Raw genomic sequence first — 56,954 nt, 5'->3', positions numbered from 1 at the left:
GGGCCGAACCGTGGGTCTTCGGCAGAACGCCAACTTCAATGTTCAGCGGACGTACGGTGCGGGTGTCGCGGCCGTCGATACGTGGCTTGCCGTTTACGATGTTTTCGCGAACGGTGCGGTATTCGATTTCGCCGAATGCAGCTTTGACTTCGCTGGACGAAGGCTGGCCTTCTTCACCGGACAGCTTGGCAACCACCTGATCCTTCAGCTCACCCAGGCGAGCGTAACGGTCGGCCTTGATGGTGATGGTGTAAGCCTGGGAGATCGCTTCGCCGAACTCGGAACGGATTGCGTTCAGCAGTTCGGTAGCTTCTGGCGCAGGAGCCCAGGTCCAGGTTGGCTTGGCAGCTTCAGCAGCCAGTTCTTTAACGGCGTTGATCACAACCTGGAACTCGTCGTGAGCAAACAGTACCGCGCCCAGCATCTGGTCTTCGGTCAGCTCTTTGGCTTCCGATTCAACCATCAGCACAGCGTCGGAAGTACCGGCAACGACCATGTCCAGGCTCGAAGCAGCTTGCTGCTCGTAAGTCGGGTTCAGCAGGTAGCCGGTGCTTTCGTGGAACGCTACGCGAGCGGCGCCGATCGGGCCGTCGAACGGGATACCCGAGATAGCCAGGGCAGCCGAGGTACCGATCATCGCAGCGATGTCCGGATCGGTCTTCTTGCTGGTGGAAACGACAGTGCAGACAACCTGCACTTCGTTCATGAAGCCTTCTGGGAACAGCGGACGGATCGGACGGTCGATCAGTCGGGAAGTCAGGGTTTCTTTCTCGGAAGGACGGCCTTCACGCTTGAAGAAACCGCCAGGGATCTTACCGGCAGCGTAAGTCTTTTCCTGGTAGTGAACGGACAGAGGGAAGAAGCCCTTGCCCGGATCGGCTTGCTTGGCACCAACAACAGTCACCAATACGCTGACGTCGTCGTCAACGGTGACCAATACTGCGCCGGAGGCCTGACGGGCGATACGGCCAGTCTCGAGGGTAACGGTCGACTGACCGAACTGGAATTTTTTGATTACCGGGTTCACGGTGTCCTACCTTCTTTGTGGCTCTTGGGGGAACTGGTTTCTTGCGAAATTCTTGGGCAATGTCGGGAGTCGGCCCAACGCCTGTCCAGGGTAAAACGTGTATCCAGATAAAACTTGAGGCTGGGAGCCTGCAAGGCGCCAGCGGTAAACCGCTGACGCCTTGCAGACAACCAACCTCATAGCGCAATCGCTGATTAGCGACGCAGACCCAGGCGACCGATCAGAGTCTGGTAACGACCCAGATCCTTGCCTTTCAGGTAGTCCAGCAGCTTACGGCGCTGGTTTACCATGCGGATCAGACCACGACGGGAGTGGTGATCTTTACCGTTGGCCTTGAAGTGACCTTGCAGTTTGTTGATGTTGTGGGTCAGCAGTGCAACTTGCACTTCTGGCGAACCAGTGTCACCAACAGCTTGCTGGTAGTCAGCAACGATTTGAGCTTTTTCTTGAACGTCGAGAGCCATGAGGCAATCCTTTTATCAGGAAACTGTTTCAGGGAAACAGCTTCAACAGGCCAGGGACAAATCCCTGTATCTATAAATGAGTCGTGACCGTGCCTGTTAACAGCCACACTCGCCGACCTGCTGTTACACAGGCCGGTTCCGGTCATTCTGACCGAATCAAGCGACGCGGCGCGATACGCCCGTCTTCGCTCACTTCACCGATACCGATGAAGCGACCATTGTGATCCTGTACCCGCACCATGCCGAACTTCGGAGCATCCGGGGCACGTACCGGCTGGCCGTTGAGCCAGTAGAACGCGCTCGCTTCCGAGAAGTGCAACAGCGGCCAATCCTGCAGGCCGCTGTCCGATGGCATCAGGAAGCGGTCGACCGCTTCGTTGCCGCCTTCGGCATGTACCGCTTCGAGCTCTTCGAGGGTCACGGTCTGCGCCAGGGTGAAAGGCCCGGCCTGGGTACGGCGCAATTCTGCGACGTACGCACCACAACCGAGTTGCTCACCGATATCCTCCACGAGGGTGCGAATATAGGTGCCCTTGCTGCAATCCACCGCAAGTCGCGCAGTATCGCCTTCGAAGGCCAGTAATTCCAAGCGCGCAATAGTAACAGAACGCGGTTCACGCTCCACTACTTCGCCTGCACGGGCCAGCTTGTACAGCGGCTGGCCATCACGCTTGAGCGCGGAGTACATCGGCGGTATCTGACTGATTTGGCCGCGAAATTTCGGCAAGACAGCCTCGACATCGGCGCGACCAACGGTCACCGGGCGTTCCTGCAAAACCTCACCTTCGGCATCCGCCGTGGTGGTGGTCTTGCCCAGTTGCGCCAGGGTTTCATAAGCCTTGTCGGAATCGAGCAGGTATTGCGAAAACTTGGTCGCTTCGCCGAAGCACAACGGCAACACACCGCTGGCCAGTGGATCGAGACTGCCGGTGTGCCCGGCCTTCTCGGCGTTGAGCAGCCAGCGAACCTTCTGCAACGCGGCGTTGGAGGTGAACCCCAGCGGCTTGTCGAGCAGAATGATACCGCTGACGTTACGACGGATACGTTTGACCTGAGCCACCGAATTACTCCTTGGTGTCTTCAGGTTCAGCAACTGCCGGGTGCTGATTGTCTTCAGCAACGGCACGCTCGATCAGGGCCGACAGGTGCGCACCCCGCACGACGGATTCGTCGTAGTGGAAGTGCAATTGCGGCACGCTGCGCAGCTTCATTTCGCGGGCCAGTTGCATACGCAGGAAACCCGCAGCGGCATTCAGGACCTTGATGCTTTGCGCGATATCTTCAGCATTGTCCTGCCCCATTACGGTGATGAAAATCTTTGCGTGACCGACGTCACGGCTGACTTCCACAGCGGTAATGGTGACCAGGCCGACGCGCGGATCTTTGACTTCACGACGGATCAGTTGGGCCAGCTCACGCTGCATCTGATCGCCGATACGTTGGGTACGGCTGTATTCTTTTGCCATGACTTGTTACCTGTTACTGCCCCACGGTGAAACCCGCAAGGTCTGAAAGCGGCAAACGCCCGGCCTGACAAAAGCCAGACCGGGCGTTGCGTTTAGAGTCCTGACGCCGTGGCGCGCATCTGCATGCGGCGGCTCGACGTGGCCCTTGAAGTGCGCGAGTTAGAGGCTGCGAGCAACCTGAACCTTCTCGAAGACTTCGATCTTGTCACCGACTTTGACGTCGTTGTAGCTCTTCACGCCGATACCGCATTCCATGCCGGCACGTACTTCGGAAGCGTCATCCTTGAAGCGGCGCAGGGATTCCAGCTCGCCTTCGAAGATAACGATGTCTTCACGCAGTACACGGATCGGACGGTTACGGTGCACAACACCTTCGATCACCATGCAGCCTGCGATCGCGCCAAACTTCGGCGAACGGAACACGTCACGCACTTCGGCGATACCCAGGATGTTCTCGCGAACATCGCTGCCGAGCATACCGGTCAGGGCTTTCTTGACGTCTTCGATGATGTCGTAGATCACGTTGTAGTAACGCATATCCAGACCTTCCTGCTCGACGATCTTGCGAGCGCCAGCATCGGCACGCACGTTGAAGCCAAACAGTACAGCGTTGGAAGCCAGTGCCAGGTTAGCGTCGGATTCGGTGATACCACCGACACCGCCGCCGACTACGCGCACTTGCACTTCGTCGTTGCCCAGGCCATTCAGAGCGCCCTGCAAAGCTTCCAGCGAACCACGGACGTCGGATTTGAGGACGATGTTGAGCGTCTTCTTCTCTGCCTGACCCATGTTTTCGAAGATGTTTTCCAGCTTGCCGGCGTGAGCGCGAGCCAGTTTGACTTCGCGGAACTTGCCTTGACGGAACAGAGCCACTTCACGGGCTTTCTTCTCGTCTGCAACTACGCTCATCTCGTCGCCAGCGTCCGGGGTACCGTCCAGGCCGAGGATCTCGACAGGGATGGAAGGACCGGCTTCCTTGATTGGCTTGCCGTTCTCGTCGAGCATGGCGCGAACGCGGCCATAGTTCGAACCGACCAGAACCATGTCGCCTTGGCGCAGGGTACCGTCTTGAACCAGAACGGTTGCAACCGGGCCACGACCTTTGTCGAGACGCGATTCAACCACAACACCACGGCCAGGAGCCGATGGGGTCGCTTTCAGTTCGAGAACTTCGGCTTGCAGCAGAACAGCTTCGAGCAGTTCGTCCACACCAGTACCGACTTTCGCCGAAACCGGTACGAACGGCGTATCACCGCCCCACTCTTCCGACGTCACGCCGTGAACCGACAGTTCACTACGGATGCGATCAAGATCAGCGCCCGGCTTGTCGATCTTGTTCACTGCAACCACCAGTGGAACGCCAGCCGCTACTGCGTGCTGAACAGCTTCAATGGTCTGCGGCATTACGCCGTCATCGGCTGCAACGACCAGAATCACGATGTCGGTCGCCTTGGCGCCACGGGCACGCATTGCGGTAAACGCGGCGTGACCCGGGGTGTCGAGGAAAGTGACCATGCCGCGTTCGGTTTCAACGTGGTACGCACCGATGTGCTGGGTGATACCGCCGGCTTCGCCAGCAGCAACCTTGGCACGACGGATGTAGTCGAGCAGCGAGGTCTTACCGTGGTCAACGTGGCCCATTACGGTCACGACTGGTGCACGGGAGAACGACTCACCTTCAAACTTCAGGGACTCGGCCAGGGAATCTTCCAGAGCGGTGTCGCTGACCAGGGTCACTTTGTGGCCCAGCTCTTCGGCTACCAGCTGAGCAGTTTCCTGATCAAGCACCTGGTTGATGGTCGCTGGAGTACCCAGTTTGAACATGAACTTGATGATTTCAGCAGCCTTGACCGACATCTGATTGGCGAGATCGCCAACGGTGATGGTCTCGCCGATCTGCACATCACGCACGACAGGGCCGGTTGGACTCTGGAAACCGTGAGCGTTGCGCTTCTTCAGCTTGGCCTTGCCGCGACCACCACGACGGAAGCCATCGCTTTCTTCGTCGGTAGTACGTGGCGCGACACGTGGTGCTGGCGCTTTCTCTTTGACCGATGCGCGATGCGGAGCGTTTTTACGCTCGCCATCACCACCGCCACTGCGACGATTGTTGTCATCGGCACGTGGTTTGTCCGGACGGCGCTGCTCGTTCTGCTTGTTACGAACGTCAGCAGACGGTGCTGGAGCAGCGGCTACCGGTGCGCTTTCGCGTACTGGCTCAGCAACTGCGGCCGGCGCCGAAGCGGCGTCGTTAGTAGCGGCTTGCGCAGCAGCAGGCTGGCGGCGCGCTTCTTCTTCGGCGCGCTGCTTGGCTTCTTCTTCAGCCTTCTGGCGCGTAGCATTTTCTACTGCGCGACGCTCATCCAGTTCACGCTTGCGCTCGGCTTCGATTTCTTCCGGGCTACGCTGTACGAAAACTTTCTTTTTGCGAACTTCAACGCTGATGCTCTTGCTACCAGCCACACGCAGGGTGCTGGTGGTTTTACGCTGCAGCGTGATCTTGCGTGGTTCTTCCACTTTCGCCTTGTGGCTGCTCTTCAAGTGAGTCAGCAGGGATTGCTTCTCACTGTCAGTCACATTTTCTTCGGCGGCGGTGTGCGGCAGACCTGCCTCACGCATCTGCTGCAACAGGCGCTCTACCGGTGTTTTGACCTCATCGGCCAGTTGTTTCACCGTGACTTGCGTCATGCACTTCTCTCCTCAGGCCGCGCCTAATTACTCGAACCAATGGGCTCGGGCGGCCATGATCAACTTGCCGGCACGATCATCGTCAATGCCGTCGATGTCGAGCAGATCGTCAATAGACTGCTCGGCCAGGTCTTCGCGGGTAATTACGCCGCGCACCGCCAGTTCCATCGCCAAATCCTTGTCCATACCCTCAAGCGAGAGCAGGTCTTCGGCCGGATGGGCGTCTGCCAGCTTTTCCTCAGTAGCGATGGCTTTGGTCAACAAACGATCCTTGGCACGAGCGCGAAGCTCGTTGACGGTGTCTTCGTCAAAGCCGTCGATGTTGAGCATTTCTTCCAACGGTACGTAGGCAATCTCTTCCAGGCTGGTGAAGCCTTCATCTACCAGCACCTGTGCCAGATCTTCGTCGACTTCCAGCTCGTCGATGAAGTTGCGCAGGATGTCGCCGGTTTCTGCTTGCTGCTTAGCCTGGATGTCCGATTCGGTCATCACGTTCAGGGTCCAGCCAGTCAACTGGCTTGCCAGACGCACGTTCTGACCACCACGACCGATGGCCTGAGCCAGATTGTCTGCGCCAACGGCGATGTCCATGGCGTGGGCATCTTCGTCAACGATAATTGCCGCAACCTCGGCCGGGGACATGGCGTTGATTACGAACTGAGCCGGGTTGTCGTCCCACAGGACGATATCAACACGCTCACCGCCCAACTCACCCGACACTGCCTGGACGCGCGAACCGCGCATACCGATGCAAGCGCCCTGCGGGTCAATGCGTTTGTCCTTCGAGCGAACGGCGATCTTGGCGCGCGAACCCGGATCACGGGACGCAGCCATTACTTCGATCAGGCCTTCGGCAATTTCCGGCACTTCGATGCGGAACAGCTCGATCAGCATTTCCGGCGCGGTACGCGACAGGATCAGCTGCGGGCCGCGGTTCTCGGTGCGGATTTCCTTGAGCAGCGCACGCAGACGCACGCCGACACGGAAGGTTTCGCGAGAGATGATGTCTTCACGGGCCAGCAACGCTTCAGCGTTATTGCCCAGATCGACGATCACGTTGTCGCGGGTGACTTTCTTCACGGTGCCGGAGATGATTTCTCCCAGGCGCTCGCGATAGGCGTCAACCACTTGAGCGCGCTCGGCTTCACGCACTTTCTGCACGATGACTTGCTTGGCAGTCTGCGCAGCAATGCGGCCGAACTCGATAGAATCGATTTTTTCTTCAACGACGTCGCCAACCTTGGCACCAGGATGCGTTTCGGCAACCTTGGTTGGCCAGGTTTCGATAGCCGGATCGTCGAGATCATTCTCTTCGACGACCGTCCAGCGACGGAAAGTTTCGTAAGAACCGGTGTGGCGGTTAATTTCCACACGCAGGTCAACTTCGTCTTCAAAACGCTTTTTGGTAGCAGTGGCCAGGGCCAGCTCCAGCGCTTCAAAAATTACGCTTGCCGGTACGCCCTTTTCATTGGATACCGACTCAACAACCAGCAGTACTTCTTTGCTCATCGTACGCCTCGCCTTTCGCAAGCCATTGGATCCGCGGGATCCGCGTCTCAGTCAAAACTGGGAATAATGTTGGCCTTGTCGATCATATCGATCGGCAACAGGAACTCATGGTCATCTACCCGCACCACGACGTCCTGCTCTTCTACACCGCGCAGAAGGCCCTGAAAGTTGCGTCGACCTTCAAAAGGCGAGCGCAGCTTGATCTTCACTTGTTCACCGGCAAATTTTGCAAACTGCTCAATAGTGAACAGTGGGCGCTCCATGCCAGGCGAGGAAACTTCGAGGGTGTATTCAACAGCGATCGGATCTTCAACATCCAGAACACCGCTGATCTGACGGCTGACAATGGCGCAATCGTCCACCAGCACGCCACCCTCTTTATCGATATAAACGCGCAACATCGAGTGACGACCCTGAGCCGAAAACTCGATACCCCAGCATTCATAGCCTAGGGCCACGACCACCGGGGCCAGCAAGGCCTGCAACTCTTCTAGCTTGCTCGACACCTGAACCCCCTAGTGCATGATATGTGCATGCTATGCAAAATAAAAAAATGGGCATAACGCCCATCCTTGAAACGCCGTCGAACAGCGGCGTTGAAAGTGTCCAGCTAACAAAAAGCCCCTTAAAAGGGGCTCCTAAAACTGGTTGCGGGGGCCGGATTTGAACCGACGACCTTCGGGTTATGAGCCCGACGAGCTACCAGACTGCTCCACCCCGCGACAAAGCTGGGGCGGAAGTATACGACCGATCCCTTATAGGGTCAATGTAACCTTCCACCTGCAAGAAAGCCCGCAACAGCGGGCTCTCCTGACTAATTGGTACCGAGAAGGGGACTCGAACCCCTACACCCTATGGGCACAACCACCTCAAGGTTGCGTGTCTACCAATTCCACCACCTCGGCAAAACTACTTTTGAAACCCTTCTTACTTCTGCTCTTGAGCTGGAGGTACGTCAGTCGCTGGAGTAGCCGACTTTTGCTCTTGAAGCACCGGTACATCATCAGAAGCCGGTTGTTGTTGCTTAGGTACTTCCAAAACCGCTGGATCTGGCAATCCTGCTTGAGTCAGCTGATGAGCCTTCTCTTTAGCAAAGTAACCTAACCCCAGGCTGGTTATGAAGAAACCGGCGGCAAGTATAGCAGTAAACTTACTAAGAAAGGTAGAGGAACCTTGGCTTCCGAACACAGTATTTGAAGCACCTGCTCCGAAAGACGCACCAGCATCCGCACCTTTACCCTGCTGCAGCAAAACCAGAGCAACTACGCCCAATGCACCCAGCAGATGAAAAACGACTACGACTGTTTCCAGCATTTTTTCAGTTTCCCGCGGCGCGACAGATCGCACCGAACTCATCTGCATTCAGGGAAGCCCCACCAATGAGCCCCCCATCGATATCCGGCATGCCGAACAGTTCGACCGCATTGGCCGCCTTCACGCTGCCGCCGTATAGAAGCCGCACACCTCGTGCGACTTCAGAATTCTCTGCCGCCAACTGCTCACGAATGGCTTTATGCACATCCTGAGCCTGTTGCGGCGTTGCAGTCAGCCCGGTACCAATGGCCCAGACAGGCTCGTAAGCAATGACTGCCTTGGCAAAGGCACCTACACCCAGCTCCTCGATGATGCTGCCCAGCTGACGCCCGACAACCTCAAGAGTTTTACCAGCTTCGCGCTGCTCGAGGGTCTCCCCTACGCACAACACCGGGATTAAGCCACATGCCTGTGCCGCTGCGAACTTGCGATTCAGCATTGCGTCTCGCTCGCCCATTATCTGACGGCGCTCGGAATGCCCGACAAGTACCAGGGAACAACCTGCATCCACCAACTGACTCGGCGCAATCTCACCAGTCAACGCACCTTGCATGGATTCCACCGCAGAGTTCTGCGCGCCGACCGAAATCGACTTGCCTTTCAAGCCATCAACCACTTGATTGATATACAAGCAAGGCGGGAATACCGCGACATCAACACCGCTAGGCAAGGCCAGATGACGAAGGCCGTTGATCAGCTCAGCGACGCTGGCGCGGGTACCGTGCATCTTCCAGTTACCAGCTACCATAGGGCGACGCATGCTGTACCTCGTCGGTCAAAGTGGGCGCAGATGTTACCCAACACAATCATGGCTTGCAAGCCGAATCAGGCAGAAACTTCAGTTACCAGTTTTGCCAGTTCTTCGGCGTAACTGCGAACCTGAGTTTCATCCTCGCCTTCGACCATTACGCGCACCAGAGGCTCTGTGCCGGACTTGCGCAAAAGCACACGGCCGCGCCCCGCCATTGCCTGGGTTACACGCGCACTGGCTTCCTTGACAGCCGGATGCTCCAGCGGGCTTTCGCCACCACCAAAACGCACATTGATCAGCACCTGAGGGCACTTGCGCAGTGCTTGCCGGGCTTGCGCCAGACCTTGATTACGCGTCTTGAGCGACATCAGCACCTGCAGTGCGGCGATGATCGCGTCGCCAGTCGTGGTGTGATTGAAGCAAACGATATGCCCCGAGTTCTCACCACCGACCAGCCAATTTCGCTCCAGCAACTCGGCTATCACATAGCGGTCGCCGACATTGGCACGAATAAATGGAATCGAAAGTTCAGCGAGGGCCAATTCCAGACCGAGGTTACTCATCAGAGTACCGACCACGCCACCCTGCAATTTGCCACGCTCATGCAGATCACGCGCAATGATGAACAACAAGTCATCACCATCAACGATTGTGCCAGTGTGATCGACCATCAGAACCCGATCGCCATCGCCATCAAAAGCGATGCCCAGATCAGCGTGCTCAGCCAGGACGGCCGCCTGCAACTGCCCCATATGGGTTGAGCCACAGTTGTCGTTGATGTTCAGACCATTGGGCTGGGCCGACAACACGACAACTTCCGCGCCAAGCTCACGAAAAACGCTTGGGGCAACTTTATAAGTAGCACCGTGGGCGCAGTCGATGACAATCTTGAGACCGGAAAAGCTGGTCCCTGTCGGCACGCTACTCTTGCAGAATTCAATGTAACGACCGGACGCATCATTGATTCGCGAAACCTTGCCGATCTTGCTCGATTCAACCACGGTCATTGGCGTATCGAGCAACTCCTCAATCATCAGCTCCAGCTCATCCGGCAGCTTGGTGCCTTTACCAGAGAAGAACTTGATGCCGTTATCATCGTGCGGATTGTGCGAAGCGCTGATTACAATGCCGGCCTCAGCCTGGAAAGTGCGCGACAGGTAAGCAATCGCCGGCGTCGGCATCGGACCGAGCAGCATCACATCAGCACCTGCCGATGTCAGGCCAGCCTCTAGAGCCGATTCGAACATGTAGCCGGAGATTCGCGTGTCCTTGCCGACCAGCACCTTGCACGCGCCCATCTTGCGGAACGCCATGCCAGCAGCCCAACCGAGTTTAAGCATGAAGTCAGGAGTAATCGGGTATACCCCGACTCGGCCACGAATGCCGTCAGTACCAAAGTATTTCTTGCTCATAAGTGCTCCATCATTCTTATTCGGCTGATTCGACGGCCGCGATCATTCTCACCACGTCCACCGTCTCCGCTACATCATGGACGCGCAATATACGCGCGCCTTTGACAGATGCCAGTGCCGCGAGTGCTAGACCACCATGCAGACGCTCACCTACCGGGCGATTAAGCGCCTGGCCGATCATGCTCTTGCGTGAAACACCGACCAGCAATGGCCGGCCCAGCGCATGCAGGGCTTCCATATGTTTGAACAAGCTTAGATTGTGCTGCAGGGTTTTGGCGAAGCCAAAGCCCGGGTCGAGAACGATCCGGTCTGCAGGGATACCCGCCAGCGCACATTGAGCCATGCGCTCAGCGAGAAAATCACCCACTTCCCGCGTGACATCCTGATACTGCGGATTGTTCTGCATATCACCCGGCTCACCGAGCATATGCATGAGGCAGACCGGCAAGCCCGTTGCCGCCGCCGCATCCAGTGCGCCATCGCGCCGGAGCGACCGCACATCGTTGATCAAACCCGCGCCCAGCCGCGCAGTTTCGCGCATCACGGCGGGGGTCGACGTGTCTACCGAGATAATTACATCGAGTTCGCGATTGATCAGCTCAACGATTGGCGCCACGCGTTCTAGCTCTTCCAGCGGCGAAACCGCTCGCGCGCCAGGACGAGTGGACTCACCACCCACGTCGATCAGCGTCGCACCAGCCGCAACCATAGACTCCGCATGGCGCAAGGCCGCGTCGAGTTGGCTGTAGCGGCCGCCATCGGAGAACGAATCGGGAGTGACATTGAGAATACCCATGACATGCGTCCGGGCCAAATCAAGAACCCGGTTGCCGCAAGGCAACCGGGTCAGGGACTGTACAGAAGTCATTAAAAACCTTAAACGTCAGCAGCCGGACCGCCAATCGGTGTTTCCGGACGCTCATCCTGAACAACCGGAGGCGGCGGTGCACCAGTGCCTCCCGACCAGTCGCGAGGCTCGCGAGGCGGACGGCCAGCCATGATGTCGTCGATCTGCTCGGCATCAATCGTTTCGTACTTCATCAGCGCATCTGCCATGGCATCAAGCTTGTCACGGTTGTCCGTGAGGATCTGCTTGGCAGTGCCGTAGCACTGATCAATGATGCTGCGCACTTCGGAGTCGATCAGTTTGGCTGTCTCACCGGAGAAGCTTGCAGCCTGACCACCACCGCCGCGACCAAGGAATACTTCACCCTCTTCTTCGGCATACATCAGCGGACCGAGTTTTTCCGACAAACCCCACTTGGTCACCATGTTCCGCGCAATCTGGCTGGCACGCATGATGTCGTTGGAAGCACCGGTGGTCACACCATCGAAGCCGAGGGTCATTTCCTCAGCAATACGGCCGCCATACAGGGAGCAGATCTGGCTGATCAACGCACGCTTGGACAGGCTGTAGCGATCTTCTTCCGGAAGGAACATGGTCACACCCAACGCACGGCCGCGCGGAATGATCGAAACCTTGTAGACCGGATCATGCTCAGGCACTACACGACCAACAATGGCGTGGCCAGCTTCGTGGTAAGCAGTGTTCTGCTTCTCTTTCTCGGACATGACCATCGATTTGCGCTCGGCGCCCATCATGATCTTGTCTTTGGCCAGCTCGAACTCTTTCATCTCGACGATGCGCTTGCCGGCGCGAGCCGCAAACAGCGAGGCTTCGTTGACAAGGTTGGCAAGGTCGGCACCGGAGAAGCCCGGAGTACCGCGAGCGATAACGGCCGGAGCAACGTCGTCGCCCATTGGCACTTTACGCATGTGAACCTTGAGGATCTGTTCGCGACCACGGATATCCGGCAGACCGACCACGACCTGACGGTCGAAACGGCCCGGACGCAGCAATGCCGGGTCGAGTACGTCAGGACGGTTGGTCGCAGCGATTACGATGATGCCGTCATTCATTTCGAAGCCGTCCATCTCAACCAGCAACTGGTTGAGAGTCTGCTCACGCTCGTCGTGCCCACCACCCATACCGGCGCCACGATGACGACCGACAGCGTCGATTTCGTCGATGAAGATGATGCAAGGCGCGTGCTTCTTGGCCTGTTCGAACATGTCGCGAACGCGGCTCGCGCCGACACCCACGAACATTTCAACAAAGTCGGAACCGGAGATGGTGAAGAAAGGCACCTTGGCTTCACCGGCAATTGCCTTGGCCAGCAGGGTTTTACCGGTACCCGGAGGGCCCACCATCAGCACACCGCGAGGAATGCGACCGCCCAGACGCTGGAACTTGCCCGGATCACGGAGGAACTCAACCAGCTCACCAACTTCTTCCTTGGCTTCGTCGCAACCGGCAACGTCAGCCAAAGTGGTTTTCACCTGATCTTCGGACAGCAGACGCGCCTTGCTCTTGCCAAAGCTCATCGGCCCGCCCTTGCCACCGGCGCCGCCCTGCATCTGGCGCATAAAGAACATGAACACCGCGATGATCACCAGGATCGGGAAGCTGGCCACGAGGAGCTGGGTCCAGATACTTTGCTGCTCAGGCTGCTTGCCTTCAACTACAACATGGTTGTCGACCAGGTCGCCGATCAGGCCATTGTCCTGAATCGCCGGACGAATGGTCTTGAAGCTATCGCCATCGTTGCGCTTGCCGGTAATCACATAGCCATCAACCGCTACGCGCTCGACCTTGCCATCCTTGACCTGCTGGATGAAGTCGGAATAGTTGAGGGTCTGCGGCTCGTTAGGGCTGGAGAAGTTGTTCATCACCGTCACCAGGACAGCCGCGATGATCAACCACAGGATCAGATTCTTTGCCATATCGTTCAATTAACTACCCTCTGAAGCAAGCTCCGCTACTGGCGCGCGCTTCGCATGATATTCACCGGCCTAACTTACTACATTACCTACAACTCTGGCAGGCGCCGTCTGTAACCCTTTGTGAAACACTTTCTACACAATATTCGCTTATACACGCAGGGCAAAATACGAAAAACCTATCACCCCGCACAAAAACCTCGTTTTATTCACTGCGACCGCGGTAGCCCCAAGCCAACATGTATTGCTCGCGGGAACTGCCACGGGAAGAGTCAGGCTTGATCATCTGGATCTTGTCGAATTTCCGACGAGCATCCTTCAGGTAAACATCAAACCCTTCGCCCTGAAAAATCTTGATCACGAAATTTCCACCCGGCTTGAGTATTCGTTCCGCCAGATCAAGCGCCAGCTCGCAAAGAAACATGGCTTTTGGCATGTCCACCTCAGGCGTACCACTCATATTGGGGGCCATATCGGAAATCACAAGGTCCACCTGCGAATTACCCACAGCTTCAAGGATCCGCGCGAGCACTGTGTCTTCGGTGAAGTCACCCTGGATAAAAGTCACGTCCGGAATGCTGTCCATTTCCAGGATGTCCGAAGCGATCAGACGCCCCTGACCACCGATCAGCCGACTGGTAACCTGCGACCAGCCACCGGGCGCAGCCCCAAGGTCGACAACGCTCATGCCAGGGCGGATCAGCTTGTATTTCTCCTGGACTTCCAGAAGCTTGTAACTCGCACGCGAGCGGTAACCATCCTTCTGCGCCTGCTTCACGTAAGGATCATTGACATGTCTTTTCAGCCAACCAAGGCTTGTCTTGGAACGCGCCATTGGGCACCTCGATGATAAGGGTCGTGATTAATTGGGCGGATCCACGAACCCTCGGGTAAAATGGCCGCCATTTTACAGAATCCAGACGAAAGGGTCAGATTATGCCGCTCACTCCAGAGCAGAAGAAACAGTACAAATCCATTGGCCATCACCTGAAACCGGTTTTGACTGTGGCTGACAACGGTTTGACTGAAGGTGTGCTAGCCGAACTTGAACGCGCCTTGGCGGATCACGAGCTGATCAAAATCAAGCTCAACATCCTCGATCGTGAGTCACGCCTCGCGCACATTGCAGAGCTGTGCAAGGTCGGTAAGGCGGATCTGGTGCAGGTCATCGGCAAGATGGCACTGGTTTACCGCAAGAACTTCAGCGCCAACAAGCAGCTGTCGAACGTTCATCGCTTCAAGTGATGAAAAGGGTCAAGGGTGTGCTTCGCGCACCCTGCCACTCCATCCCGGCACCGGCTGCATCACCAGCACCAGCCCGGAAAACCCCAGAACCAGATAACTGAACACCTGCCAGCGCTGCGCATCCGGCCAGCCGACTCGTACTGCGATAAACATCGCGCACGCATACAACGCCATCAACAGCACCTGCCCGCGAAAATCCCGCCATAGACTGCCAAGACCCTCGGCCTGTACCAGCACCAAAGCCTGAAAAATAACGCATGCGGCGGAAAAACCCACCACCAGCACTTCAAATGCACTGGCGACTTCATCGATCAGCAGCGGCGCCAGGCCAATCCTGCCCAACACCGGCTGCAAACCGAAATGAACCAACCAGAGACCACCGACCCACAACATCTGGGTCAGCTGCCAAAGCATGGCGCCCGCATGCAGCGGGCGCCCGGTTTCAGATGTGACGGACTTCGACAATCTCGTACTCGATAACGCCACTTGGCGTTTTCACGGCAACCACGTCGCCCTCTTCCTTGCCGATCAAGGCGCGGGCCAGAGGCGAACCGACCGAAATCTTGCCGAGTTTGAAGTCAGCCTCATCCTCACCCACGATGTGGTAAGTGACGCTTTCATCCGTCTCGACGTTAGCGATTTCCACGGTAGTACCGAAAATCACTTTGCCAGTGTGAGGAATTGTTGTGACATCAATAACGACCTGATTCTGAATCCGGCCTTCAATGTCACGAATCCGCGCTTCGACCATGCCTTGCTGTTCGCGGGCGGCATGGTATTCAGCGTTTTCCTTCAAATCGCCCAACTCGCGGGCCGTACCGATGTCCTGGCTGAGCTTCGGACGGACGACCTTGGTCAGGTGAGCGTGTTCTTCTTCCAGGGCTTTCGCGCCCTGGACGGTCATTGGGTACTTGATCATGCCTTCAATCCTGCGTGTAGATCCTGCAAGCGACGCACGGTCTTTTCCGGACCGAACTTCAGCGCTTCACAGATAGCTTCGCCCGCAGCAATGGTGGTGGTGCAGTAAATCTTGTGCTGCAGGGCATTACGGCGAATGGAGTAAGAGTCAGCGATCGACTGACGACCTTCAGTGGTGTTGATGATCAGCGTGACTTCGTCATTCTTGATCATGTCGACCACGTGCGGACGACCCTCGGTCACCTTGTTAACACGGCGCACTTTCAGGCCTGCAGCTTCGATCAGCTTGGCAGTACCGGCAGTGGCAACCACTTCGAAGCCCAAGTTGATCAGATCACGGGCCACGCCTGCAACCAGCGGTTTGTCATCGTCGCGCACGCTGATGAATGCAGTACCGCCAGTCGGCAGCACTTCGCTCGCGCCCATCTGGGCCTTGGCGAATGCCTCACCGAAGGTGTCGCCGACACCCATCACTTCACCGGTCGACTTCATCTCTGGGCCAAGGATCGGGTCAACGCCAGGGAATTTGGCGAACGGGAACACCGCCTCTTTCACGCTGTAGAAGTTCGGAATGATTTCTTTGGTGAAGCCGATTTCTTTCAGGGTTTTACCGGCCATCACGCGAGCCGCGATCATCGCCAGGGAAACACCGATGCACTTGGAGACAAACGGCACGGTACGCGAAGCGCGCGGGTTGACTTCGATGACGTAGATGTCTTCGCCCTGCAGCGCCAATTGCACGTTCATCAGGCCGACAACGCCCAACTCCAGGGCCATTTTCTTGACCTGTTCGCGCATCTCGTCCTGGATATGCAGCGGCAGCGAGTACGGCGGCAGCGAGCACGCGGAGTCACCGGAGTGAACGCCGGCCTGCTCGATGTGCTGCATGATCGCGCCGATCACGACATCAGTACCGTCGCAGACTGCATCAACGTCCATCTCGATGGCGCAGTTGAGGAAGTGGTCGAGCAGCACCGGGCTGTCGTTCGACACTTTCACCGCATCACGCAGGTAGCGTTTGAGTTCTTCTTCTTCGTAAACGATTTCCATCGCCCGCCCGCCCAGTACGTAGGACGGACGCACGACCAGCGGATAACCGATCTTGCTGGCGGCACGGATCGCTTCGTCCTCGCTACGCACGGTGGCGTTTGGCGGCTGACGCAGGTTCAAACGCTCAACCATTTGCTGGAAGCGCTCACGGTCTTCGGCGCGGTCGATGGCGTCAGGGCTGGTGCCGATGATCGGCACACCGGCGGCTTCCAGGGCACGGGCCAGTTTCAGCGGAGTCTGGCCACCGTACTGGACGATCACGCCTTTCGGCTTCTCGACACGAACGATTTCCAGCACGTCTTCCAGGGTTACCGGCTCGAAGTACAGACGGTCAGAAGTGTCGTAGTCAGTGGAAACGGTTTCCGGGTTGCAGTTGACCATGATGGTCTCGTAACCGTCTTCGCGCAGAGCGAGCGCAGCGTGAACGCAGCAGTAGTCGAACTCGATACCCTGACCGATACGGTTTGGACCACCGCCCAGAATCATGATCTTGTCGCGACCGGACGGCGCAGCTTCGCACTCTTCCTCGTAAGTCGAGTACAGGTAAGCGGTATCGGTGGCGAACTCGGCCGCGCAGGTGTCAACGCGCTTGTAGACCGGGAACACATCCAGCTTGTGGCGGTGAGTACGCAGGTTTTTCTCGGTGACGCCCAGGAGCTTGGCCAGACGCTGATCGGAGAAGCCTTTGCGCTTGAGCTTGAACATCAGGTCGCGGTCGATAGCGGACAGACCGAGGGTCTTGACCTTCTCTTCGTCTTTGATCAGATCTTCGATCTGCACCAGGAACCACGGGTCGATCATGTTCATGCCGAAAATTTCTTCGACGGTCATGCCGGCGCGGAAAGCGTCGGCCACGTACCAGATACGCTCGGCGCCCGGCACAGTCAGCTCGCGCTTGAGCACGCTCATGCTTTCCGGGTTGCTCAGGTCGAGTTTCTCGTCCAGACCGCAAACGCCCACTTCCAGACCGCGAAGGGCTTTCTGCAGGGATTCCTGGAAAGTACGGCCGATGGCCATGACTTCACCCACCGACTTCATCTGAGTGGTCAGGCGTGCGTCAGCCTTGGCGAACTTCTCGAAGGCGAAGCGCGGCAGCTTGGTGACGACGTAGTCGATGGACGGCTCGAAGGACGCCGGGGTCTTGCCGCCGGTGATGTCGTTCGACAGTTCGTCGAGGGTGTAACCCACAGCCAGTTTGGCCGCGACTTTGGCGATCGGGAAACCGGTGGCTTTCGAAGCCAGCGCCGAGGAACGCGATACGCGCGGGTTCATTTCGATCACGACCATACGGCCAGTGTCAGGGCAGATACCGAACTGCACGTTGGAACCGCCGGTCTCGACGCCGATCTCGCGCAGTACCGCCAGAGAGGCGTTACGCAGGATCTGGTATTCCTTGTCGGTCAGGGTCTGAGCCGGAGCCACGGTGATCGAGTCACCGGTGTGCACGCCCATCGGGTCGAAGTTTTCGATCGAGCAGACGATGATGCAGTTGTCCTTTTTGTCGCGGACAACTTCCATTTCATATTCTTTCCAGCCGATCAGCGATTCGTCGATCAGCAGCTCTTTGGTCGGCGACAAGTCCAGACCACGGGCGCAGATTTCTTCGAACTCTTCGCGGTTGTAAGCGATACCGCCGCCAGTGCCGCCCATGGTGAAGGACGGACGGATGATGCACGGGAAGCCCAGGGTTTCGAGAACCGCGTTGGCTTCTTCCATGCTATGGGCGATACCGGAACGCGGGCACGCCAGGCCGATGGATTTCATCGCCTTGTCGAAACGCGAACGGTCTTCAGCCTTGTCGATGGTGTCGGCGTTGGCGCCGATCATTTCCACGCCGAACTTCTCCAGAACGCCTTCGCGCTCCAGATCCAGGGCGCAGTTAAGAGCGGTCTGGCCGCCCATGGTAGGCAGCACGGCATCCGGACGTTCTTTTTCGATGATCTTGGCAACAGTCTGCCACTTGATCGGCTCGATATACGTGGCGTCAGCCATGTCCGGGTCGGTCATGATGGTGGCCGGGTTGGAGTTCACCAGGATGACGCGGTAACCCTCTTCGCGCAGGGCTTTGCAAGCCTGGGCGCCGGAGTAGTCGAATTCGCAGGCCTGGCCGATAACGATCGGGCCAGCGCCGAGAATCAGGATGCTTTTAATGTCTGTACGTTTTGGCATGGGTTTGTCACTCAAATCCGCAGGTCAGTCGGCAAGCCGTCTTGATCGATTTCTGAAGTCTCGAAGGGGCCGCCGGGTTCGGGGCCGCCCTCGAGGGGCTTCTCTCTACAGTCTCAAGGCGAACGCTTAGCGTCGCTTGGCCATCTCGTTGATGAAGCGGTCGAACAGTGGCGCTACATCGTTCGGGCCCGGGCTCGCTTCAGGGTGGCCCTGGAAGCTGAACGCGCTCTTGTCGGTGCGCTCGATGCCTTGCAGGGTGCCGTCGAACAGCGACTTGTGGATCGCGCGAACGTTGGCTGGCAGGGTCGCTTCGTCTACCGCGAAACCGTGGTTCTGGCTGGTGATCATCACGACGCCAGTGTCCAGATCCTGCACCGGGTGGTTGGCACCGTGGTGGCCGTGACCCATTTTCAGGGTCTTGGCACCGGAGGCCAGAGCCAGCAGTTGGTGGCCGAGGCAGATGCCGAATACCGGAATTTCGGTTTCCAGCACGTCCTTGATCGCCTGGATCGCGTAGTCGCACGGCTCCGGGTCACCAGGACCGTTGGACAGGAACACGCCATCCGGCTTCAGTGCCAGCACGTCAGCAGCCGGAGTTTGTGCCGGCACGACGGTGACGCGGCAGCCGCGCTCGACCAGCATGCGCAGGATGTTGACCTTGACGCCGTAGTCGAAGGCAACCACGTGGTATGGCAGCTCGGAAGCTTCGATGGTCGCGTGGCTGTCGGTTTTCAGATCCCAGACAGTCGAACGCCATTCGTATTGCTTCTTGGTGCTGACGACTTTCGCCAGATCCATGCCTTTCAGGCCCGGGAAGCCTTGGGCAGCGGCAATCGCAGCTTCTTCGGAGATGTTGTCACCGGCCATGATGCAGCCGTTCTGTGCGCCTTTCTCACGCAGGATGCGGGTCAGGCGACGGGTGTCGATACCGGCGATTGCCACAACATTGTTGGCTTTCAGGTAGTCGGACAGGGACATCGTGTTACGCCAGTTGCTCGCTACCAGAGGCAGGTCACGGATGACCAGGCCAGCGGACCAGACACGGTCGGACTCGGCGTCTTCCGGCGTGGTGCCGGTGTTGCCGATGTGCGGGTAAGTCAGGGTAACGATCTGTTGGGCGTAGGAAGGATCGGTAAGGATTTCCTGATAGCCGGTCATTGCGGTGTTGAACACCACCTCACCAACGGTTTGACCGTCGGCTCCAATGGCTTCGCCGCGAAAAATGCTGCCATCAGCAAGGGCAAGTATGGCTGGCTTAGTCAAGAAGACCTCCCGTAAATAACGCATGAAAGGGCGATCGCAGGTTGTAAAAAAGCGGAGTGACGTATGGACACGTCACCCCGCTTCTTCACTGAATTATTCTGCGCGCTTTTAGTGGACACACTAAAGCTGTAGCTTACAGAAAAAGGCTTTTTTGGTCCACCGCTAAAGAGCCTTAAAGGCCGGAGAATGCGACAGGAAGTCGCCAAGCGGAGAAAAACCAGCGCAAACAGGGCGTTTGCGCCGGATTCAATAACGGCTCAACGCAGGTCGAGCACATCCTGCATGTCATAAAGACCCGGCTCACGACCCTCCAGCCACAAGGCTGCACGCACCGCGCCCTTGGCGAAGGTCATGCGACTGGAAGCCTTGTGAGTGATCTCCAGGCGCTCGCCTTCGCAGGCAAACAGCACAGTGTGATCACCAACGACATCGCCCCCACGGACGGTGGCAAAACCGATGGTTTCACGCTCGCGCACACCGGTGTGACCTTCACGACCGTAGACGGCAACTTTCTGCAAGTCACGATCCAGCGCACTGGCAATGACCTCACCCATGCGCAACGCAGTACCCGACGGCGCATCGATCTTGTGTCGGTGATGCGCTTCGATGATCTCGATGTCCGCCTCATCACCCAACACGCGTGCCGCCATGTCGAGCAACTTCAGCGACAGATTGACGCCAACACTGAAGTTGGCGGCGAACACGATTGGAATATCCTTGCCCGCCTCGACCAGCAACTGCTTCTGCGCAGCATCCAGACCCGTAGTGCCGATGACCATGGCCTTGCCCGCCTTACGGCAGAGCGCCAGGTTCTTCAGCATCACTTCCGGAAGCGTGAAGTCGATCAACACATCAAACTCATCAGCGACCGCTTCCACATGACCGGACAGCGGCACACCAATTCGCCCCAGCGAAGCCAACTCACCGGCATCCACCCCGATCAGCGTGCTGCCAGGACGGACGACAGCGGCAGTCAAACCGGTCATAGGCGCGCGCTGCTGCACGGCCTCAACCAGAATCTTGCCCATGCGCCCGGCGGCGCCCATCACTGCAATACGTCGCATGCCGACTCCTTACAAATCGCCGAAGAAGCGCTTCACACCGTCGAACCAACCGGTGGTTTTCGGGGAATGGCTGTTGTCGTCCGCCAAAGAACTGCGGAACTCTTCCAGCAATTCGCGCTGACGACGGTTCAGGTTGACCGGGGTCTCGACCGCTACACGGCACATCAGATCGCCCGCACCACCGCCACGCACCGGCGCCACGCCTCTGCCGCGGACGCGGAACTGCTTGCCGGTCTGAGTGCCTTCAGGGATTTTCAGCTTGACGCGACCGTCGAGGGTCGGGATTTCCAGTTCGCCGCCCAGCGCCGCGTCAACGAAGCTGATCGGCACTTCGCAGAACAGATGCTTGCCGTCACGCTGGAAGATGTCGTGTTCGCGGACGTTGATGACCACGTACAGATCGCCAGTCGGGCCGCCTTGAGTACCCGCCTCGCCTTCGCCGGACAAGCGAATGCGGTCGCCGGTGTCGACGCCGGCCGGCACTTTGACCGACAGGGTTTTGTACTCTTCGACGCGGCCGTCACCGTGGCAGGAATCGCACGGATCGGAAATGATCTTGCCCTGGCCATGGCAGCGCGGGCAGGTCTGCTGCACCGAGAAGAAGCCTTGCTGCATGCGCACCTGACCGATGCCACCGCACGTCGGGCACGTCGAAGGCGACGAGCCTTTTTTGGCGCCCGAGCCATCACATGGTTTGCAATTGACCAGCGTCGGCACACGAATATTCACGCTCGTGCCGCGCACTGCCTCTTCCAGATTCAGCTCCAGGGTGTAGCGCAAGTCGCTGCCACGCTGAGCGCCGCCACGGGAACCGCCGCGACCGCCACCAAAGAAGTCACTGAAGACATCACCAAAGATGTCAGAGAAGTTCTGACCGCCGAAACCTGCACCGCCACCACCCATGCTCGGATCGACACCGGCATGACCGTACTGGTCGTAAGCTGCACGCTTGCTGGAATCGGACAGCACTTCATAGGCCTCGTTGGCCTCTTTGAACAGTTCTTCCGATGCTTTGTCATCGGGATTACGGTCCGGGTGATGCTTCATCGCCAGACGACGATAGGCCTTCTTCAGATCCGCATCGCTTGAGCCACGCTCAACACCCAACACTTCGTAATAGTCACGCTTTGCCATAAGTCTTTGCACTCTTGAGGACGTCCGGCAAACCCCTCCTGAGGATCGCCAAACTCGCTGAGCCCCAATACAGGCCCGGACCCAACTCACGTCAATTCAACGATCCTGGTCTTTGATTCATGCGGTACTTTCGGCGCGAAAAGCAGGAGCATTTCCGGCCATACCACCAGCATTCGAACCTTGTCGCATACTGTAAAAATTCGCGTATTCCAGATACGCCAACGCGGGAGCAAGCTCCCGCGCGGCGACATCCTACCAGTCACCGCCTAAAGGCAGTCAACCGGCCGACCAACAACTTACTTGTGGTCTTTGACTTCTTCGAACTCTGCATCGACAACATCGTCAGCCTTTTCAGCTTTCTCGTCGTGCGGTGCTGCGCCTTCAGCAGGCTGAGCCTGTTCGGCGTACATCTTCTGAGCAACCGGAGCGGAGACTTTCGACAGCTCTTCAACCTTCGCTTCGATGGCAGCCTTGTCGTCGCCTTTAACAGCAACTTCCAGAGCAACCACAGCAGCCTCGATCGCAGTCTTCTCTTCGGCGGTAACTTTGTCGCCCGCTTCGGTGATCATTTTGCGAGTCGAGTGAACCAGTGCATCACCCTGGTTACGGGCAGCGGCCAGCTCTTCGAACTTGCGGTCTTCGTCAGCGTTAGCTTCGGCGTCACGCACCATGCGCTCGATTTCTTCGTCGGACAGACCGGAGTTGGCCTTGATCACGATCGACTGGGTCTTGCCGGTCGCCTTGTCTTTCGCACCGACGTGCAGGATGCCGTTGGCGTCGATGTCGAAGGTCACTTCGATCTGCGGCACGCCACGTGGAGCAGGTGGAATGTCGGCCAGGTCGAACTTGCCCAGGGACTTGTTCTGTGCGGCTTGCTTACGCTCACCCTGCAGGACGTGAATGGTCACGGCGCCCTGGTTGTCGTCGGCAGTCGAAAACACTTGCGATTTCTTGGTAGGAATCGTGGTGTTTTTCTCGATCAGCGCAGTCATCACGCCACCCATGGTTTCGATACCCAGGGTCAGCGGGCTGACGTCGAGCAGCAGTACGTCTTTCACGTCACCAGCCAGAACAGCGCCCTGGATAGCAGCGCCCATGGCAACAGCTTCGTCCGGGTTGACGTCTTTACGCGCTTCTTTACCGAAGAAATCGGTCACCAGCTTCTGCACCAGCGGCATACGGGTCTGACCGCCGACCAGGATCACGTCGTTGATCGCGCCAACGTCCAGGCCTGCGTCTTTCATGGCGATACGGCAAGGTTCGATGGTGCGCTGAACCAGGTCTTCAACCAGTGCTTCGAGCTTGGCACGCGAGATCTTCACGTTCAGGTGCTTAGGACCGGTGGCGTCTGCAGTGATGTACGGCAGGTTGACGTCGGTCGACTGAGCAGAGGACAGCTCGATCTTGGCTTTTTCAGCGGCTTCTTTCAGGCGCTGCATGGCCAGCGGGTCACCCTTAAGGTTCATGCCGCTTTCTTTCTTGAATTCGTCAACGAGGTAGTCGATCAGACGAATGTCGAAGTCTTCACCGCCCAGGAACGTGTCACCGTTGGTGGCCAACACTTCGAACTGATGCTCGCCGTCAACTTCAGCGATCTCGATCACGGAAACGTCGAAAGTACCGCCACCCAGGTCATAAACGATCACAGTATGATCGCCCTTGGCCTTGTCCATACCGTAAGCCAGAGCGGCTGCGGTTGGTTCGTTGATGATACGTTTTACGTCCAGACCGGCGATGCGGCCGGCGTCTTTGGTCGCTTGGCGCTGGCTGTCGTTGAAGTAGGCCGGAACGGTGATCACCGCCTCAGTCACTGGCTCGCCGAGGTAGTCTTCGGCGGTCTTCTTCATCTTTTTGAGAATTTCAGCCGAGATTTGTGGCGGTGCCATTTTCTGGCCGTTCACTTCAACCCAGGCGTCGTTGTTGTCAGCCTTGACGATCTTGTAAGGGACCATCTGGATGTCTTTCTGCACAACTTCTTCGTCGAAACGACGACCGATCAGACGCTTTACCGCGTACAGAGTGTTGTGCGGGTTAGTCACTGCCTGACGCTTGGCAGACTGACCGACCAGGATTTCGCCATCGTTGGCGTAAGCGATGATCGACGGCGTGGTACGCGCGCCTTCAGCGTTTTCAATAACTTTTGCTTTGCCGTTTTCCAGCACGGAGACGCAGGAGTTGGTAGTCCCCAGGTCGATACCGATAATTTTGCCCATGTTCACTCTCCCGAAACTTTGGATTTGGATGCCGCAGCAGTGGTGGCTAACTGCGGTAGCACTTAAACGCTTGACTTCTAAATGGGGGCCTTGCGACTAATTTCAAGCCTTCTCGTCAATCGAAGGCGAAATTGGCGCCGGCGCCTTGCTGACCACAACCATGGCCGGACGCAACAGGCGACCGTTAAGTTGGTAGCCCTTTTGGAACACCTTCAGGACACTGTTCGGCTCGACGTCGGCACTTTCTTGCATGGCCATCGCCTGATGCTGAACGGCGTTGAATGGTTCGCCATGCGGATCGATCGCTTCAAGCTGATAACGCTTGAGGGTGTCGTGGAACATTTTCAGGGTCAGCTCGATGCCTTCACGCATCGGACGGATGCTTTCGTCGTCCGGGTTCGACAGCTCGAGGCCGCGCTCCAGGCTGTCGACGATCGGCAGCAGGTCGCCGGCGAACTTTTCCAGCGCAAACTTGTGCGCCTTTTCCACGTCCTGCTCGGCACGACGACGGACGTTCTGCAGATCGGCAGCGACACGCAGAGACTGATCCTGCGCGGCGGCCAATTGCTCTTCGAGCACTTGTACACGGGTCGCCAGGTCGTCACCCGAACCCTCGGGCGCCTGATTGGCTTCTGGGTTTTGCTTATCTACTGTCTGTTCGTCAGCCATAGAATTCTCCTTTCAATATCGTCCGCGAGTTCGACTCGCGCTTCTGCCCCGATATATGGGGCCGCAAAATCAGGCTTCAAGGGCCTTCAACGATTAACCCTACAAAAAAGTGCCGCATTCTCATTCCTCGATGCACTAAGCAGAAATTGCGTTCAAGCAAATCGAGCTAAGGGAGGGCATTGTCAGCCCGAAACAAAACACTGTATAAATAACCAGACCTAAAGCCTGGGAGCGGCGTTTATGCTGGTGCACCTGTCCGTACATAACTACGCCATCGTTGAACATCTCGATCTCGAACTTGATCGCGGGATGAGCGTGATCACCGGGGAAACCGGCGCCGGCAAGTCGATCATGCTCGACGCCCTGGGCCTGACCCTTGGCGATCGCGCCGACAGTGGCGTGGTTCGCCCGGGCGCCGACAAGGCCGATATTCTCGCGACCTTCGATCTTGCCGACATCCCCGAGGCCAGCGCCTGGCTGGCCGAGCGCGATCTGGACATCGACGGCCCGTGCATCCTGCGTCGGGTCATCACGTCTGAAGGACGTTCTCGCGGCTATATCAACGGCACGCCCTGCCCGCTTGGCGATCTCAAGGCACTCGGCGAACTGATGATCGACATCCATAGCCAGCATGAACACCAGTCCCTCCTGAAAACCGATACCCATCGTCGCCTGCTCGACGAATACGCTGGCGCTACCGACCTGGCTCGCCAGGTGCAACTGGCTGCCCAGCGCTGGCGGCAGACTCGCCAGGAGCTGGAGCGCCTCTCCAACTCCGGCGATGAACAACGCGCCCGCCATCAACTGCTCAGCTACCAGCTCGAAGAACTGGAAAACCTCGGCCTCGGTGATAACGAACTCGAACAGCTGGAGCAGGAACACAAAAACCTGACTAACGCTGAAACCTTGCTTGGCATTTGCCGGCAAGTCGTCGAGCAGTGCAGCGAAAGTGACTCCGGCAATGTACTGAACGCGCTGACCGCCAGCCTCAATCGCCTGTCGAGCGTGAACAATTCCGTTGGTGCTCTTGGCGAAGCCAGCAGCTTGCTGACCAGCGCACAAATACAGGTTGAGGAAGCAGTCGGTGAACTCAATCGTTTCCTCGACAACTTCGATGCCGATCCGGCACGCCTGCAATATCTGGAAGAGCGCCTCGACGCTATTTACACGCTGGCACGCAAACACCGGATCCAGCCGACCGAAGTCGGAGAGATGCAGCAGAAACTGCTGGATGAAATCGAAAGCCTTAATGCCAATGACGAGTCCATTGAGCGACTGGGCGAAGAACTGGCCTCCTATGCCCGTCACTATCAGGAAAAAGCGCGAGAACTGAGTGATTTGCGCCACCAGGCTGCCGGCAGCCTTGCCAGCGCGGTGGAACAAGAGATACAACGTTTGGGCATGCCTGGCGGTCGCTTCACTATCGAGCTACGCGCCAATAGCAGCGATGAACTGCTGCCCAACGGACTCGAACAGGTTGAATTGCTGGTCAGCGCCAACCCTGGCCAGCCACTCAAGGCACTGGCGAAAGTGGCGTCCGGTGGCGAGCTGTCGCGGATCAGCCTGGCGATTCAGGTCATCACTGCACAGACCTCGCGCATTCCGACACTGGTGTTCGACGAAGTCGACGTGGGCATTGGCGGCCCTACCGCTGAGATTGTCGGTCAGTTGTTGCGCCGGCTGGGTGAACGCGGACAGGTGCTGACCGTGACGCACTTGCCGCAAGTGGCGGCGCAGGGGCATCAGCATCTGTTCGTGCACAAGGTACGCGGCGAACAGGCGACGCATACAGCCGTCTCCAAGCTGAGCAAGAACGACCGTATAGAAGAAGTGGCGCGGATGCTGGGCGGAATCGATCTGACCAAAGAATCCCTGGCTCACGCCAAAAAGATGGTCGTTACCGCAAAAGCTTAAATTTCACGCACAGTAGAAAGCACGAAGGCGACCCACGGGTCGCCTTCGCTCGTTTCGCGAACCTGAAATTCGCGCGACATGCTTACTTTTTCTTGCGTACGTACAGCACCAGGTTGTGATCCACCAACTCGACACCGTGCTCGTCGGCAATTGCCTTCTGAAGCTTTTCGATTTCAACGCTGACGAATTCGACAACCTCACCGGTTTCCACGTTGACCATATGGTCGTGGTGTCCACCGTCGGCCAATTCGAAAACCGCGTGGCCACCGTCGAAGTTGTGACGGACCACGAGGCCAGCCGCTTCGAACTGGGTCAGAACACGGTAAACCGTGGCCAGACCGACGTCCTCGCCAGCTTCCATCAACGCCTTGTAGACGTCCTCGGCACTCATGTGACGCTGCTCGGTAGAGTCGAGCATTTGCAGGATCTTGACCCGTGGCAGGGTCACTTTGAGGCCGGCTTTGCGTAGTTCGCTATTTTCAACCATGGTCAGCTTTCTCGCGATGCTGCTTCGCAGCTTCTCTTAATGCGGGTATGATCGGCGTTTACGTTGTCCCAGCCAAGATAGTGGAAGTCGCCCACCGATGCAAAACACCAAGCTCTTGCTAACCAGTTTCACCTTTGTGGGACTGCTCGCACTCGCCGGTTGTTCATTCCCCGGGGTTTACAAAATCGACATCCAGCAGGGCAATGTCGTCACGCAGGACATGATAGACCAGTTACGCCCGGGAATGACCCGGCCGCAAGTACGGTTTATCATGGGCAACCCCCTGCTTGCCGACACGTTCCATGCCGATCGCTGGGATTATCTGTACAGCCTGCAACCGGGTGGCGGTGAACGCCAACAGGAACGCGTCAGCGTTATTTTCAACTCAAACGACCAGCTTGTCAGCCTGTCCGGTGACTTTATGCCGGGCGTCAGCCGTGACGAAGCCATTCTCGGCAAGGACAGTGGCACGACCGTGACCGCTCCTGCTGAAAACGCCGAGAAGCCAACACCGGAAAAACCGGTAAAGCCAGGTTCCTTGCTGGATCAGATCCAGAAGGACGTCGATGGTGTAGAAACCGTTCCGGTTCCGACACCAGAGCCGCTGGACACCTCGCCGCAATAATTTGCGACGCAATAAAAAACCCGGAATTCCGGGTTTTTTATTGCCTGTCGTTTAGCCGACCTACTGATTTCTAGCTTTCGCCTCGGCAGCCTTGGCCGCACGCAGGCGCCGCACTTCTTTCGGATCAGCGAGCAAAGGACGATAAATTTCAATGCGATCCCCTGCCCGAATCAGGCGAACCTGCGGATCGGCAATCACTTTGCCGAAGATTCCCAACGGGCATTCAGTAAGATCAAGCTCAGGGAACTCGTCACCGATCCCGGACTTGATCAATGCCTCACGCACAGTATTCCCTTCGGGGACACTCACCGCACGCAAGACCTGACGATCAACGGCCGCATACACGACCTCTATCTCGATCACTGACTCAACCATGCATCTGCTTGGCGCGCTGACAGAACGCATCCACCAGCGTATTCGCCGCCTGATTGAACAGCGGCCCCAGAGTGGCACGCACCAAAGGGCCCGCGTAGTCGAACGAAAGATCCAGACTGATCTTGCAGGCCTTCTCGTTCAACACCTTGAACACCCAGACGCCATGCAGCTGATTGAACGGGCCTTCTTCGAGGTTCATCTCGATAGACTGCCCCGGCACCAACGTGTTGCGCGTCACGAAATGCTGGCTCAGACCGCCCTTGGCCACGCCGACACTGGCGCGCATGTGCTCCGGCGAGCTTTCCAGCACTTCGGCGGACGAGCACCACGGCAAGAACTCAGGGTAACGCGCCACGTCGTTGACCAGGTCATAAAGGAACTGGGCCGGGTAAGGCAGCAATGCTGATCGTTGAATATGTGTCGTCATGTAAGCGTTACTTCCAGAGCTGAGCGGCAAACACTACAACTATGCCGATAGGCGCCACGTAGCGCATCAAGAACAAGGACAGGCCAAACAGTACCGGGTTACGGATCGACAACTCGTCACGCACCGCTTCACGCCCCATCACCCAACCGGCGAACAACACGAAACAAAGCCCGCCAAGCGGCAACATGATCCGCGAAGTGAAGAAATCGATCACGCCAAAAAAGTCCAGACCGCTCTGTGCACCCCATTGATAGAGATGGAACATGCCGCCTTCGTTCACGAAAAATTTGGCTTCCTTCCAGATATTGAAGGAGAAAACAGTGCCCAAACCGACGAACCAGCAAACGAATGCCAGCCAGAAAGTCACCCAGGCGCGGCTGACTTTGGTGCGTTCGACCAGATAAGCCACCATCGGCTCAAGCAGAGAAATGGCCGAACTCCAGGCCGCAACCGCGACCAGCACGAAGAACACCACGCCCATCAACTGACCAAACGCTACGTTACCAAAGGCAAATGGCAAGCTGACGAACATCAGGCCAGGGCCTTCGCTCGGGTTCAGGCCGGCGGCGAAAACAATCGGAAACAAGGCCAGACCAGCCACCAGCGAAACGAAAGTATCGAGCAGCGCGACACCGACGACCGTACCGGATAACGATGCATCCTTGGGCATATAAGCCCCGTAGATCATGATAGAGCCGACACCCACGCTCAGGGAAAAGAACGCGTGACCCATGGCTGGCAGCAGTCCGTCGAGGACTTTTTCCGGATGGAAGTCGAACATGAAATGCACGCCTTCCATGAAGTGCCCGGTTGTCATGCTGTAGCCCAGCAACACCAGGATCATCACAAATAGCAGCGGCATCATGATCCGCAGACTGCGTTCAAGCCCCGCAACCACGCCTTTGGCAATCACCACGGCCGATAGCAGCATGAAAATCGTGTGCCAAAGTGTCAGGCGCCATGGGTCGGCGATGACATTGCCGAAATACGCACCAACCTGATCCGGGGTCACCCCCTGAAAGTCCCCGCGGCCCATATCGACGATGTAATCCAGCGACCAGCCGCCCACCACACTATAGAAAGACAGGATCAGCAGCGCCGTAATCATCCCGGCAAAGGCGCCCCACGACCACTTGGCTGAGTGTCCGGCTTCCAGTGCCAGCACCTTCAAGGCATTCGCCGGACTCTGCCGCGCACGCCGGCCGATCAGGGTTTCAGCCAGCATTACCGGAATGCCGATCAGTGCGATGCACGCCAGAAACATCAGTACAAACGCACCGCCGCCGTAGACCCCGACCATGTAGGGGAACTTCCAGATACTACCCAGTCCCACGGCCGAACCGGTCGCGGCGAGTATGAATACCCAGCGGCTAGCCCAACTGCCGTGGACAGAAACCTTGTCTGTCGACATCGTTTATCACGCCCAAGCGTTAGAAAAAGAGGCCGCATTGTCCGGGATTCACTCAACCTGCTCAAGCACGCAGCATCACCGTAGCCGACGGCCGTTTATCTCCATATAATGCCGCCCCTATGGCTAAACAGAAGAAACACCCAACAGGGACCATCGCGCAGAACAAAAAGGCGCGACACGATTACTTCATCGAGCATAAGTTCGAGGCTGGTCTGGTCCTGGCCGGCTGGGAAGTAAAAAGTCTGCGGGCAAGCAAGCTGCAACTGGTCGACAGTTACGTGCTGCTCAAGGATGGCGAAGCGTGGCTGCTCGGCAGTCACATCACGCCTCTGATGACCGCCAGCACCCACGTCATCGCCGACCCGGTGCGCACACGCAAATTGCTGCTCAACCGCCGCGAACTGGAAAAGCTCGCCGCCGCTGTGCAGCAAAAGGGTTACGCCTGCGTATGCCTGTCCTGGTACTGGAGCAAGCACATGGTCAAGTGCGAGATCGCTCTGGGCAAGGGCAAGAAGGAATACGACAAGCGTGACACCGAGCGCGAGCGTGATGCGGGTCGTGAGCTGCAGCGTGCGGTGCGCAACAAAGGCAAGGAAGACTGATCTTTCTGCTTGAGTTGTGTGACGCCAGCAAAAGATCGCAGCCTTCGGCAGCTCCTACAGAGAGCTAACGCGGGCTGCGATCTTTTGCTTTTAAAAAGCTACATCCCCTTGCGCCGCTCCGCCCGAGCCATGCGCTGAACCTCCTGCCGCACCTCTTCCAGCACTTCCTGCACATACAAAATGTGTCGACTGGAAACTTCACGCGCCTGCTCTGCACGCCCTTCGATAATCGCCAGATACAATTCCCGATGCTGAGTGATCAGCATGTCACGGGTTTCCGTGCGCTGTTTGTACATCCCGCCGATGTTGGTCACGACGTTACGCTTGAGCAGATCAAACAACCCACGAATGGTGTGCAGCAACACCGCGTTATGACTGGCCTCAGCAATCGCCAAGTGAAATTTCGCATCCGCCGCGCCCTCTTCCGTCCGGCTCACTTCGTCATGACGCGAATAGCAGTCCTGTAACTCTTCAAACGCCGCAGTCAGCCGCTCGCGATCCACGTCGGTGGCGCGTAATGCGGCGTAATAGGCGCACGATGCTTCCAGAGTATGCCGAAACTCCAGCAAGTCACGCTGCGCCTCGGGATTGCTTTCGAGCAATTGCAGCAGTGGATCGCTGAACGTCGAACCCAGACTTTCCACCACATAATTGCCGCCCCCCTGACGGCTGACCAGCAGACCTTTGGCCGCCAGTTTCTGAATCGCTTCGCGCAATGACGGACGTGATACGCCAAATTGCTCGGCCAGCGCGCGCTCCGCCGGAAGCCGCTCACCGGACTTCAGCGTGCCCTCAAGGATCATCCCCTCGAGTCGCTCGACAATATCGTCAGACAAACGGCGCTGACGTATCTGATCAAACCCCATAACTCATTTCTCCACGATCCCGATCGCTTGCCGGGGCCTCTATTCTGGCCTATCGGCGCCTTGGCCACACCTACCAGACGACACCCGCTCAAACCGGATCAGATGCAATCTGCTCCGCTTATTCGACAAAAGTTTCAGGGCGACAAATTGACACACCGACATCAAGGCTTTTACCCTAGCCAACAGCGATTGTAAATTGGTATTACCAATTATCCAAATACGCTGACAGTGCCTGACCAACAACAATTAGGGGCCACCCCATATGCAAACCTGGCAACAGCTCTACAGCCCGCTCGGCAGTCTCGGCGTTTCCGCACTCGCGGCCGTCATCCCCATCGTTTTCTTCTTCCTCGCCTTGGCGGTGTTTCGTCTCAAGGGCCATGTGGCCGGCAGCATCACGCTGGCCTTGTCGATTGCCGTGGCGATCTTCGCGTTCCAGATGCCGGTCGATATGGCCTTCGCCGCCGCTGGATATGGCTTCGCCTACGGCCTTTGGCCGATTGCCTGGATCATTGTCGCGGCGGTATTCCTTTACAAACTGACGGTCAAAAGTGGTCAGTTCGAAGTTATTCGCAGCTCGGTACTGTCGATCACCGACGACCAGCGCTTACAGGTATTGCTGATCGGTTTCTGCTTCGGCGCGTTCCTTGAAGGTGCCGCCGGCTTCGGTGCACCGGTGGCGATCACCGCGGCCCTGCTTGTCGGACTCGGTTTCAACCCGTTGTATGCCGCAGGTCTGTGCCTGATCGCCAACACCGCGCCGGTTGCCTTCGGCGCCCTGGGGATTCCGATCATCGTTGCCGGACAAGTCACTGGCATCGACGCCTTCAAGATCGGCGCGATGACTGGCCGCCAACTGCCACTGCTGTCGTTGTTCGTGCCGTTCTGGCTGGTGTTCATGATGGACGGCATGCGCGGCGTGCGTGAAACCTGGCCGGCCGCACTGGTCGCGGGCCTGAGCTTTGCCATCACTCAATACTTCACGTCGAACTTCATTGGTCCGGAACTGCCTGACATCACCTCGGCCCTGGCCAGCCTGATTTCCCTAACTCTGTTCCTCAAAGTCTGGCAGCCGAAACGTACCGCAGGCGCGCAAATCGCCGGCGCTACATCCAGCGCTGCGATTACAGCCTGCGTCGGCGGTTTCGGCCAGAAACGCACCACCGTGGTTTCGCCTTACAGCCTCGGGGAAATTTTCAAAGCCTGGTCGCCGTTCCTGATCCTCACCGTGCTGGTGACGATCTGGACGCTCAAACCATTCAAAGCCATGTTCGCAGCCGGCGGGTCGATGTATGCGTGGGTATTCAACTTCGCGATCCCACACCTTGATCAACTGGTGATCAAGACTGCACCTATCGTGGCCGCGCCAACCGCGATCCCGGCGGTATTCAAACTTGATCCGATTTCCGCGACGGGCACCGCGATTTTCTTCTCTGCGCTGATCTCGATGCTGGTTCTGAAGATCAATTTCAAAACTGGTCTTACCACTTTGAAAGAGACCTTTTACGAACTGCGCTGGCCGATTTTGTCGATTGGCATGGTGTTGGCGTTCGCCTTCGTCACCAACTATTCCGGCATGTCTTCGACAATGGCCCTGGTGTTGGCGGGAACCGGCGCAGCATTCCCGTTCTTCTCGCCGTTCCTCGGTTGGCTCGGCGTCTTCCTGACCGGCTCCGACACCTCGTCCAACGCCCTGTTCAGCTCCTTGCAAGCCACCACTGCACACCAGATTGGCGTCAGCGACACTCTATTGGTCGCCGCGAACACCAGCGGCGGCGTGACCGGCAAGATGATCTCGCCACAATCGATCGCCGTGGCCTGCGCTGCGACCGGTCTGGTGGGCAAAGAATCGGATCTGTTCCGCTTCACCCTCAAGCACAGCCTATTCTTTGCAACGATTGTCGGCCTGATCACTTTGGCTCAGGCCTACTGGCTCACCGGCATGCTGGTGCACTAACCCTACAGGCAACACGGAAATAACCGACGCCGGTTCGTGATTCCGGCGTCAGCAATTCACAACCCGGTCTGTAAGGCTGCTGAAAGCAACGCTCTTTATATTCAGCAGCCGCAACAGACGGATAACCGGGCCCACCCGGAGACACGCCTGATGAGCGAGCTTTATTACAACGCTGTGCCGAACGCGACCCGCGTTGCACCGCCACTGCCCGAACCTCGGCAATACCCCAGCGAGAAACCGTCGCGGGTCTACCTGTTCGGCACGTGCGTGGTTGACCTGTTCTACCCCGAAGCCGGGATGGACGCGATTCACTTGCTGGAGCGCGAAGGTATCCGGGTTGAATACCCGCAAGGGCAGAGTTGTTGCGGACAACCGGCCTACACCTCGGGTTACACCGAGCAGGCGCGGACCGTGGCGCGCTCGCAACTGGCGCTGTTTGCCGGGGATTATCCGGTGGTGGTGCCGTCGGGTTCATGCGCGGGGATGTTGCGCGAGCATTACGCCGACTTGTTCAAGGACGAGCCGCAAACCTTGAAACAGGTTCAGGCCCTTGCGACACGGACCTATGAATTGGCCGAGTTCCTGCTGTTTGTCTGCAAGGTGCAGCTCAAGGACAGCGGCGAACCGGTGAAAGTGGCGCTGCACACATCGTGTTCGGCACGTCGCGAGATGAACACCCACCTGCACGGCCGCGAGTTGTTGGCGCAGTTGAGCAACGTGGAACGGGTCAACCATGACCACGAAAGCGAATGCTGTGGCTTCGGTGGGACATTCAGCGTCCGTATGCCAGACATTTCCGGCGCGATGGTGGCTGACAAGACCCGCGCGTTGAAGGAATCCGGCGCGCACAAGGTGCTGAGTGCCGACTGTGGCTGCTTGATGAACATCAACGGCTCGCTGGAGAAACAGCAGGAAGCGTTGCGTGGCCAACATCTGGCCAGTTTCCTTTGGCAGCGAACCGGAGGTGCGAAATGAGCACCTCGACGATTATTCCTACGGTTGCCGTAGAAGAAGATTTCCGCACCCGGGCGCACAACGCCTTGGGTGATGCGCAGCTACGGAATAACTTCCGTACCGCGATGGATTCACTGATGACCAAACGGGCAGCGTCTTTCAGCGATGCCCACGAAAGAGAACATTTGCGTGCTTTGGGCAACTCGATCAAAGCCCGCGCGCTCTCCAAGCTGCCCGACCTGCTCGAGCAACTGGAACAGAACCTGACCCGCAACGGTGTGACAGTGCACTGGGCGGAAACGGTGGACGAAGCCAATGGCATCGTCTTATCGATCATCCGCGCTCACGAGGCGCGGCAAGTGATCAAGGGCAAATCGATGGTCAGCGAAGAGATGGAGATGAACCATTTCCTCGAGGCTCAAGACATTGAATGTCTGGAGTCCGACATGGGGGAATACATCGTCCAGCTCGACCACGAGAAGCCTTCACACATCATTATGCCGGCGATCCACAAGAATGCCGGTCAGGTCGCGTCCTTGTTCCACGACAAACTTGGCGTGGAATACACCAAGGACGTTGACCAACTCATTCAGATCGGTCGCAGAGTCCTGCGGCAGAAATTCTTCGAAGCGGACATCGGCGTCTCTGGCGTCAACTTCGCCGTGGCCGAAACCGGCACCCTGCTGCTGGTGGAAAACGAAGGCAACGGCCGCATGACCACCACCGTGCCGCCGGTGCACATCGCTGTCACCGGTATCGAAAAAGTCGTGGAAAACCTGCGCGACGTGGTGCCGCTGCTGTCGCTGTTGACCCGTTCGGCGCTGGGTATCCCGATCACCACCTACGTCAACATGATCTCCGGACCACGCAAGGATCATGAACTCGACGGCCCGCAAGAAGTGCATCTGGTCCTGCTCGACAACGGGCGCAGCCAGGCCTTCGCCGACAGCGAATTGCGTCAGACCCTGAACTGCATACGCTGCGGCGCGTGCATGAATCATTGCCCGGTCTACACCCGAATCGGAGGCCACGCCTATGGCGAGGTTTACCCCGGGCCTATCGGCAAAATCATCACCCCGCACATGGTCGGTCTGGCGAAAGTCCCGGATCACCCGAGCGCTTCCTCCTTGTGCGGCGCCTGCGGCGAAGTGTGTCCGGTAAAAATTCCTATCCCCGCTTTGTTGCGTCGCCTACGCGAAGAGAACGTAAAAGCCCCGGACAGCCCACATCAAGTGATGCGCGGCCAGGGCAGCAAGTATTCGCGCAAGGAACGCTTCATCTGGAACGCCTGGGCCAAGCTCAACAGCTCGCCGACGCTGTATCGGCTATTCGGCTTCTTCGCCACGCGCCTGCGCGCCCTTACTCCGAGCAACGTCGGCCCGTGGACGCAGAACCACAGTGCGCCGAAACCCGCCGCCCGATCACTGCATGACATGGCCCGCGAGCACCTGGCCAAACAGGGAGACCGCTGATGAGCGCCAAGCAAAATATCCTCGGCAAGCTACGTAAAAGCCTGATCGGCGCCACGCCGATAGCCGACAACTTCGATATCGAACTGGTGACCCAGCCTTACACCTACAGCGCCGAACAACGCATTCCACAACTGCGTAAATTGATGGAGTCGGTACACACCGAGATTCACCTGAGCACTGGCGAAGAGTGGCCAGCGCTGCTCGCGCAATTGCTGCGCGACCGCCAGTTGCCGAGTCTGTTGATCGCACCGACAACGCCCCACGGGCGACGCATCACACAACACTGGGCGAACAATCCCGATCTGCCGGCACTGAAATCCTACGACCGGCCGATGGAAGAATGGAAAGCCGAGTTGTTCAACGACACGCCGGCCAGCCTCACTGGCACCCTCGGCGCCATTGCCGCCACCGGCAGCCTGATTCTCTGGCCGACCCGCGAAGAACCACGGCTGATGAGCCTGGTGCCGCCAGTGCATTTCGCCCTGCTCAAGGCCAGCGAAATCCGCGACAATTTCTATCAGGTGCAGCAGGAGTTCGAATGGGCGCAAGGCATGCCGACCAACGCCTTGCTGGTGTCGGGCCCGTCGAAAACCGCTGACATCGAGCAAGTGCTGGCCTACGGTGCCCACGGCCCGAAAGACCTGGTGGTTCTGATTCTGGAGGACCAATGACGTTACCGGCGAATTTCCTGCGCGATGTGCAACAACTGATTCCGTCGGATCGCCGCTTCGATGATCCGCTGTCGACATTGGCCTTCGGCACCGACGCCAGTTTCTATCGACTGATTCCGCAACTGGTGATCCGCGTCGAGTCTGAAGACGAAGTGGTGGCGCTGCTGCAACTGGCCCGGCGCGACCGCGTTGCGGTGACCTTCCGCGCCGCAGGCACCAGCCTGTCCGGGCAGGCAATCAACGATTCCGTTTTGATTGTGCTTGGGGATAACTGGAACGCTCGCGAGATACGCGGCGAAGGCACGCAAATCCGTCTGCAACCGGGAGTGATCGGCGCACAAGCCAATGCGTGGCTGGCTCCGTTCGGGCGCAAGATCGGCCCGGATCCGGCGTCGATCAACGCCTGCAAAATCGGCGGAATCGTCGCCAATAACGCCAGCGGCATGTGCTGCGGCACCGCGCAAAACACTTATCACACGCTGGCCGGGATTCGTCTGGTACTGGCAGACGGCACGCGCCTTGATACGGAAGATGCCGCCAGTATTGCGGCGTTTCACGCAAGCCATGCGGATCTGCTGGAACGCTTGGCGACTTTGGGCCGCGAGACCCGCGCCAATGCCGAACTGGCTGCAAGAATTCGCCACAAATACCGTCTGAAAAATACCACCGGCCTGTCGCTCAACGCCTTGGTGGATTTCGACGACCCTGTGGATATCTTGAGCCACTTGCTGGTGGGTTCCGAAGGCATCCTTGGCTTCATCAGTGCGGTGACTTACGACACGGTGATCGATCATCCGAACAAGGCTTCGGCGCTGATCGTATTCCCGGATGTGGAGACCTGCTGCAACGCCGTCACAATACTGAAAAGCCAACCGGTGTCGGCGGTGGAGTTGCTGGATCGGCGGAGTCTTCGCTCGGTGCAGGACAAACCGGGCATGCCCTCCTTCGTACAACAGCTGTCGAATAATGCCTGTGCGTTACTGATCGAATCCCGCGCGGCGTCTTCCACGTTGCTGCAGGAACAACTGGCGCAGATCATGACGTCGCTCATCGGCTTCCCGGTGGAAAAACAGGTCGACTTCACCGAAGACCCGGTCGAGAACGCCCGACTCTGGGCAATCCGCAAGGACACCTTCCCCGCCGTCGGTGCCGTGCGTAAAACCGGGACCACGGTGATCATTGAGGACGTGACCTTCCCGATCGAGCAACTGGCCATCGGTGTAAACCGCTTGATCGAGCTGTTCGACAAACATTCCTACGACGAAGCGATCCTTTTCGGGCACGCCCTGGAAGGCAATCTGCATTTCGTCTTCACCCAAGGCTTCAACAGCCCGGAAGAAGTCGCACGCTATCAAGCGTTCATGGACGACGTCGCGCAACTGGTGGCGGTGGAATTCGGAGGTTCGCTGAAGGCTGAACACGGCACCGGGCGCAACATGGCGCCGTTCGTCGAGCTGGAATGGGGCAGCGATGCCTACCAATTGATGTGGCAACTCAAACGCCTGCTCGACCCGAGCGGCATTCTTAACCCGGACGTAGTGCTGAGTGAAGATCCGCAGATCCACCTCAAGCACCTGAAGCCACTGCCGGCAGCCGACGAGATTGTGGATAAGTGCATCGAGTGCGGTTTTTGCGAACCGGTCTGCCCGTCGAAAGGCCTGACCCTCAGCCCACGCCAGCGCATCGTGATCTGGCGCGACATTCAGGCGAAAAAACGTTCAGGCGTCGATACCACTGAACTGGAAAAAGCCTACGAGTATCAAGGCATCGAGACCTGCGCGGCGACCGGGTTGTGCGCACAACGTTGTCCTGTAGGCATCAACACCGGAGACCTGGTGAAAAAGCTCCGTGGCCGACACGCGACGCATCAGAAAGCCGCTGACTGGATTGAAGGAAATTTCGCCAAGACCCTGCAAGGGGCGCGCTTCACCCTGCACGTGGCCAACGGTGCGCGGATGTTGCTGGGTGCGCCGCGTCTGGCGAAACTTTCGGCAACACTGACTCGCCTTTCCAAAGGTCAGGTACCGCTTTGGACGAATGCCATGCCGCAGCCGGAGAAAGCCATTCGCTTCAGCCCGAGCGTGTCGGATGAGCGCCCGCGTGTGGTCTATCTGGCCGCTTGTGTATCGCGGGTCATGGGCCCGGCGGCGGGTGATAAAGAGCAGATGTCGCTGTACGACAAAACCCGTGGATTGCTGGAAAAGGCTGGTTATCAAGTGGTCTTCCCGGACAATCAGGACAACCTTTGCTGCGGCCAACCCTTCGCTTCCAAAGGCTATGCCGAACAAGCCGAACACAAGCGTCAGGAGTTGATCAGCGCACTGCTGCACGCGAGTCGCGGCGGGCTTGATCCGATCTATTGCGACACCAGCCCGTGCACGTTGCGACTGGTGCAGGATGTGGGAGATGTTCGCCTGGACCTGTACGACCCGGTGCGTTTCATCCGTACGCATCTTCTTGATCGATTGGACTTCACCCCACAGGAAGCGCCGATTGCCGTGCACATCACCTGCAGCACTCAGCACCTTGGCGAAAGCCAGGCGCTGATTGATCTGGCGCGCAAGTGCAGTAAAAACGTGGTGATTCCGGAGGGCATTCACTGCTGTGGTTTTGCAGGCGACAAGGGCTTTACCACTCCAGAGCTGAACAGCCACTCGCTGCGCACGCTCAAGAACGCGGTGCAACATTGCAGCGAAGGGATCTCCACCAGCCGGACGTGCGAAATCGGCCTGACACAGCATGGCGGAATTGACTACCACGGGCTGGTCTATCTGGTTGATCGGGTAACTCGAGCGAAAGCCTGCTGAATAAAAATAGAACCCTTGAGTACGAGCGTAGTCCACAGCTTAAGCCCCGAAAAACGGGGTTCTACCCCAACTCGGTTGTCCGTCTTTACGGCGAGCGAAGTCTGGACCACTCGATTCAAGGAGATACACATGAAACGTTCTGTACTGTTAGGTCTGTGCATTACTGCCTCGATGATGGCTTCCACTTCGTTCGCCGCAGACAAGCCTGACGACCTATGCGAGGTCAATATCCAGACCATCAATAATATGAAGGGTCAGCTGTCAACGAAGCCAGAGCTGAGCCAAAAGGCTGAAGCCACTGTGACCAGGGCAAACGACCTCAAGGCTAAAGGCCAAATCGACAACTGCGTTGCGGAAACTTCGCAACTGATTTCGGATCTTCAAAAAGCAGATGGCACCAAAAACTGATCGAAGCAAGGCCAACCTTCGGGTTGGCCTTGCTCGCCGATTGGCGTACACTGCGCAGGCTTGTTGCTCACCAAGATGTACTGAGCAATGAGTTCGGGGCCGTTTAGGATTCGACGCCGGTTGCGAAACTTTAGGTGCATGCCGAGTTGGTAACAGAACTCGTAAATCCACTGTTGCAACTTCTTATAGTTGCCAATGACGAAACCTACGGGGAATACGCTCTCGCTGCGTAAGCAGCCTTAGCCTTCCCTTCTGGTACCTTCGGGTCCAGCAATCATCAGGGGATGTCTGTAAACCCAAAATGATTGTCATATAGAACAGAATCGCCGTGCAGTACGTTGTGGACGAAGCGGCTAAAACTTACACAACTCGCCCAAAGCACCCTGCCCGTCGGGTCGCTGAGGGTTAACTTAATAGACACGGCTACGCATGTAGTACCGACAGCGGAGTACTGGCGGACGGGGGTTCAAATCCCCCCGGCTCCACCAAATAAGCGTTACAAATCAGGCACTTAGCGTTTATCGCAAGTGCCTTTTTTGTGCCTGAATGGGTGGTTTTGGCTCGGTTATGCCAGCTTAATGACAGCATGCAAAGTGAGAGTTCCACGAATCCACGCTAAGCTCAGGAGAAAATCTTGGGGCTGCAAAGATGGGCAACGACGTTGAAGACGCCGAGAGCTATTACTCGCTTGCAAAAGAGGACGAGACCTACGTGGCTAGGCTGAAAGGGCCGAGGCCTACGAGCAAAGTCAACGATTGCATATTGGGTGCTTCCGCGGGCGGCTTTTCGGCAATGGCAGCATTGGCGCTGGCGGGTGTCAACGGTGAACGCTTCGAATACATCACGCTCATCGTCGCGGGGATAGCGGGCGTATTAACGTTTTTTGCACGTCAATCCCAACGCAAGGCATGGCAAGCAGCTAGGCAGAAGCGAATGGAAAAAACCGCTCCGCAGGGATGACCGCCCCCCTCTGTGCACAGGGTATGAAGGATGAACACTCTGTTTTTATTGATGGCTCAGTATGACGCTCAGGTCATTATTCCGTTGGAACGGGTTTGCGCGGATTACTTCAGCCACCTAACCCCAAGCAAGCTAAAGAAAAAGGTAAGAGAGGGCACGATTGATCTCGTGATGGTCAAAATCGACTCTTCTCTTCAATCAGCTTGCGGGGTTCACATCGCAGACCTTGCCTCATATCTGGATGCTCAACACAAAAAATGTACTGCGGAACATGAATGCTTGATGGGGCGTTCAGAAAAAATCGTTCGCCTTGAACCTGCTACCCCAGGGCTACGATTTGAAAGCCCGGAAAGGCCAGCAGAGCAGCCGGATACGTCTGCTATGTTTATTCGATTGACCGAAGTTAAGCGGATTACAGGATTGAGCAGCTCGACAATTTATAAGATGGTAAATGAAGGCAAATTCCCTCGACAAGTCAGCCTAGGTGGTCGAGCGGTGGCATGGATTAGGTCAGAGGTTCTGACTTGGGGAAAGACCAGGCCCCGAACGTCACAGGCGAGTTCTCCACGCTTGAAATAATCTGTTTCTTCTACCGGAAAGAAATGATGCCGAACTCAGACCTGCTCCCCTCGCTGCTCTTCAAGATCAACGAAAACCAGCTCGCCCTCGAAGCAGCCATCATGGAGTTGACGAATTGGGTCGAACAGCGAGGCTCGGCCGAGGTCGCTGAAAACGTGCGTGGCGCACTATGGGCGATCGACAGAAATGAAGAATTTATCAAAATGACCTTGGCTTTGATGATGACGCCGGACTGAATACTCGTGGCCAATCTGCAATGCGTTCGTCCCATGTTCGCCGGTACGGTGAGGGATAACTCTTTGAGCATAAGCTGGTGCGGTATGAATGGATAATCGGACGAGCGAACCATTATGTTCCTAACGAAAGACGAAATGGCCACACTTACCGGGTATGAGCGGCCTGCTGCTCAATCGCGCTGGCTGCGCGAAAATTCCTTTCCATTTATTCTCGGCGGGGACGGACATCCGAAGGTGTTGCACCAAGTCGTTATCAGCCGTCTCGGCGGGCATTACGAGCCGAAAAAAAGCCCCGAGCTCCGATTGAAATAAGTTTGATAAAAAACTCATCATCCGGTGCCATCATGACCAAACTGACTCTCACTGAATGGGCTAAAGATCACTTCAGAACGCCACCCAGCTCCAATACACTGAGAAAATGGGCGCGCGAAGGCCGGATCACTCCTCTCCCGATCAAGCATGGACGCAATTACTATGTAGAGCCCAATGCTCACTACCGTGAACCGGCGCGGCTTGATAGGACGACTGGAAGCAGTCTGGTTGAGAGAATAGAGGCGGCTCGAAGAGGGCACGGAGTATGAAAATTCTTTCTCAGGTCACAGTGAGACTTCCTAGACTTATGGAAGTCGGTGAGTATCGCAAGCTGCGCTATGCAGGTAATAAACCAAGTCTCCAGCAGCTGAAAAAATGGATTGAGGAAGGCGAGATAGTCGGAGAAATCACGGGCGGAATGTACTTCGTGGATATACAGGAAGCGGTACTGGGATCAAATGATCCATTACTTGCGCAGATGCTTAAACTCGATTGATCTGAGCATTAACCATGCATCCCCGCGTGGCTATATTGAGCATGCTTCACGGCATCCACTCGGCGGATAGCCTTTTACGTTCAGTATCGCGTGCTACGATTTAAAGCTGGTGCGGCCTCTACCCACCATGCCGAAACTGGTGCTCGCTGCAGAGCTCGATGGAGGTCGCACCCTCTCCCAAAGGCATAGACTCATGGATAAGCTCATCCTCCAGCCCCGCATAATCAGAGCAAAGCAGGCGCCAGGTTATCTGGGTATGTGCCGAGACGTATTCAACAAGGTCGTCCGGCCATATGTGCGCGAGTTCCCGGTCGGCGCACAAGGCGTAGGCTTTGACCGGGTTGAGCTAGACAAATGGGCAGATGCTTACATCGAGGGAAACTCGATAGAAAAACCTCAAAGGGTAGAGGCGCCATCTGTTCTGAGCGACACACTGCAATCAGAGCGAAAAAAGCGCGGCCCCGCGATGTTGGGCCAAAGATCCGGCCTATCATCCCATAAGCCTTCGACTTCAGAGGAATTTTATAAATTGGTGGACGAAATCTTGGGACGGTCTGGGGTCAAGAAGGATCGTCGCCGGAACAGGCAGTCGCCCCCACCGGTTGACCAGTAGGCGGCATAAAATTCTCCTGTCTTTTGACTGGATTTTCCCCTAGCGAAACAGGGGCGGAGTGAGCTAGTTTTAGAGCTAGAGATACTCAATCCACTTCGGAAATTTTATGGAAAATGGAAACCCGGCCTCGCGTCTCTTGGATGTTTTGATCGAGGCTCAAGGCATCAGTAGGACGATCACTACCCGCCAAGCTTGGACCAAAATTCTGGACGCAGGGAAAAGTACGGCCCTGATGCATGAGCGTCTTTCAAAGGTAATGAATTTGTCCGAAGAGACATTTCAACTGGTTAATGAACTGTTTCCTAGACAGGCGAGGGCATCGCAAACATGGAAGACAGCACTTGACACTGGCTTTCTCAATCAGGAAATGAACGGGCCATTTGAGTCATTTATTGCACACGTCAGTTCCACGGCAATTGACCACTTAACATCTGCGGCAGAGCTCCTAGAATTCAAGAGCCCGAGTAAGTTAACCAGTCTACAGATTCAAGAATTCATCAAATCCCTGAATGAGCTGGTAGAAGAAGTCTTATCTGGAGATCTGGAAATCAAAGTAAGGGAGTATCTTGCTAGATCCCTTAGAAAAATCGTCACCGCGCTGGAAGAATACCGGCTGGGTGGCGAAATCCCGATTATATCATCTATCGATGCATTGCTTGGCCATAGTGCCTTTGACAGCGACTATAGATCAGCTATCAGCGAAACTACTGTCGGCTCAAAAATATTGAATGTTTTAGGTGGTATCGCTGACGCAGTTACGGTGGCCACTCCGGTAGTACCGTTGCTTCTGACCGAGTCGTTTAAAAAAATGATAGGGGTTTAGTGTTTCATTAGAGACCCAATATACGCTTGGCACGCCTGCATCGCGATCAGGCCACGGTCGCTAATGGCGGTGATGGCGTTCGTTGAGCATACGTAAGGGTCAAGTCAGGTTTGCACCTAGCCTCAGTCGGCACATTGCTGGCGCAATACCAAAGTGCCTGCATTCAAACTCGCCAACCATAGCGGTAACATCACGCTCCGATTTGCTTCGGGACGAAAAACCTCAAGGACGAACAAGGATGTTGCATGAGTGGTTATGTTCCAAACCCGCAGAAGGGCTATCGCAACCAAGGCGTAGAGCCTGTTGATATCCATGCCCAGCGTTGGGCTGAGTACAAAGACCTCCCATTAAAGGAAGACGCCAAGCCCACCCCCGTAGGCTGTGCGTTCGCGAAAAGCTGTGATCTCCCTGACGGTGTGATCGATCACAAAAAGCCATCCGGCTTTATTCCTGTCGAGAAAATTGCCAATTTCGGCGAGTTCGCGATTCTCGGCGGCCGTGAAACTGATGCACAAGGGAACATCCCCCTCAAGAAAGTCAGCGGAGCGCTACCCGCAACCTTGGGAACACTTCTGCTGGGCGGGGCTGCCGCTTCGGTTGCGGGTGTGTCTTGTGGTGGATTATGCAGTGCTGCTGTTGCGACGGGGAGCACCGCAACCGGTGCAGGTGCTGCTGGCGGTACCAGCGTGGCCACTGCCGGTGTAGCGGCTGGTGCTTTGGTAGGTGTAGTTGCGCTACTTTGGCCTTCGAGCTTGGGTGATAGCGCCCTATACACCGAAGGACAGCTCCAATCACTCAAAGAAGGCCGTACTCGAGTTCGAATACATGTCGAACAGCAGGCTGATGGCACCCTGAAGGGGTATGGCTACAACACACAAAAGCGCACCGACTGGGAGATGATTCCAGTGGTACAGTTCGTTGAGCAAGGCTCTCAGCAAGTGGCGGACTTTGGGGACGGCGTAACACTGATCTGGACTCCAGCAGTTGATCCATCCAGCACCTCGGGGATTCCCCCTTTGGAGGCCGCTCCCCAAGCGCCTCAGATATGGATTTATCCACCCACCGAACAGGCTGATACCATCATCGTCAGCCCAATCTACCCGGACACTTACAAAGACTTCATCTTAATATTCCCAGCGGGATCAGGTGTACAACCGCTGTACATTGTCATCAATGCTCGCTACTCCCCTGGCGCAGTGACTGGACAAGGGCAAGATGTGTCCGGTATCTGGCTTGCTGGAGCTGGCGCGGGCCTTGGCGCACCGATTCCGTCAAGAATTGCTGATCAGTTACGGGGGCAAAAATTTAAGAGCTTTGACGATTTCCGGGCAGCGCTATGGACTGCCGTGAGCAATGATCCCGAATTGCTCAGCCAGTTCAAGCCCACCAACCAAGAGTGGTTAGCAAAAGGCAATTCTCCATTCGCGCCGAAAGCAGAACGAAACGGAAAGAACGGTCGCTACGAGATCCATCACATAGAACACATTCAACATGGTGGGGCTGTCTACGACGTTGATAATCTCTGTGTAGCAACGCCTAAACGCCACGCTGAAATTCACAAGGAAGACCGGCAAAAATCATGAAAAACACATTCAATGAATATACCGAAGGTGAGTTCGTAGCCCTCCTGCAGCGCATCATCAGCCACGACGGAACAGAACCGGAAGTGGATGAATTAGTGTTCCACTTTGAGGAAGTGAGCGAGCACCCGGGGGGCTCTGATCTGATATTTTACCCGGAAGACGGAGCTGATGATTCAGCGGAAGGCATCACCGAAACTGTAAAACAGTGGCGTGCTGCGCAAGGTATGCCTGGCTTCAAAGCGTAGTTGCTGAGCAAGGTGTCGACTGCCGGAGTTGTGTTTGCGCATCCACTCCGGCCGCTCCTATCTAATTCGGTGCTGACACTTCTTTTGCGTAGGCCTGACAGGCTTGCAGCGCGATCAATCCTCGATCACCGGCGTCGGTGACGCCGATAATTCGTTGAGCATGCGCTGGGTCAAGTTCGGCTCTCGTGGGGCCATGAACCACGCCGCCGGTGGCGGTGGCGGCTGACAATGATCCGTTGCCGGCGCCGATGGTGGCGTCGAGTAGGACTGACAGGCGCAGATCAGCAGTGGCAAGACGGTCGCGCAGGCGACCTTGATCACGTTGGGCATCACTCAAGGCTCGATAATGGGTTTGTTCACTGGTTGCCAGGCGCTGCTCGAGCGCGAGGCGTTTGTCCTGTTCGGTACGCAGCTGCGCAACCGTGGCCAGCGCCAACTGGTTAAAGGTTTCGGTGTGGAGTCGGGCCTGCTCTGCGAGCTGTTTACCGTAGCGCCAATCCTGGACTTGCCAAGTAATGGCCGCGGACCCACCGACCAAGGCGACCAGCAGCACTCCTTTTGCCAGCAGCCGATACGGCGCCGGGATCAGTTCGCCTAGACGCATAACACCGCCCTCGCCCGCCCCCACAACTCCAGCCGATCCTGCAGGCCATTGAGGCCGCCGTTGATCCTGCGGGTGATCGCGTTGAATTCGTTTTGATCTGCCAGCGCGTTCAGCCCATTCACTGACCAGAACCATGCGGCCGACTCGGCGGCCCACTGCGGCAGCTCCAGCAGTTCAGGCGTGCGCAGCAATCGCTCGTCACCGAACAGCGCCAAGCTACAGCGCAGGTAGTTGTCGTGGCCAGTGACCTGGATCAGGCCGCGACCGCGATAGCGCTGGCCATCACCATCCGCTGCCGGCGTGTTGCCCAGTTTTGCAGCCAGGTTGCCGGTGTCGTATTTGCTCAGGTACTGCTCGCCGCCCAGCTCCCGGACGTACTGCAGCTGACCCGACTCGTGACCGACTTGCGCCAGAAACGCGGCTTGCCGTTTCGGCGTGTTGATCTGTCGATGGGCCATGGCTGCGTTGAGGGCGGATACAAAAACGCCCGCTTGGCGGCGGGCGTTGGGCATGATGCTTTGCAGCTGTTGTTCAGTGATGGACATACAAACTCCAGACATAAAAAAACCGCACTCAGGCGGCGATAGGATGCGGTTACTGCTTCTCGATGTTCACCACCTTGAGCGGTGGCTTAGCCTCTTTCTTTTTCTTGCCCTTGGATTTACCGGCTTTGCCGGCGTTGCATTCGACCGTGGTCGACCAGCCGGACTGAGTGAACACCTGCTCGACCGAGTCCGCCAGATACTCGCCATCAAGCCCGGCCTTGAAGCCCTGGGCGAGAATCGGCCGCTCAGCGAAGATGTCAGTCCGTCCTTCCATCTCAAACCGCACGTCGGCGGTCGAGCGGTTGAACGCTGACAGTCGCGCCTTGGCGGCCGCTTCGGCGGCGGTCTTGTTTGGGTAGATATGGCGATCGGTATGCACCGCCGGCAGACCGTCCGGGGAGTCATCGTTGTCGATGGTGACCACCTCCAGCTTGCCGTCCTTTTTGTTCTGGTGCTTGGTCGAAACCGCCTTGTGTGAGTTGCGATCGCCTAGACTGAATTGCCAACGGCTGAGGTCGCGTCGAGTCAGGGTAATAGCGCCGAATGTCTTGCCGCTGGCTGTCTGGCCACCCTGGCGCGGCATCACCAACAACTTGCCGTCGGCCACCTTGGCCGTGCAGTCGTATTGCTTGGCCAGGCGGGTAATGAAATTAAAGTCGGACTCGTTGAGCTGGTCGACCCGGGCGACCTTGGTCGACACCGGACACACCGGCGTCCAACCATTGCGCGCAGCGACGTCAGCCACGATCTTCGACAGCGGCACGTCTTCCCAGCTTCCGCTACGGATGGTCTTGCCACTGCCACGCATGTCGCTGGCCTTGCCCTTGATCACGATGGTGTCGGGCGGGCCTGAAACCTCGACGGTGTCCACGGTGTAGCTGCCCATGCGCGCCAAGCTCGTTTCGGCATATCCCAGGTAGATCTCAATTGAGCTGCCACGCCGTGGCAATTGCACTTGCCCGTCACGGTCGTCGATACGCAACTCAAACTCGTCGGACTCCATGCCCGGCTTGTCAGAAGTGCGCAGCAACAACAGCCGATCATTGATCTTGGCCGTGACATCGGCGCCATCGGCGACAATACGAAACATCGGGGTCATGGATTTTTCCCAATAAAAAACCCGCACAAGGCGGGCCAAAAAAACAAGGCGTCGTTACGCGTAACGCGACACGGCGCCGGCGAAGGCATCGCCCCGGGTCAATCCCACAGGCTGACGCCCTCACTGGTCGGGCTGGGCAGATCCGGCAGGACGATGATCACGCCCGACCGGAACGGCTGAGGCTCATCAGCCAGCCCCTGATTCGCATCAAGCACAGCCTCGACGCTGCCATTCAGATGGCCGTAAACGTTGTTGCAAATGACATCGAGCATGTCGCCGTCAGACGTCCTGCATGTCTTCGCCATAGCGCTCAAACTCCAGAGTGAACCCCATTTTGCGGGGAATCCCGCCGTGCAAAAACGCGCCCTGTTCATCGTTGATCGTCTTCAGGCACCACGTTCCGATCACCTCGCCATACCCCGTGGTCAAGGTCAGAGGTTGAAGCCTGGCCCCGATGGAACGCAGTGTGTCGAGCTGCTTTAAACCGCCTTTGAAGCCCGGGTAGATCGTGCCTTTGAGCGTCAACTTTTCATCGCCCATACCGATGGCTTGCTTCGCCGGCCGGCGCGTCAAGCGCTCCTGCGAAGCCCAGCGGAATTCGGTCGAACGGCTCAGCTCGTCGAAAGCGGCCGTGTCCAGGTTGAAGTAATACGGCTCAATCTTCGGATCGCGCGGCTGAATGATCATCAGGTGCGGGAACGGCTTCACCGCCTCCGGCGCCGGCGTGGCATCCACGGCAAAGGAACTGGTGGGCACGATGTTGGCCAACGCCGGGCTGACTTTGCCGGCGACGTTGTTGATCGCCGTGGCCGCCTTGCCCGCCTGTTCCTTCAACGTCCCTAGCCGCTCCTGCACCTCGGCGGCCGCCCGAGTGGCGCGACCGTACACCGCCACCACCTGACCGACCTTGGCTTGAGCCGCATCGACGCCGCGCATTACCCGCTGAAGTTTGGCGCCGATGGCCGGCCCGACAAACGGGATGTTCTCCAGCTCGGACGCGGCACCGGTCAGCTCGCGGATAGCACCGTTGACCGGGCTCAGCATGCCATCCGCGCTACGTCGCCCGGTTTCCGCCGCCTCCACCAGATACTTCAGAGTTGATTGCATCTGCTCCATGTAAGCCATGAAACCTCCTTACAGATGGGGTTCGTCGTACAGCTTGGCAGCGTTACTCTTCGCCGCGTCCGCCATCATTCGCTGCATGTGCGGCATCAGATCTTGCGCCAAGGCTTGCGGGTCTTTTACATCACCCTGCACCGTGACCGGCATGCTCAGCGAATACTGGAACTGCTGATCCACCTTGGCCGGTACCGGTTTTTCTGGCTCCTTGGGTTGAATGGCCAGCGCCGCCGACTTGAGCGGCGCCGTCACCGCCATCGAGCGCGCGACATCCCCCAGCACCGGGCCTTGCTGCGCCGCTGACGCCATCATGAGCGGCGTGCTCGGCACGGGCGCCTTTGGCTTTTCCTCGGACTTTTCATCCTCGCCACCGAACAGCGATTTACCCAAAGATCCGCCCAACGCCGCACCGCCCTGACTGCCCAGATAGGCGCCGATCAAGCCGCCGATGGCCGTGCCGATAATCGGCACAACCGAACCAATGGCCGCGCCTGCTGCTGCACCGGCCATGGTGCCGGCCAGATTGCCAGCGGCCGCGCCGTAGCCCTCGGCTTTTTCGTCCTTGGTCTTGGCGTTTTCAAATGTCTCGTAGGCCATCGCTCCAGACTCCAGCAGCGTGCCACCAGGAATGACCTTGGCTACCTTGCCGACCTTGCCAACGGCTTGCGCGACCCCGCCCAGCTTGGCCATCGTCCCGGCTGGGACAGGTGGCACCGGCGGAATAGGCGTGCGCGGAACCGGAACAGCAGGACGTGAAACCGGCACAGAGGGACGCGGAGCCGGAACAGGTGAGCGTGAAACCGAAACAGACGGACGTGGCACAGACTGACGTGGACCTCTCGGACTCGGCAACGGCCGACGCCGAGCGCTTCGCTTTGATCCGCGTCCACGTCGACGCGATTCACCCGACGCATCCACACCACCACCCATAGCACCGGCGTTGACGACGAAAACCTTTTTGACGCCGTCGTTACCTGCGCCAGTTTCAGTGCCAAGGCCGCCGCCCGTTGCCGCTTCCTTCACCCGCGAAACAACATCCAGGCCAGTCGCTACCAGATCAAGTTCTCCGGGCTTTTGATTGCCGGCGTCTCTTTCTCTCCTGCCACCGCGCGAACCGCGTGCAAGGTTTAGCAGCCCCTTACTGATTTTGATCGTACTGAAGATACCTTTTAAGGCGATCAGCCCCGCCCCGACCGTGGCGACACCGGCAACTACCCCGGGCGCGCTATCCGTCAGCGACGTAATACCTTTAGTGACCTTGGTCAACGACTCGGCGACCGTATCCGTGACGGGCCGAAGCGCGTCCCCGATGCTGCGCATGGCGTCATCCATCGACTGAGCCATTTCGGCCCACTTCTGCGACGACGACTCACGCCGCTCGGCGAGGTTTTTGTCGAGGATCCCGGTTGCATCGCGCGAATCGTTTTTAAGCTGGCTGTACAGCGCCTTGTTCTGCATATAGGCCGATAGCGCGGCCTTGACCTGCATGTCGGCGAACAGGTCACCGGTTTTCAAGGATTCTTCAAACGAGGCCATCATGGCCTTGGCCTTTTCGGGATCGGCTTCCTTGCTGATTTTTGCCGTGGCTTCGGCCATGGCCGCCGCCCGCTTCGGATCGGTGGCTTTAATGTACTTCTGAGCCAGCTCCATGCTGGTCTCCAGCGTGGACAGACCGTTCTGCAAACCCGTCTTCATTGAGCCGTCATAGTCAATGCCGGCTTTTTCGTAGGCCTTGACCGTGTCGGTCGAGCCGATTTTGCCCATCCAGTTTTTCAGGTTGTTGGCCGCTTCGTCCGAGCTGCCGGCCTGTTTCATCTGCACCTGAAGCATGGCGCCCAATTGCGTCACCGCGTCCATGCCGGTGATGCCGTTGCTGGCCATGTTCGCCAGCAGCTCAGGGAACCACTTGGCCATGTCGGACGCTTCGAAGCTGCCCGCCTGACCTTGGTAGGCGATCGCCTCCAGCGCCTGCTGCATCTGCTTGGGGTCGGTGATCTTGGCGTTCTGTCCCAGGGCGTTGATCATCTTCGCCGTGTCGACACCACTGGATCCCTGCCCCACGACAAACTTGGCCGCGACAGGCGCGTACTCCAGCGCCTTGCTCAGGTCCATACCGGCGCCGACCAACTGATTGACCACGTCGGCTACATCGTTGCGCGCCATGCCGGTGTCGCGTGAAGTGTCGATGATCTTGCGCGACATCTCCTGCTCTTGCGGCTTGTTGGCAATGCCGGCCTTGATCGCGATGTCCCGCACGATCGCGCCATAATCAGCGCTGACCTTGGTCGGCACTGCCAAGGCGCCTACACCGACCACCGCCGCACCGACGGCGCCCTTCATGCCCTTCACGCCCGAATCAATCTGCTGATGCCCCTTGGCTTTCAGCTCGGCTTTGTTGGCCGTCTGCCCCATCGAGCGATAGGCTTTTTCCAGCCGACCGACCTCGATCCCCTGCTTTTTCAGGCTGTCGAGGTTTGAGTTCAAACGGTTGAGTAATTTGGACGCACCGGCCGCGCCGGTGTCGTGAGCCTTCTTCCATTCTTCGCGCAGGCGGATGGTGTCGCCAATCGTGCGCTGCAGCACGCGCGCCTTGTTGCCTTCTGCCTCGAGGCGCTTGATGCGCCCGGTCACATCCTTGAACGCGGCGCCGACCGTCGAACTGACGGCGCCGCCGATCACCAGCCCGAGGGCGATTTTGTTTGCCATGTGATGGCCCCCATGTGCCCAGCACTACCCAAAGCGGCTCAATCCGTGAGCCACCACACCATTTCCGCAAACGGCATCGACTGGATCTCGGCGGCGGAAAATCCCGTTTCCGCCGCCAGACGTTTCGCCGCCGACTTGATAACGCTGGGGTTAAAGCCCGTCGTCGTTGTCCATGCGAAAATAGCCGGCCTGCAAGCGGTTAAAATCCACCAGCTTCAGCCCCTCCAGATCCGCCACAGGGGCACCGGACAACGCCGCAAACAACACCAGCTCGCGCTGCTCATCGTCACCACTGACCTCACGGTTGGCGGCACGCACGTCGCCCACGGTGGGCGAACGCAAGGCCAGCTTGTCGACCGTCACGCCGTTGATTTCGCTCGGGCACGACAGCGTCACCAGCACCTGATCGGTGGTCAGCGATAACCATGCCGGCATCGACTTCGAATAATCGGTTTTCGGCACCAGGTGCGAATACGCTGCCTGCACGCGGCGATAGTCGGCCAGCTTGAGGCCTTCCAGATCCTTCAGTCCGACTTCGGCCAGACCGGCGAACAGCATCAATTCGCGTTGTTCGTCGTCACCGTTTGCGGCACGGTCAGCCGCACGCACTTCACGCACGGTCGGATTACGCAGGTTCAACGTCTCGACGTTGACGCTGTTCGCTTGGCTTGGACGGGTCAGGGTTACGACGGCACCGAGTGCACTGAGCGAAAGCCAGGCCGGCAGGTTTTTAGCGATTGCTTGAGTCATCTGGATCTATTCCTTACAGGCCGAGCGCATTGCGCACTTCGAGCAGTTGGTCTTTGCCGTCGATCACCTGAATGCCGGCGACCATGTCGATTTCGTACATCAGGCGCCCGTCGATTTCGAGCTTGTAGTAGGTGACCGCAATCGCGTGTTTGATCTCGGCCGGGTCGCCGGCTTTCCAGTCACCCAGATCGACCTCTTTGAGGCGACCGCGCAGGGTGGCAACGACTGCTGTCACCGCGCCTTTTTGACCCTTGAAAGCACCTCGGAACGTGGCGTTAAAGGCCGTGCCGTCAGCCAGGCCGAAGTACTTCAACGATTCGCGGCGCACGCCCTTGGTGACAAACGAGGCTTCCATTTTCTCAAGCCCCTGATCCATCTCGATGGGGCCGGCCATGCCGCCCCCACGATATTCGTCGGTCTTGGTGGTCAGTTTGGGCAGCGTCAGGCTGGGTACGTCGCCGGAGAAGTTCACGCCGTCGACGAACAGGTTGGTGTTGAACAAGGTTTGAGGAATCATTTGCTACGCCCCCTTAGGCTGCTTCAAGCACTTCGGTCATCCATTGATCGGTGACTTCGAAAAGGAAATTCGGGTTTTCTGCCGGCGGAACATCGGTGAAACGGATGCGCCAATACACCTTGCCCTGGGCGATCTGGCTGGCCGTGTTCAGCTCGGTGTCGGCGAACACTTCAAAGTTGATGATCGCGCCCTGGGCTTTGAGGTCGCGCAGGAATGCATCCAGACCGTTGGTGACATCGGCCACATAGGTCTTGGTGATCGAGCGGTCGACCGCCCATTTGTGCCCGGCCTGCACCGCGTCCATGAGGATGAACAGCGTGCGAACGCGAGTAACAAAGGCCCACTTCGGATCGCTCGACAGCGTGCGGTTACCCCACAGGCGATAGCCGTCGTCGCGAATAATCGTGGTGATATTGGCGTTGTTGAGCAGGTTGGCTCGGCACGTCTCGTCGCCGTCCAGGTACTCGACCGCGCGGCCGGTACCGGTGATACCGGTCAATTCCTTGTTCGATGGCGAGGCCCAGAAACCGTATTCAGCATCCGTCCACGCAAACAGGCCTGCTGCCCAAGCCGAGCTGGGTGCGTCGACCGTCGAGCTGGTGACGGTGTCCCAGTACTTCACACCCGGGTCGACCATGAACAGGTTGCGACTGCCGAAGTTATCGGCGTAGGCCATGGCGGCCTCATCGGTGGTGCCAGGGCCGTCGATGATGCCGATGGCGCGCAGCTTCTGCGCCACGCTGTCGATGGCCGTGGCCACCGCCTGAGTCGCGGTGTGGCCCGGGGCGATCAGCAATCGCGGTTGGGCGTTGAACAGGCTTTTGCCATCAAGCAGCGCCTGCAGGCCGGTACGCTGACCCGAGGCCAGCACGCCACCGATGATCGCCGAGGTTTGCAGCGCAGGGTCTTCCAGCTTGGCCACGCCGATGGCGACGATCACCGCCTTGGCTTTGACGTAGATCGCCTGACAGGCCTTGGTGATTGCCGAATCGGCGCCGAAGGCGGCAATGGCTTCGCGCTCGGTAGTGATCAACTTCAGCTCGCCCGCCTTCGCTGTACCGCCGCCGAGGACACCCGGGGTGAAGGTGTCACACAAACCAATAATCGACGACGATGGCAGCGAGATGGTGCGCGCGCCGGTCTCCACCACCGTGGTCGTGATGCCGTGAAATAAACCACTCATAAGGGTCAGTCTCCAGAAACGAAAAAGCCCCGCATAAGCGAGGCTGTGAGGGTGTTGGTGTTACGCGTAACGAAATGAAAAACGCCCCGGCAGTGCGGGGCGTTTAGTCGGGTTGTGCTGACAGCCAGGTCGGCGCCGGCGGCCGGTGTTCGACGAGCGGGAATTGCTCACCTTGCGGCCAGTCCCGCAATGCCTGCAAGTACACCAACAATTCGGAGAACTGCTCGGCACTGAGGGTAGTGGGTGATTCCACTTCCACCTGATCCCGATGTCGATCACGCAGCCAGGAAACCCGCAAAACCTCGGCATCACGCCAAGCGCGCTCTGCCGCCGCCAGATCGTCAGAACTCGGCGGCAACATATCGACCAGAATCGGCAACCCCCCTTCATCATGGCCCCGGCGTTTTCCCAGAGGCGGGTTCGCCAAGACTTCTAGAAAACGCGCTTCGCTGATCGCCACCGCATCGCCCGGAATCTCACCATGAAAGCCCTTGAAATAAGTGCAGCCCGTTGACTGCGAATAAAGCCTTTGCATGCCCATATCTATTTTCCCACCGATAACCAGAAGACGTTGCCGCCAATTCCACCAAGCGAGGATCGCAGCAAAAATCCAGTTTTAGACAGCGTGTCAGGTGCAGCGCCATACGTGACAACATCCGAGGCCACCGCCGTGGCAACCGTCCCATCCGTGGCCAGCACGACAAAACAATCATTTGCGTATGCAAGAGTGAAGCTTATCGGCGTTTTATCGACGTAGCTGCCCAGCCCCCATTGAATGGTGAAGCCGCCAAGCCAGCTAGGAAAAGCCACATACCCGTTAGGCGTGAGACTCGCCAGAAAACCTAGCCTGAGTTTTTTCGGTGTAACAATCGTGGCGTCATCGGTGCCGGCATCGGTCTGCGCCTTCGTGGCGATCTTGGCCGTGCCAAGCTTAATTTCGGTGGCCTGAGTCGCCAGCGCCTCGAGCGCCGCAATGTCGATATTTCCCTGATTGATCGGCGCATTCCAAGCCTTGATACACCACACGACCGCGATGTTGCGAGGACGGGATCGCATAAAGTCAACGCCGACATAGGCGGTGCCAGGCGCCTGTACACCGTCCATATTGAGCGGGGTTGCAGCACTGGGCGTTGTATTTACCGTGACGGACTCGACAACTGCCGGAGCTGAATCGTACTCAAGCCCCAACACCCTTACATGAGCAGGGTTATTCAGATTCGGAATCGGCAGGTTGAGACCATCACCATCACCGTAAGTCGCCGTACCTACCTGCCAGCTTCCGACAGCTCGCCCCGCGTCCACACCACGTCCATGATCCCAGCCGCGCAGGAACTCGCCGCGCGATTCCGGCAAGCGGAAATTGCCGGCGCCCTCATCACCCTTGTTGAAAGCCGTGCCGAGGAACGCCGCCAGATCTGGATAGACGGCAATGCTCTTGACGCTACCGTCCAGCTCCAGAAAGCCGGGAGCGACCTTGTCCAGCGGGAACGCGACCGTCGCACCGACCGGCAACGCCGAGGCCTGGGCAATCATCGACTCGATTTCGGCCTTGGTGTAGCTGTCCTTGATCCCCATTTTCGCCAGCGTGTCCGGGTTATCGCCCGAGACCACAATCCCGCGATCGTTGACCTTGACCCGGGTGAATTCGCCCGGCGTCTTGTTCTTCGGCAGCACTTCCAGAATGGCCGCGTCGACGTAGGCCCGGGAGGCCAGCACAATCGCCGGGTCAATCTTGAGCTGAATATTGCCCGTGCTGGTGACAATGAAGTTCATCCGCACGATTTGCGTGCGGCCCGAACCTTGCGACAGCAGCGGCTTGAAGCTCGGCGCGCAGTTGGCCACCGCCACCAGATCACCGTCCGCATCGTAGAGGCCGATTTCGCGAATCCACTTGCCGCCCTCATCGGCCAGAATGATCTGTTCGGCGATGATCACCGCCGAGTTAACCGGGTCGATCTTCAGTTGATTGAGCGGCTTCCGGCGCCACTCATTGAGCAGCTTAGTCTGGCTGGCCGACGGCACCGGGTTGGGCGGATCCGCCAGCCCGTTCGGATTGGCATCACCCACGCCCATTTGCGTGATCAGCCAGGGAATGCCGAGCGCGTCGGCGTTCGCCTGCTTGGCCATCCCCACGTTCGTGAGGATCGCGAAAAACTGCGAATTCGCATCAATCATAATAAACGTCCAGGGTGTCTATGGTGTGTTCGCGACCGACCACGCCAAAGTTGCCAGTGACCTCAATGTCACGCATGACGGGCGGGTAAACGTCGATTTCGTCGCCTTCGTAGAGGGACACGGCGATATTCAAATCGCCTTGAGTTTCCAGGCTGATCGCCAGCCCGGTCAGTTGCCGGGTAACGGGTTTGGCGTCGTCGATCAGGCGCTCAAGCTCCCGATACATTTCCTCGGTGATGCCGGTATCGAGAACGCCGACCTTCAGCGCGAAGGTGCCCGGCACTCCCTCGGGCACG

57 protein-coding genes, 2 tRNA genes and 1 other RNA gene (2 of these 60 cut by a window edge) are annotated in these 56,954 nt (G+C 57.7%); 20 read left to right on the top strand and 40 right to left on the bottom strand.

The window, feature by feature from the left end; all coding sequences use genetic code 11:
• The 15 genes from pnp to rlmE form a co-directional block, all read right to left on the bottom strand.
• On the bottom strand, window positions 1-1,027 hold the 5' portion of the coding sequence (gene pnp, locus IAI51_RS00640) for a polyribonucleotide nucleotidyltransferase (protein WP_187676722.1). The gene continues 1,079 nt to the left of window position 1, outside the view; only the first 1,027 of its 2,106 coding nucleotides appear in the window; it begins with the start codon at window positions 1,025-1,027; its stop codon lies beyond the left edge, outside the window.
• A 194-nt stretch (window positions 1,028-1,221) separates the two neighbouring features.
• Entirely contained in the window at window positions 1,222-1,491 is a 270-nt protein-coding gene (gene rpsO, locus IAI51_RS00635; protein WP_003177875.1) for a 30S ribosomal protein S15, read from the bottom strand.
• 142 nt (window positions 1,492-1,633) lie between these two features.
• Window positions 1,634-2,551 carry a tRNA pseudouridine(55) synthase TruB gene (gene truB / locus IAI51_RS00630; RefSeq protein WP_187676721.1) on the bottom strand — a complete coding sequence of 306 codons (918 nt, stop codon included), beginning with the start codon at window positions 2,549-2,551 and terminating at the stop codon, window positions 1,634-1,636.
• A gap of 4 nt (window positions 2,552-2,555) precedes the next feature.
• On the bottom strand, window positions 2,556-2,957 hold the full coding sequence (gene rbfA / locus IAI51_RS00625) for a 30S ribosome-binding factor RbfA (protein ID WP_095191053.1): 402 nt from the start codon (window positions 2,955-2,957) through the stop codon (window positions 2,556-2,558).
• Between the two features lie 159 nt (window positions 2,958-3,116).
• Complete coding sequence (gene infB / locus IAI51_RS00620) at window positions 3,117-5,645, bottom strand: translation initiation factor IF-2 (RefSeq protein WP_187676720.1); 2,529 nt, start codon at window positions 5,643-5,645, stop codon at window positions 3,117-3,119.
• Window positions 5,646-5,672: 27 nt separating this feature from the next.
• Complete coding sequence (gene nusA / locus IAI51_RS00615; RefSeq protein ID WP_187676719.1) at window positions 5,673-7,154, bottom strand: transcription termination factor NusA; 1,482 nt, start codon at window positions 7,152-7,154, stop codon at window positions 5,673-5,675.
• A 47-nt stretch (window positions 7,155-7,201) separates the two neighbouring features.
• Window positions 7,202-7,660, bottom strand: coding sequence for a ribosome maturation factor RimP (gene rimP, locus IAI51_RS00610; RefSeq protein ID WP_187676718.1), 459 nt, complete (start codon window positions 7,658-7,660; stop codon window positions 7,202-7,204).
• Window positions 7,661-7,799: 139 nt separating this feature from the next.
• Window positions 7,800-7,876: transfer RNA gene (locus tag IAI51_RS00605), tRNA-Met, on the bottom strand.
• Between the two features lie 97 nt (window positions 7,877-7,973).
• Window positions 7,974-8,059, bottom strand: a tRNA-Leu gene (locus IAI51_RS00600).
• A gap of 22 nt (window positions 8,060-8,081) precedes the next feature.
• A complete protein-coding gene (secG, locus tag IAI51_RS00595) occupies window positions 8,082-8,468 on the bottom strand; it encodes a preprotein translocase subunit SecG (protein ID WP_027610782.1) in 387 nt (128 codons plus the stop codon).
• A gap of 4 nt (window positions 8,469-8,472) precedes the next feature.
• Window positions 8,473-9,228, bottom strand: coding sequence for a triose-phosphate isomerase (gene tpiA, locus IAI51_RS00590; RefSeq protein ID WP_187676717.1), 756 nt, complete (start codon window positions 9,226-9,228; stop codon window positions 8,473-8,475).
• Between the two features lie 65 nt (window positions 9,229-9,293).
• Complete coding sequence (gene glmM, locus IAI51_RS00585) at window positions 9,294-10,631, bottom strand: phosphoglucosamine mutase (protein WP_187676716.1); 1,338 nt, start codon at window positions 10,629-10,631, stop codon at window positions 9,294-9,296.
• Window positions 10,632-10,647: 16 nt separating this feature from the next.
• Window positions 10,648-11,499 carry a dihydropteroate synthase gene (folP, locus tag IAI51_RS00580; RefSeq protein WP_187676715.1) on the bottom strand — a complete coding sequence of 284 codons (852 nt, stop codon included), beginning with the start codon at window positions 11,497-11,499 and terminating at the stop codon, window positions 10,648-10,650.
• An 8-nt stretch (window positions 11,500-11,507) separates the two neighbouring features.
• Complete coding sequence (ftsH, locus tag IAI51_RS00575; protein ID WP_187676878.1) at window positions 11,508-13,415, bottom strand: ATP-dependent zinc metalloprotease FtsH; 1,908 nt, start codon at window positions 13,413-13,415, stop codon at window positions 11,508-11,510.
• Window positions 13,416-13,617: 202 nt separating this feature from the next.
• Window positions 13,618-14,247 carry a 23S rRNA (uridine(2552)-2'-O)-methyltransferase RlmE gene (gene rlmE, locus IAI51_RS00570; RefSeq protein ID WP_187676714.1) on the bottom strand — a complete coding sequence of 210 codons (630 nt, stop codon included), beginning with the start codon at window positions 14,245-14,247 and terminating at the stop codon, window positions 13,618-13,620.
• 101 nt (window positions 14,248-14,348) lie between these two features.
• Here rlmE and IAI51_RS00565 point away from each other — a divergent pair, with 101 nt between their 5' ends.
• Window positions 14,349-14,657: a YhbY family RNA-binding protein gene (locus IAI51_RS00565; protein WP_016771761.1), complete on the top strand. Its 309-nt coding sequence runs from the start codon at window positions 14,349-14,351 to the stop codon at window positions 14,655-14,657.
• A 9-nt stretch (window positions 14,658-14,666) separates the two neighbouring features.
• On the opposite strand, the gene IAI51_RS00560 is transcribed toward IAI51_RS00565, so the two are convergent.
• From IAI51_RS00560 to grpE, 8 genes are all read right to left on the bottom strand, one after another.
• Complete coding sequence (locus tag IAI51_RS00560) at window positions 14,667-15,071, bottom strand: MFS transporter (protein WP_187676713.1); 405 nt, start codon at window positions 15,069-15,071, stop codon at window positions 14,667-14,669.
• A 28-nt stretch (window positions 15,072-15,099) separates the two neighbouring features.
• Window positions 15,100-15,576, bottom strand: coding sequence for a transcription elongation factor GreA (gene greA / locus IAI51_RS00555; RefSeq protein WP_187676712.1), 477 nt, complete (start codon window positions 15,574-15,576; stop codon window positions 15,100-15,102).
• Window positions 15,573-18,794 (bottom strand): carbamoyl-phosphate synthase large subunit, encoded by a 3,222-nt coding sequence (gene carB, locus IAI51_RS00550; RefSeq protein WP_187676711.1) that lies wholly within the window; start codon window positions 18,792-18,794, stop codon window positions 15,573-15,575. The genes greA and carB overlap by 4 nt, the downstream gene beginning before the upstream one ends.
• A gap of 126 nt (window positions 18,795-18,920) precedes the next feature.
• Window positions 18,921-20,057 (bottom strand): glutamine-hydrolyzing carbamoyl-phosphate synthase small subunit, encoded by a 1,137-nt coding sequence (gene carA / locus IAI51_RS00545; RefSeq protein ID WP_187676710.1) that lies wholly within the window; start codon window positions 20,055-20,057, stop codon window positions 18,921-18,923.
• 257 nt (window positions 20,058-20,314) lie between these two features.
• Complete coding sequence (gene dapB, locus IAI51_RS00540) at window positions 20,315-21,121, bottom strand: 4-hydroxy-tetrahydrodipicolinate reductase (protein ID WP_187676709.1); 807 nt, start codon at window positions 21,119-21,121, stop codon at window positions 20,315-20,317.
• A gap of 9 nt (window positions 21,122-21,130) precedes the next feature.
• Window positions 21,131-22,255 (bottom strand): molecular chaperone DnaJ, encoded by a 1,125-nt coding sequence (gene dnaJ / locus IAI51_RS00535; protein ID WP_187676708.1) that lies wholly within the window; start codon window positions 22,253-22,255, stop codon window positions 21,131-21,133.
• A gap of 296 nt (window positions 22,256-22,551) precedes the next feature.
• On the bottom strand, window positions 22,552-24,468 hold the full coding sequence (gene dnaK / locus IAI51_RS00530) for a molecular chaperone DnaK (protein ID WP_187676707.1): 1,917 nt from the start codon (window positions 24,466-24,468) through the stop codon (window positions 22,552-22,554).
• A gap of 102 nt (window positions 24,469-24,570) precedes the next feature.
• A complete protein-coding gene (gene grpE, locus IAI51_RS00525; protein ID WP_103303213.1) occupies window positions 24,571-25,137 on the bottom strand; it encodes a nucleotide exchange factor GrpE in 567 nt (188 codons plus the stop codon).
• A 240-nt stretch (window positions 25,138-25,377) separates the two neighbouring features.
• Between grpE and recN the strand changes: the two genes are divergently transcribed.
• On the top strand, window positions 25,378-27,051 hold the full coding sequence (gene recN, locus IAI51_RS00520; RefSeq protein WP_187676706.1) for a DNA repair protein RecN: 1,674 nt from the start codon (window positions 25,378-25,380) through the stop codon (window positions 27,049-27,051).
• 82 nt (window positions 27,052-27,133) lie between these two features.
• Here the strand turns inward: recN and fur are convergent, their stop codons facing one another.
• Window positions 27,134-27,538 carry a ferric iron uptake transcriptional regulator gene (fur, locus tag IAI51_RS00515; RefSeq protein ID WP_187676705.1) on the bottom strand — a complete coding sequence of 135 codons (405 nt, stop codon included), beginning with the start codon at window positions 27,536-27,538 and terminating at the stop codon, window positions 27,134-27,136.
• A 97-nt stretch (window positions 27,539-27,635) separates the two neighbouring features.
• Between fur and IAI51_RS00510 the strand changes: the two genes are divergently transcribed.
• Window positions 27,636-28,163, top strand: coding sequence for an outer membrane protein assembly factor BamE (locus IAI51_RS00510; RefSeq protein ID WP_187676704.1), 528 nt, complete (start codon window positions 27,636-27,638; stop codon window positions 28,161-28,163).
• A gap of 60 nt (window positions 28,164-28,223) precedes the next feature.
• On the opposite strand, the gene IAI51_RS00505 is transcribed toward IAI51_RS00510, so the two are convergent.
• Genes IAI51_RS00505 through IAI51_RS00495 form a run of 3 tightly spaced genes read right to left on the bottom strand, consistent with a single transcriptional unit; the run spans window position 28,224 to window position 30,376 of the window.
• A complete protein-coding gene (locus IAI51_RS00505) occupies window positions 28,224-28,538 on the bottom strand; it encodes an RnfH family protein (RefSeq protein WP_187676703.1) in 315 nt (104 codons plus the stop codon).
• Complete coding sequence (locus IAI51_RS00500) at window positions 28,531-28,965, bottom strand: type II toxin-antitoxin system RatA family toxin (RefSeq protein ID WP_016986510.1); 435 nt, start codon at window positions 28,963-28,965, stop codon at window positions 28,531-28,533. Before IAI51_RS00500 ends, IAI51_RS00505 begins: the two co-directional genes overlap by 8 nt.
• Window positions 28,966-28,972: 7 nt before the next feature.
• Window positions 28,973-30,376: a sodium-dependent transporter gene (locus tag IAI51_RS00495; RefSeq protein ID WP_187676702.1), complete on the bottom strand. Its 1,404-nt coding sequence runs from the start codon at window positions 30,374-30,376 to the stop codon at window positions 28,973-28,975.
• 119 nt (window positions 30,377-30,495) lie between these two features.
• Between IAI51_RS00495 and smpB the strand changes: the two genes are divergently transcribed.
• Complete coding sequence (gene smpB, locus IAI51_RS00490; protein WP_007915208.1) at window positions 30,496-30,978, top strand: SsrA-binding protein SmpB; 483 nt, start codon at window positions 30,496-30,498, stop codon at window positions 30,976-30,978.
• 98 nt (window positions 30,979-31,076) lie between these two features.
• Here the strand turns inward: smpB and IAI51_RS00485 are convergent, their stop codons facing one another.
• A complete protein-coding gene (locus tag IAI51_RS00485; RefSeq protein ID WP_187676701.1) occupies window positions 31,077-31,844 on the bottom strand; it encodes an FCD domain-containing protein in 768 nt (255 codons plus the stop codon).
• A 262-nt stretch (window positions 31,845-32,106) separates the two neighbouring features.
• On the opposite strand from IAI51_RS00485, the gene IAI51_RS00480 reads away from it, so the two are divergent.
• From IAI51_RS00480 to IAI51_RS00405, 16 genes are all read left to right on the top strand, one after another.
• Window positions 32,107-33,801, top strand: a complete 1,695-nt coding sequence (locus tag IAI51_RS00480; RefSeq protein WP_187676700.1) for a lactate permease LctP family transporter — start codon at window positions 32,107-32,109, stop codon at window positions 33,799-33,801.
• A gap of 150 nt (window positions 33,802-33,951) precedes the next feature.
• Window positions 33,952-34,776, top strand: a complete 825-nt coding sequence (locus IAI51_RS00475) for a (Fe-S)-binding protein (RefSeq protein ID WP_187676699.1) — start codon at window positions 33,952-33,954, stop codon at window positions 34,774-34,776.
• Window positions 34,773-36,227 carry a LutB/LldF family L-lactate oxidation iron-sulfur protein gene (locus IAI51_RS00470; RefSeq protein ID WP_187676698.1) on the top strand — a complete coding sequence of 485 codons (1,455 nt, stop codon included), beginning with the start codon at window positions 34,773-34,775 and terminating at the stop codon, window positions 36,225-36,227. The genes IAI51_RS00475 and IAI51_RS00470 overlap by 4 nt, the downstream gene beginning before the upstream one ends.
• A complete protein-coding gene (locus IAI51_RS00465) occupies window positions 36,227-36,898 on the top strand; it encodes a lactate utilization protein C (protein WP_187676697.1) in 672 nt (223 codons plus the stop codon). The genes IAI51_RS00470 and IAI51_RS00465 overlap by 1 nt, the downstream gene beginning before the upstream one ends.
• Window positions 36,895-39,705, top strand: coding sequence for an FAD-binding and (Fe-S)-binding domain-containing protein (locus IAI51_RS00460; protein ID WP_187676696.1), 2,811 nt, complete (start codon window positions 36,895-36,897; stop codon window positions 39,703-39,705). Before IAI51_RS00465 ends, IAI51_RS00460 begins: the two co-directional genes overlap by 4 nt.
• A 129-nt stretch (window positions 39,706-39,834) precedes the next feature.
• Complete coding sequence (locus IAI51_RS00455; RefSeq protein ID WP_187676695.1) at window positions 39,835-40,113, top strand: hypothetical protein; 279 nt, start codon at window positions 39,835-39,837, stop codon at window positions 40,111-40,113.
• A gap of 95 nt (window positions 40,114-40,208) precedes the next feature.
• Window positions 40,209-40,601: a transfer-messenger RNA gene (gene ssrA, locus IAI51_RS00450) on the top strand.
• A gap of 160 nt (window positions 40,602-40,761) precedes the next feature.
• Window positions 40,762-41,073 carry a hypothetical protein gene (locus IAI51_RS00445; RefSeq protein WP_187676694.1) on the top strand — a complete coding sequence of 104 codons (312 nt, stop codon included), beginning with the start codon at window positions 40,762-40,764 and terminating at the stop codon, window positions 41,071-41,073.
• Between the two features lie 30 nt (window positions 41,074-41,103).
• A complete protein-coding gene (locus IAI51_RS28100; RefSeq protein WP_187676693.1) occupies window positions 41,104-41,652 on the top strand; it encodes a pyocin activator PrtN family protein in 549 nt (182 codons plus the stop codon).
• Window positions 41,653-41,678: 26 nt separating this feature from the next.
• Window positions 41,679-41,888 (top strand): hypothetical protein, encoded by a 210-nt coding sequence (locus IAI51_RS00435; protein WP_187676692.1) that lies wholly within the window; start codon window positions 41,679-41,681, stop codon window positions 41,886-41,888.
• 114 nt (window positions 41,889-42,002) lie between these two features.
• A complete protein-coding gene (locus tag IAI51_RS00430; RefSeq protein ID WP_187676691.1) occupies window positions 42,003-42,200 on the top strand; it encodes a DUF4224 domain-containing protein in 198 nt (65 codons plus the stop codon).
• Window positions 42,201-42,232: 32 nt separating this feature from the next.
• On the top strand, window positions 42,233-42,469 hold the full coding sequence (locus IAI51_RS00425; protein WP_187676690.1) for an excisionase: 237 nt from the start codon (window positions 42,233-42,235) through the stop codon (window positions 42,467-42,469).
• Window positions 42,466-42,696: a hypothetical protein gene (locus IAI51_RS00420; protein WP_187676689.1), complete on the top strand. Its 231-nt coding sequence runs from the start codon at window positions 42,466-42,468 to the stop codon at window positions 42,694-42,696. The genes IAI51_RS00425 and IAI51_RS00420 overlap by 4 nt, the downstream gene beginning before the upstream one ends.
• 719 nt (window positions 42,697-43,415) lie before the next feature.
• Complete coding sequence (locus IAI51_RS00415) at window positions 43,416-44,132, top strand: hypothetical protein (RefSeq protein WP_187676688.1); 717 nt, start codon at window positions 43,416-43,418, stop codon at window positions 44,130-44,132.
• A gap of 245 nt (window positions 44,133-44,377) precedes the next feature.
• Window positions 44,378-45,715 carry an S-type pyocin domain-containing protein gene (locus IAI51_RS00410; RefSeq protein WP_187676687.1) on the top strand — a complete coding sequence of 446 codons (1,338 nt, stop codon included), beginning with the start codon at window positions 44,378-44,380 and terminating at the stop codon, window positions 45,713-45,715.
• Window positions 45,712-45,960: a bacteriocin immunity protein gene (locus IAI51_RS00405; protein WP_187676686.1), complete on the top strand. Its 249-nt coding sequence runs from the start codon at window positions 45,712-45,714 to the stop codon at window positions 45,958-45,960. Before IAI51_RS00410 ends, IAI51_RS00405 begins: the two co-directional genes overlap by 4 nt.
• Before the next feature lie 61 nt (window positions 45,961-46,021).
• Here IAI51_RS00405 and IAI51_RS00400 read toward each other — a convergent pair whose 3' ends face one another.
• The 12 genes from IAI51_RS00400 to IAI51_RS00345 form a co-directional block, all read right to left on the bottom strand.
• Entirely contained in the window at window positions 46,022-46,564 is a 543-nt protein-coding gene (locus IAI51_RS00400) for a lysis protein (RefSeq protein ID WP_187676685.1), read from the bottom strand.
• The gene (locus IAI51_RS00395) at window positions 46,555-47,109 is read right to left on the bottom strand and encodes a glycoside hydrolase family 19 protein (protein ID WP_187676684.1); all 555 of its coding nucleotides are present in this window, start codon (window positions 47,107-47,109) and stop codon (window positions 46,555-46,557) included. Before IAI51_RS00395 ends, IAI51_RS00400 begins: the two co-directional genes overlap by 10 nt.
• A 49-nt stretch (window positions 47,110-47,158) precedes the next feature.
• Complete coding sequence (locus tag IAI51_RS00390; protein ID WP_187676683.1) at window positions 47,159-48,208, bottom strand: phage late control D family protein; 1,050 nt, start codon at window positions 48,206-48,208, stop codon at window positions 47,159-47,161.
• 98 nt (window positions 48,209-48,306) lie between these two features.
• Entirely contained in the window at window positions 48,307-48,513 is a 207-nt protein-coding gene (locus IAI51_RS00385; protein WP_187676682.1) for a tail protein X, read from the bottom strand.
• Window positions 48,488-49,333, bottom strand: coding sequence for a phage tail protein (locus IAI51_RS00380; RefSeq protein ID WP_187676681.1), 846 nt, complete (start codon window positions 49,331-49,333; stop codon window positions 48,488-48,490). Before IAI51_RS00380 ends, IAI51_RS00385 begins: the two co-directional genes overlap by 26 nt.
• A gap of 9 nt (window positions 49,334-49,342) precedes the next feature.
• Window positions 49,343-52,033: a phage tail tape measure protein gene (locus IAI51_RS00375; RefSeq protein ID WP_187676680.1), complete on the bottom strand. Its 2,691-nt coding sequence runs from the start codon at window positions 52,031-52,033 to the stop codon at window positions 49,343-49,345.
• 150 nt (window positions 52,034-52,183) lie between these two features.
• Window positions 52,184-52,783, bottom strand: a complete 600-nt coding sequence (locus IAI51_RS28095; RefSeq protein WP_187676679.1) for a phage tail assembly protein — start codon at window positions 52,781-52,783, stop codon at window positions 52,184-52,186.
• Window positions 52,784-52,796: 13 nt separating this feature from the next.
• Window positions 52,797-53,300, bottom strand: coding sequence for a phage major tail tube protein (locus tag IAI51_RS00365; RefSeq protein ID WP_187676678.1), 504 nt, complete (start codon window positions 53,298-53,300; stop codon window positions 52,797-52,799).
• 13 nt (window positions 53,301-53,313) lie between these two features.
• On the bottom strand, window positions 53,314-54,483 hold the full coding sequence (locus tag IAI51_RS00360) for a phage tail sheath family protein (RefSeq protein WP_187676677.1): 1,170 nt from the start codon (window positions 54,481-54,483) through the stop codon (window positions 53,314-53,316).
• Window positions 54,484-54,586: 103 nt separating this feature from the next.
• Window positions 54,587-55,018 carry a phage tail assembly chaperone gene (locus tag IAI51_RS00355; protein ID WP_187676676.1) on the bottom strand — a complete coding sequence of 144 codons (432 nt, stop codon included), beginning with the start codon at window positions 55,016-55,018 and terminating at the stop codon, window positions 54,587-54,589.
• A gap of 8 nt (window positions 55,019-55,026) precedes the next feature.
• The gene (locus tag IAI51_RS00350; protein WP_187676675.1) at window positions 55,027-56,658 is read right to left on the bottom strand and encodes a phage tail protein; all 1,632 of its coding nucleotides are present in this window, start codon (window positions 56,656-56,658) and stop codon (window positions 55,027-55,029) included.
• Window positions 56,651-56,954 carry the 3' portion of a phage tail protein I gene (locus tag IAI51_RS00345; protein ID WP_187676674.1) on the bottom strand. 305 nt of this gene lie beyond the right edge of the window, so 304 of the gene's 609 nt are visible here — the last part of the coding sequence; its start codon lies off the right edge, out of view; its stop codon occupies window positions 56,651-56,653. The genes IAI51_RS00350 and IAI51_RS00345 overlap by 8 nt, the downstream gene beginning before the upstream one ends.

Origin of the sequence: Pseudomonas sp. N40(2020) (assembly GCF_014472415.1) — a bacterium.
Taxonomy (GTDB): Bacteria; Pseudomonadota; Gammaproteobacteria; order Pseudomonadales; family Pseudomonadaceae; genus Aquipseudomonas.
The sequence above is the reverse complement of the archived record's forward strand: the minus strand, read 5'-3'. Positions and strand labels throughout refer to the sequence as shown.

Bases quoted from the DNA above. Each gene is read 5' to 3' on its own strand.
- rpsO (WP_003177875.1), bottom strand. From the start codon at position 1,491: ATGGCTCTCGACGTTCAAGAAAAAGCTCAAATCGTTGCTGACTACCAG.
- rbfA (WP_095191053.1), bottom strand. From the start codon at position 2,957: ATGGCAAAAGAATACAGCCGTACCCAACGTATCGGCGATCAGATGCAG.
- infB (WP_187676720.1), bottom strand. From the start codon at position 5,645: ATGACGCAAGTCACGGTGAAACAACTGGCCGATGAGGTCAAAACACCG.
- nusA (WP_187676719.1), bottom strand. From the start codon at position 7,154: ATGAGCAAAGAAGTACTGCTGGTTGTTGAGTCGGTATCCAATGAAAAG.
- secG (WP_027610782.1), bottom strand. From the start codon at position 8,468: ATGCTGGAAACAGTCGTAGTCGTTTTTCATCTGCTGGGTGCATTGGGC.
- tpiA (WP_187676717.1), bottom strand. From the start codon at position 9,228: ATGCGTCGCCCTATGGTAGCTGGTAACTGGAAGATGCACGGTACCCGC.
- glmM (WP_187676716.1), bottom strand. From the start codon at position 10,631: ATGAGCAAGAAATACTTTGGTACTGACGGCATTCGTGGCCGAGTCGGG.
- folP (WP_187676715.1), bottom strand. From the start codon at position 11,499: ATGACTTCTGTACAGTCCCTGACCCGGTTGCCTTGCGGCAACCGGGTT.
- ftsH (WP_187676878.1), bottom strand. From the start codon at position 13,415: ATGGCAAAGAATCTGATCCTGTGGTTGATCATCGCGGCTGTCCTGGTG.
- rlmE (WP_187676714.1), bottom strand. From the start codon at position 14,247: ATGGCGCGTTCCAAGACAAGCCTTGGTTGGCTGAAAAGACATGTCAAT.
- IAI51_RS00565 (WP_016771761.1), top strand. From the start codon at position 14,349: ATGCCGCTCACTCCAGAGCAGAAGAAACAGTACAAATCCATTGGCCAT.
- IAI51_RS00560 (WP_187676713.1), bottom strand. From the start codon at position 15,071: ATGCTTTGGCAGCTGACCCAGATGTTGTGGGTCGGTGGTCTCTGGTTG.
- greA (WP_187676712.1), bottom strand. From the start codon at position 15,576: ATGATCAAGTACCCAATGACCGTCCAGGGCGCGAAAGCCCTGGAAGAA.
- carB (WP_187676711.1), bottom strand. From the start codon at position 18,794: ATGCCAAAACGTACAGACATTAAAAGCATCCTGATTCTCGGCGCTGGC.
- dapB (WP_187676709.1), bottom strand. From the start codon at position 21,121: ATGCGACGTATTGCAGTGATGGGCGCCGCCGGGCGCATGGGCAAGATT.
- dnaJ (WP_187676708.1), bottom strand. From the start codon at position 22,255: ATGGCAAAGCGTGACTATTACGAAGTGTTGGGTGTTGAGCGTGGCTCA.
- dnaK (WP_187676707.1), bottom strand. From the start codon at position 24,468: ATGGGCAAAATTATCGGTATCGACCTGGGGACTACCAACTCCTGCGTC.
- grpE (WP_103303213.1), bottom strand. From the start codon at position 25,137: ATGGCTGACGAACAGACAGTAGATAAGCAAAACCCAGAAGCCAATCAG.
- recN (WP_187676706.1), top strand. From the start codon at position 25,378: ATGCTGGTGCACCTGTCCGTACATAACTACGCCATCGTTGAACATCTC.
- fur (WP_187676705.1), bottom strand. From the start codon at position 27,538: ATGGTTGAAAATAGCGAACTACGCAAAGCCGGCCTCAAAGTGACCCTG.
- IAI51_RS00510 (WP_187676704.1), top strand. From the start codon at position 27,636: ATGCAAAACACCAAGCTCTTGCTAACCAGTTTCACCTTTGTGGGACTG.
- IAI51_RS00505 (WP_187676703.1), bottom strand. From the start codon at position 28,538: ATGGTTGAGTCAGTGATCGAGATAGAGGTCGTGTATGCGGCCGTTGAT.
- IAI51_RS00500 (WP_016986510.1), bottom strand. From the start codon at position 28,965: ATGACGACACATATTCAACGATCAGCATTGCTGCCTTACCCGGCCCAG.
- IAI51_RS00495 (WP_187676702.1), bottom strand. From the start codon at position 30,376: ATGTCGACAGACAAGGTTTCTGTCCACGGCAGTTGGGCTAGCCGCTGG.
- smpB (WP_007915208.1), top strand. From the start codon at position 30,496: ATGGCTAAACAGAAGAAACACCCAACAGGGACCATCGCGCAGAACAAA.
- IAI51_RS00485 (WP_187676701.1), bottom strand. From the start codon at position 31,844: ATGGGGTTTGATCAGATACGTCAGCGCCGTTTGTCTGACGATATTGTC.
- IAI51_RS00480 (WP_187676700.1), top strand. From the start codon at position 32,107: ATGCAAACCTGGCAACAGCTCTACAGCCCGCTCGGCAGTCTCGGCGTT.
- IAI51_RS00475 (WP_187676699.1), top strand. From the start codon at position 33,952: ATGAGCGAGCTTTATTACAACGCTGTGCCGAACGCGACCCGCGTTGCA.
- IAI51_RS00470 (WP_187676698.1), top strand. From the start codon at position 34,773: ATGAGCACCTCGACGATTATTCCTACGGTTGCCGTAGAAGAAGATTTC.
- IAI51_RS00465 (WP_187676697.1), top strand. From the start codon at position 36,227: ATGAGCGCCAAGCAAAATATCCTCGGCAAGCTACGTAAAAGCCTGATC.
- IAI51_RS00460 (WP_187676696.1), top strand. From the start codon at position 36,895: ATGACGTTACCGGCGAATTTCCTGCGCGATGTGCAACAACTGATTCCG.
- IAI51_RS00455 (WP_187676695.1), top strand. From the start codon at position 39,835: ATGAAACGTTCTGTACTGTTAGGTCTGTGCATTACTGCCTCGATGATG.
- IAI51_RS00445 (WP_187676694.1), top strand. From the start codon at position 40,762: ATGGGCAACGACGTTGAAGACGCCGAGAGCTATTACTCGCTTGCAAAA.
- IAI51_RS28100 (WP_187676693.1), top strand. From the start codon at position 41,104: ATGAACACTCTGTTTTTATTGATGGCTCAGTATGACGCTCAGGTCATT.
- IAI51_RS00435 (WP_187676692.1), top strand. From the start codon at position 41,679: ATGCCGAACTCAGACCTGCTCCCCTCGCTGCTCTTCAAGATCAACGAA.
- IAI51_RS00430 (WP_187676691.1), top strand. From the start codon at position 42,003: ATGTTCCTAACGAAAGACGAAATGGCCACACTTACCGGGTATGAGCGG.
- IAI51_RS00425 (WP_187676690.1), top strand. From the start codon at position 42,233: ATGACCAAACTGACTCTCACTGAATGGGCTAAAGATCACTTCAGAACG.
- IAI51_RS00420 (WP_187676689.1), top strand. From the start codon at position 42,466: ATGAAAATTCTTTCTCAGGTCACAGTGAGACTTCCTAGACTTATGGAA.
- IAI51_RS00415 (WP_187676688.1), top strand. From the start codon at position 43,416: ATGGAAAATGGAAACCCGGCCTCGCGTCTCTTGGATGTTTTGATCGAG.
- IAI51_RS00410 (WP_187676687.1), top strand. From the start codon at position 44,378: ATGAGTGGTTATGTTCCAAACCCGCAGAAGGGCTATCGCAACCAAGGC.
- IAI51_RS00405 (WP_187676686.1), top strand. From the start codon at position 45,712: ATGAAAAACACATTCAATGAATATACCGAAGGTGAGTTCGTAGCCCTC.
- IAI51_RS00400 (WP_187676685.1), bottom strand. From the start codon at position 46,564: ATGCGTCTAGGCGAACTGATCCCGGCGCCGTATCGGCTGCTGGCAAAA.
- IAI51_RS00395 (WP_187676684.1), bottom strand. From the start codon at position 47,109: ATGTCCATCACTGAACAACAGCTGCAAAGCATCATGCCCAACGCCCGC.
- IAI51_RS00390 (WP_187676683.1), bottom strand. From the start codon at position 48,208: ATGACCCCGATGTTTCGTATTGTCGCCGATGGCGCCGATGTCACGGCC.
- IAI51_RS00385 (WP_187676682.1), bottom strand. From the start codon at position 48,513: ATGGCGAAGACATGCAGGACGTCTGACGGCGACATGCTCGATGTCATT.
- IAI51_RS00380 (WP_187676681.1), bottom strand. From the start codon at position 49,333: ATGGCTTACATGGAGCAGATGCAATCAACTCTGAAGTATCTGGTGGAG.
- IAI51_RS00375 (WP_187676680.1), bottom strand. From the start codon at position 52,033: ATGGCAAACAAAATCGCCCTCGGGCTGGTGATCGGCGGCGCCGTCAGT.
- IAI51_RS28095 (WP_187676679.1), bottom strand. From the start codon at position 52,783: ATGACTCAAGCAATCGCTAAAAACCTGCCGGCCTGGCTTTCGCTCAGT.
- IAI51_RS00365 (WP_187676678.1), bottom strand. From the start codon at position 53,300: ATGATTCCTCAAACCTTGTTCAACACCAACCTGTTCGTCGACGGCGTG.
- IAI51_RS00360 (WP_187676677.1), bottom strand. From the start codon at position 54,483: ATGAGTGGTTTATTTCACGGCATCACGACCACGGTGGTGGAGACCGGC.
- IAI51_RS00355 (WP_187676676.1), bottom strand. From the start codon at position 55,018: ATGCAAAGGCTTTATTCGCAGTCAACGGGCTGCACTTATTTCAAGGGC.
- IAI51_RS00350 (WP_187676675.1), bottom strand. From the start codon at position 56,658: ATGATTGATGCGAATTCGCAGTTTTTCGCGATCCTCACGAACGTGGGG.